This window comes from Polynucleobacter sphagniphilus, from assembly GCF_029892205.1.
GTDB classification, from domain to species: domain Bacteria; phylum Pseudomonadota; class Gammaproteobacteria; order Burkholderiales; family Burkholderiaceae; genus Polynucleobacter; species Polynucleobacter sphagniphilus.
Genome location: NZ_JARXVX010000004.1, coordinates 1 through 53,151 on the forward strand (window position 1 = coordinate 1; position 53,151 = coordinate 53,151).

Below are 53,151 nucleotides of genomic sequence, written 5' to 3' on the forward strand. Positions count from 1 at the left end.
CCAAAAGACAAAGAAATGGTGATGCCTGGTGATAACGTCACAATTACCGTAAAACTCATCGCTCCTATCGCGATGGAAGAAGGTTTACGTTTTGCGATCCGTGAAGGTGGCCGTACTGTTGGCGCCGGCGTGGTTGCTAAGATTTTGGCTTAATTAGTAGTAAAAAATATTTAGCGGCTTGCTAACCGGTGACATCAGTGCTGCTGATGTCACCGTGCTCTTTAGATTGATAACGTGGCAGCACCACAACGCTCTTTGGAATTAATATGCAAAACCAAAAAATTCGTATTCGTCTTAAAGCATTTGATTACCGTTTGATCGACCAGTCGGCTGCTGAAATCGTTGATACAGCTAAGCGTACTGGTGCCGTTGTTAAGGGACCAGTTCCTTTGCCAACGCGTATTGAGCGTTTTGATATTTTGCGTTCACCACACGTAAACAAAACATCACGTGATCAATTAGAGATTCGCACCCATCTGCGTTTAATGGATATTGTTGATCCCACAGAGAAAACAGTGGATGCTTTGATGAAATTAGACCTGCCTGCAGGTGTAGACGTCGAAATTAAGTTGCAGTAATTCAGTATTTTCAGTCTTTGCTCTTGCCAAGACTGGATTTTCGGGATAGAATCTAAGGCTTCGCTCATTTAATTGGGCGAAATTGTTGATTTTATTAGCATTAAAAACGTTATAACTTATTGATTTAGAAGTACTTTTACTTGTAAATCACTTAAATTAAATTTTGCCGACCAATCGAAGTCGGCGTGGAGCATGAATATGAGCTTAGGCTTAATCGGTCGCAAGATCGGCATGACCCGTCTATTTACGGACGAAGGGGAAGCAATTCCTGTCACTGTAATTGACGTGAGCGACAACCGAGTTGCTCAAATCAAGACCCAGGAAACTGATGGCTATAACGCTATCCAGTTGGCCCATGGGACACGTAGAGCTACACGCGTTACCAAATCTATGGCTGGACACTTTGCAAAAGCAGGTGTGATGGCTGGTAATGCACTCAACGAATTTCAATTAGATGCAGCAAAAATTGCAGAAATGACAGCGGGTCAAGTTATTCCTGCTGAAGCTGCATTTGCTGCTGGCCAAAAAGTGGATGTGCAGGGTGTAACGATTGGTAAAGGCTATGCCGGTACTATCAAGCGCCATCACTTCGCTTCTGGTCGTGCTTCCCACGGTAACTCACGTTCACATAACGTGCCAGGTTCCATCGGTATGGCACAAGATCCAGGCCGTGTATTCCCAGGTAAGCGCATGACCGGCCACCTTGGTGATGAAACACGTACTGTACAAAATTTAGTCATCGCACGCATTGATGCAGAACGCAATCTCATCATGGTTAAAGGCGCTATTCCAGGCGCCCCAGGCGGTAAAGTAATTGTTACTCCAGCGGTGAAGACACCGTTGAAGAAGAAATAAGGAGGGCGAATATGGAACTTAAGCTTCTCCAGGATAACGGTACTTTAGGCGCAGGTGTTCAAGCCTCTCCAGAAGTATTCGAACGCGAATATAACGAAGCATTGGTACACCAAGTAGTTGTAGCTTACCAAGCAAATGCACGTAGCGGTAACCGCGCACAAAAAGACCGTGAGCAAGTTAAGCACACAACCAAGAAACCTTGGCGTCAAAAAGGTACTGGTCGTGCACGTGCTGGTATGAGCTCATCCCCACTGTGGCGTGGAGGGGGTCGTATATTCCCGAATTCTCCAGAAGAGAATTTCAGCCAAAAAGTAAACAAGAAAATGTACCGCGCTGGTATGAGATCTATTTTGTCTCAGTTAGCCCGTGAAGGTCGTTTGAATGTGGTTGATCAATTTAATCTTGATGCTCCAAAGACCAAAGTTTTAGCTGACAAAGTAAAAGCGATGGGATTGGACTCTGTATTGATTATTGTTGATCAAGTTAGCGAGAATTTGTACTTGGCATCACGTAACTTGCATAAAGTTGCTGTATGTGAGCCACAGCACGCCGATCCTTTAGCTTTGGTTCAATACAAAAAAGTATTGGTAAGCAAATCAGCGATTGCAAAAATTGAGGAGTTGCTTAAATGAGCCAAGTCCGTAAAAACGATCACAGCTTGATGAAGGTTCTGCTTGGACCAGTGATCTCTGAAAAAGCCACTATGGTTGCAGAGAAGAACGAACAAGTGGTATTCCAAGTTACTCGCGACGCTAACAAAAGCGATGTGAAACAAGCGGTCGAATTGCTCTTTAAAGTGCAAGTTGACTCAGTCCAAATCGTCAATCAAAAGGGTAAGCCTAAGCGCTATGGCCGTTTTGAGGGTCGTCGCGATCACACTAAGAAGGCCTACGTAAGCTTGAAGCCAGGTCAAGAAATTAACTTTGAAGCGGAGGCGAATTAATCATGCCTTTGATGAAGACAAAACCGACCTCACCAGGTCGTCGTTCAATGGTCAAGGTGGTAAATCCAGACCTGCATAAAGGTAAACCTTTTGCAGCTCTGTTAGAGCCACAGTTCCAAAAAGCGGGTCGTAATAATAATGGCCACATCACCACTCGTCACAAGGGTGGTGGTCATAAGCATCACTATCGCGTTGTTGATTTCAAACGCAACGACAAAGATGGTATTCCAGCAAAAGTTGAACGCTTGGAATACGATCCAAACCGCAGTGCAAATATTGCTTTGATCGTGTTTGCTGATGGTGAGCGCCGCTATATTCTTGCTGCTAAGGGCATGACTGTTGGTCAGGCTTTGATGAGTGGCGCAGAAGCTCCAATCAAATCCGGAAACAATTTACCAATTCGTAATATCCCAGTTGGTAGCACGATTCACTGTGTTGAAATGTTGCCAGGTAAAGGTGCACAAATTGCACGTTCAGCTGGTGGTTCGGCAGTATTGCTAGCACGTGAAGGTGTTTACGCACAGGTTCGTTTGCGCTCTGGTGAAGTGCGTCGTATTTTGATCGACTGCCGCGCAACCATTGGTGAAGTTGGCAATGAAGAGCATAGCTTGCGTGTTATTGGTAAAGCTGGTGCAAACCGCTGGCGTGGTATTCGCCCAACCGTTCGCGGTGTGGCAATGAACCCAGTAGATCACCCACATGGTGGTGGTGAAGGTAAGACTGGCGAAGGCCGTGTTCCTGTATCTCCATGGGGCACTCCAACCAAAGGTTATCGTACACGTCGTAACAAGCGTACAACATCAATGATCGTTCAACGTCGTAACAAGCGTTAAGCGATTAAGGAAAAATAGATATGACACGTTCAGCTAAAAAAGGTCCTTTTTGCGACGCCAGCTTAGTAAAAAAAGTTGAAGTAGCACAGGCCAACAAAGACAAAAAGCCGATTAAAACTTGGTCACGCCGTTCAACAATTCTTCCAGACTTTATTGGTCTGACAATTGCTGTTCATAACGGTCGTCAGCACGTTCCGGTTTATGTATCAGAAAACATGGTGGGTCATAAGTTAGGCGAATTTGCCTTGACCCGTACTTTCAAAGGTCACGCTGCTGACAAGAAAGTAACGAAGAAGTAAGGGGATGATGATGGAAGTTAAAGCTATTCACAAGGGTGCCCGCATTTCTGCGCAAAAGACACGTTTGGTCGCAGACCAAATCCGTGGTTTGCCGATTGCTCGCGCATTAAACATTTTGAACTTCAGCCCCAAGAAAGCTGCCTTCATTGTGAAAAAAGTTGTTGAGTCCGCAGTGGCCAACGCTGAACACAATAAAGGTGCTGATATTGACGAGCTCAAGGTATCAGCAATTATTGTTGATAAGGGCACTTCCTTGAAGCGCTTTACAGCGCGCGCCAAGGGTCGTGGCAATCAAATTGAAAAACAAACTTGTCACATTAGCGTGACCTTGAGTAACTAAGGAAAGATATGGGCCAAAAGATAAACCCCACCGGATTCCGACTCTCGGTAACGAAGAACTGGACATCTAAGTGGTATGCAAACAATACTGATTTTGCAAAGATGCTCAAAGAGGACGTAGATGTCCGCATCTATTTGAAGAAGAAGTTAAAGAATGCATCTGTTAGCAAAGTGGTAATCGAGCGTCCTGCAAAGAATGCACGTATTACGATTTATAGCTCACGTCCAGGTGTTGTAATCGGTAAAAAAGGCGAGGATATTGAAGTTCTCCGTCGCGAATTACAAAAGCGTATGGGCGTTCCAGTCCATGTAAATATCGAAGAAATTCGTAAGCCTGAAGTTGATGCGCAATTGATCGCTGATTCCATTACTCAACAGCTCGAAAAACGTATCATGTTCCGTCGCGCCATGAAGCGTGCGATGCAAAATGCAATGCGTCTTGGTGCACAAGGTATCAAGATCATGTCTTCTGGCCGCTTAAACGGTGCTGAAATTGCACGTCGTGAATGGTATCGTGAAGGTCGCGTACCACTTCATACATTGAAGGCTGATATTGATTACGCTACTTCTGAGGCTGAAACTACATACGGCATTATTGGCGTAAAAGTTTGGGTTTACAAAGGCGATACATTAGGTCGTGGTGCTGATGCTCCAGCGGTTACTGTTGAACCAGTGGCTGATGAGAAAAAGCCACGTCGCGCACCATCTAAAACAGCAGCGCGTAAGCCTGCCGGTGATGCAAAGCCATTAGTTGCGACTAAGCCAGCAGTAAAGCGTGCCCCTAAAGCCGTTGAAGCTGCAAGTGCTGAAACGCAGAAGTCAGGAGAGTAAGCATGCTACAACCAAAGCGTCGTAAGTATCGTAAGGAACAAAAAGGCCGCAACACTGGCGTTGCAACACGTGGTAGTTCTGTAGCCTTTGGAGACTTTGGATTGAAGGCCGTCGGCCGTGGACGTTTAACCGCTCGTCAAATTGAGTCGGCACGTCGCGCAATGACCCGTCACATTAAACGTGGTGGCCGTATCTGGATTCGTATTTTCCCAGACAAGCCAATTTCACAAAAACCTGCTGAAGTTCGTATGGGTAACGGTAAGGGTAACCCAGAGTACTACGTAGCTGAAATTCAACCAGGCAAGATTTTGTACGAGATGGATGGTGTGAATGAGACTTTGGCGCGTGAAGCTTTCAAGCTTGCTGCTGCTAAGTTGCCTTTGCAAACTACATTCGTGATTCGCCACTTAGGTTGATCGGATAGACATTATGAAAAAGACAGAATTAGCAACTAAAGATCTGGTTGCCTTAAACGCAGAATTAACTGAGCTCTTGAAAACAGGTTTCAAGCTCCGTATGCAAAAGGGTACTCAGCAACTCACTAATACCAGCCAATTGGGTAAGAATAAGCGCGATATTGCACGCGTGAAGACTTTCATTACCCAAAAAACTGCACAGAAATAAGGAAAAAGGGATATGACAGAATTATCTAAACCCTTGCGCCGCACCCTCGTGGGTCGTGTCGTTAGCGACAAAATGCAAAAAACTGTGACTGTACTAGTTGAGCGCCAAGTAAAACATGCGCTTTATGGCAAGTATGTAGGACAGTCCAAAAAGTACCATGCTCATGATGAAGCTGGACAATACAAGATGGGTGATACCGTTGAAATTGCTGAATCTAAGCCAATTTCACGCACTAAATCTTGGGTTGTTACCCGTTTAGTTCAAGAGTCCAAAGGTATTTAAAGAAATATGAGGGATTTTGGTAAAAATACTTGCCAAATCCCTATTTTATGTAGTATGATAGAAGGCTTCTCTGGTTTTATTGTGAGAAGCAGTGTTTTTTCATTAATTCCGGGTTTTAGCTTTCGCTAAATCCCATTGACGGAACCAAGACTGTTTGCCTATGGCAAATAAGTTGGGAATTAAAAAATGATTCAGACCGAAAGTAGATTACAGGTCGCCGATAATACTGGCGCCAGTGAAGTTTTGTGCATCAAGGTATTGGGCGGCTCTAAGCGTCGTTACGCCAGTATCGGTGATGTCATCAAAGTTAGCGTGAAATCCGCTGCTCCACGTGGCCGTGTAAAAAAAGGTGACATTTACAACGCCGTAGTAGTGAGAACTGCTAAGGGTGTTCGCCGTCCAGACGGTTCATTGATTAAGTTCGATGCAAACGCTGCGGTATTGCTCAACGCTAAGTTAGAGCCAATTGGCACACGTATCTTTGGACCAGTAACGCGTGAATTGCGTACTGAGAAGTTCATGAAGATCGTTTCTCTCGCCCCAGAAGTTATTTAAGAGGCTGATATGAAAAAGATTCGTAAAGGTGATTCCGTAGTTTTGTTGACTGGTCGTGATAAAGGCAAGCAAGGAACTGTTACAGCTGTCCTCGATGAGAAATTAGTCATCGAAGGCGTGAATATTTACAAAAAGAGCGTTAAGCCTAATCCAGCTGCTGGTGTAACCGGTGGCCTGATTGACAAGACAATGCCTGTTCACATTTCTAATGTGGCTTTGGTTGACGGTAACGGCAAACCATCACGTGTTGGTATCAAACTCGTTGACGGTAAAAAGCAGCGTTTCCTCAAAACCACTGGCGCGACTTTAAGCGCATAAGGGGCACGGAGAAATTATGAGCACACGTTTTCAAGAGCATTACAAAGAAAAAGTTATCGCTGATTTAATGACCAAATTTGGTTACAAGTCTTTGATGGAAGTTCCTCGCATCACTAAGATCACATTGAATATGGGTCTTGGTGAAGCTGTTAACGATAAAAAAGTAATCGAAAATGCAGTTGGCGATTTGACAAAGGTTGCAGGCCAAAAGCCAGTAGTAACTAAGGCCAAAAAAGCGATTGCAGGTTTCAAAATTCGTCAAGGTTACCCAATCGGTGCCATGGTGACATTGCGCGGTGCGCGCATGTACGAATTCTTGGATCGTTTTGTTACTGTAGCGTTGCCACGAGTACGTGACTTCCGCGGTATCTCCGGTAAAGCATTTGACGGTCGTGGAAATTACAACATTGGCGTTAAAGAGCAAATCATTTTCCCAGAAATCGAATACGACAAGATTGATGCCCTGCGTGGTCTCAATATCAGTATTACGACGACCGCTAAGACTGACGAAGAAGCAAAAGCTTTGTTAGCAGCGTTCAAATTCCCTTTCCGCAATTAAGAGGCTAACGTGGCAAAACTATCCCTAATTGAGCGCGAAAACAAGCGCGCAAAAACTGTAGAGAAGTACGCTGTAAAGCGTGCAGAACTCAAGGCAATCATTGCAGATCAATCACGCAGTGAAGAAGAGCGCTATGAAGCTCGCTTGAAGCTACAGGCACTTCCACGTAACGCAAGCCCGATTCGTCAAAGAAATCGTTGTTCATTAACCGGTCGTCCACGTGGCACATTCCGTAAGTTTGGTTTGGCCCGTAGCAAGATTCGTGAAATCGCCTTCCGTGGCGAAATCCCCGGTTTAACCAAGGCCAGCTGGTAAGCGGCGAAAGAATTAGGAGAACTCATGAGTATCAGCGATCCAATCGCCGACATGTTGACCCGGATTCGCAATGCGCAAGCAGTGCAGAAACCTGCAGTCATCATGCCGTCGTCAAAAGTAAAAGTAGCTATTGCAAAAGTTTTGCAAGATGAAGGCTATATCGATAACTTTGAAATCAAAGGTGAAGCAGCTAAGCCAGTGCTACACATTGAACTCAAATACTATGCAGGCCGTCCTGTTATTGAGCGTATTGACCGTGTTTCAACACCAAGTCTGCGCATCTATAAGGGTCGCCACGACATTCCAGAAGTAATGAATGGCTTGGGCATTGCTATTATTTCAACCCCTCAAGGCGTTATGACTGACCGCAAAGCCCGTGCAAACGGTGTTGGTGGTGAAGTTATTTGCTACGTCGCTTAAGGAGAGAAATATGTCCCGCGTTGGTAAATCACCTATTCCAGTCCCAAAGGGCGCTGAAATCAATATTAATGGAGCAACTGTTACTGTTAAGGGCCCATTGGGTTCTTTGACACATAACTTACATCCTTCAGTTGGCTTAAAGCAAGAAGATGGCGTGTTAACAGTAACTTTAAATGACAATTCACCAGAAGCTGGTGCTCAGTCAGGAACTGCACGTGCATTGGTAAACAACATGGTCGTTGGCGTTACTACTGGCTTTGAGCGTAAGCTCAGCTTAGTAGGCGTTGGATACCGTGCTGCTGCTCAAGGCGAAACATTGAAATTGCAATTGGGTTTCTCACACGACATTATTTACAACTTGCCAAAAGGTGTAAAAGCAGAAACTCCTACGCAAACTGAAATCATCATTAAAGGCTCCAACAAGCAACAAGTTGGCCAGGTCGCAGCTGAAGTTCGCGCATATCGTTCACCAGAGCCTTACAAAGGCAAGGGCGTTCGCTATGTTGATGAAGTTGTGCATCTGAAAGAAACTAAGAAGAAGTAAGCGAGATTAGAAAATGAATAAAGACGAATCCAGACAAAGACGTGCTCGGCAGACTCGTATTCGCATTGCCGAAGCATTGGCAAATCGCTTAACAGTTATCCGTAGTAATTCACACATTTCTGCGCAGGTATATAGCTCTTGCGGTACCAAGGTTTTGGCTTCCGCCTCATCTATGGAAAAAGATTTACGCCAAGCGATCAAAAACGGTGGCAATACTGATGCGGCTGCACAAATTGGCAAATTAGTTGCTGAGCGTGCGGTTAAAGCAGGTGTTGTTGATGTTGCATTTGATCGTTCTGGTCATCGTTACCACGGCCGTATCAAGGCCTTAGCTGAAGCTGCGCGTGAAGCCGGCCTGAAGTTCTAATAGGGTTTAGGAAAAAACATGGCAAAAATGCAAACAAAGATGCAAAACGAAGAGCGCGATGATGGTCTTCGCGAGAAGATGATCGCTGTAAATCGTGTAACCAAAGTGGTTAAGGGTGGTCGTATTCTCGGCTTCGCTGCACTCACTGTAGTTGGCGATGGCGATGGTCGCATCGGCATGGGTAAGGGTAAATCAAAAGAAGTTCCTGTTGCTGTTCAAAAAGCAATGGATGAAGCACGTCGCAAGATGATCAAAGTTTCCTTACGCAAGGGCACTTTGCAGCATACCGTGATTGGTAAGCATGGTGCTTCACGTGTGATGATTTCTCCTGCTAAAGACGGTACTGGCGTTATTGCCGGCGGTCCAATGCGCGCTATTTTTGATGTAATGGGTGTAACAAACGTTGTAGCTAAGTCTCTCGGCTCAACTAACCCCTACAACATGGTTCGTGCAACTATTGATGGTTTAAGCAAAATGAGTACTCCTTCTGAAATCGCTGCTAAGCGCGGTAAATCAGTTGAAGAGATTCTCGGCTAAGACCGCAAATTAGGAATCTATAAATGACAACATCAAACTCTAAAGTCAAACTGCAATTAGTGCGTAGTTTGATCGGTACACGCGAAAGCCATCGTGCAACTGTTCGTGGCTTAGGCCTTGGACGTATTAATTCTGTTTCAGAATTAGAAGACACACCAGCTGTTCGCGGAATGATTAATAAAGTTTCTTATCTAGTTAAAGTCATCGGCTAATTAACTAGCAAGTACATAGGCAAAGAATATGCAACTCAATACACTTAAACCCGCAGAGGGCTCCAAGAAAAATCGTCGTCGCGTAGGTCGCGGCATTGGTTCTGGACTTGGTAAAACTGCTGGCCGCGGTCACAAAGGTCAAAAGTCACGTTCCGGTGGATTCCACAAAGTTGGATTCGAGGGCGGTCAGATGCCTATGTATCGTCGTTTGCCAAAACGTGGATTCGTTTCATTGACACGTCGTCACGTTGGCCAAATTACTTTAAATGACTTGGCAAAAATCAATTTACCAGAAGTTGATCTGTTGATTTTGAAAGCACATGGTTTTGCTGGTGAACAAATTAATGCAGTTAAGGTAATTAAAACTGGTGAACTTAAGATTGCTGTAACTTTAAAAGGTTTAACAGCAACTGCTGGCGCAAAAGCAGCTATTGAAGCTGCTGGCGGCAAATTGGTTGAATTGGCTTAATAGGTTTACAAATGGCATTAGCACCCACAAACAATAGCGCAGCTCAATCAGGGGGCAAGTTTGGCGAATTACGTCAACGCTTGGTATTCCTAGTGTTGGCTTTGCTTGTGTTTCGCTTGGGTGCGCATATCCCTGTTCCAGGAATTGACCCAGACCAGCTTGCTCAATTATTTGCAGGTCAAAAAGACGGTATTTTAGGAATGTTTAACCTGTTTTCAGGCGGAGCTTTATCTCGCTTTACTGTTTTTGCTCTGGGAATCATGCCCTATATTTCTGCATCAATCATCATGCAGTTAATGACGATTGTTGTTCCTTCGCTTGAGTCTTTGAAAAAAGAAGGTCAAGCTGGCCAACGTAAGATTACTCAGTACACTCGATACGGCACAGTATTTCTAGCTACATTCCAGGCTTTGGGCATCTCTGTTGCATTACAAGCGCAGCCGGGCTTAGTAATAAATCCAGGATTGATGTTCGAGTTAAATACCGTTGTGACCTTAGTTACTGGAACTATGTTCTTGATGTGGTTAGGCGAGCAAATTACTGAACGTGGTTTAGGTAATGGTATCTCCATCATCATCTTCGGCGGCATTGTGTCTGGCTTGCCAAATGCTGTAGCCAGTCTTTTGGAGTTGGTTCGCACAGGCTCCATGAATATCGTCTCTGCAATGCTAATCATGGTGATTGTTGCTGCAGTTACTTACTTCGTTGTATTTGTAGAGCGCGGTCAACGTCGCATACTGGTTAACTATGCTAAACGTCAAGTTGGCAACAAGATTTATGGCGGGCAGTCATCATATTTCCCATTGAAGTTAAATATGGCTGGTGTTATTCCCCCAATTTTTGCTTCTTCGATTATTTTATTTCCTGCAACGATTGCTGGTTGGTTTACTTCTGGCGAGCCAAAGAACATTTTTAGCAGAATCATCAAAGATTTAGCAGCTACATTAGCACCGGGCCAGCCTGTTTACACAATCTTATACGCTGCAGCCATTATTTTCTTCTGCTTCTTCTATACAGCATTGGTATTCAATAGCCGTGAAACTGCAGAAAATTTAAAGAAGAGTGGTGCCTTTGTCCCAGGTATTCGTCCTGGAGATCAAACGGCTCGTTACATTGACAAGATTTTGGTGCGTCTAACGCTGGCTGGATCTATTTATATGGTTCTAGTTTGCTTGTTACCTGAATTTTTAGTATTGAAGTACAACGTACCGTTCTATTTCGGCGGTACTTCATTGTTGATTATTGTCGTTGTTGCAATGGATTTCATGGCTCAAGTTCAGTCATTCATCATGCAGCAGCAATACGGCTCTTTGATGAAAAAAGCTAACTTTAAGATGGGCGCTTAACTGAATGTCTAAAGACGATGTAATTCAGATGGCGGGTGAAGTTGTAGAGAATTTACCGAATGCAATGTTTCGCGTAAAACTTGAAAACGGACATGTGGTTTTGGGGCACATTTCCGGAAAGATGCGGATGCACTATATCCGTATTTTGCCGGGAGATAAGGTGACGGTGGAGATGACTCCTTACGACCTGTCGCGCGCAAGAATTATTTTCCGCGCGAAGTAACAATTAAGTAGTACATATTTTTAAGAGGTGAGTTATGAAAGTTTTGGCATCCGTTAAGTGTATTTGCAGAAATTGCAAGATCATTAAGCGCAAACGCGTTGTGCGTGTGATCTGTTCTTCAGACGCACGTCATAAGCAGCGTCAAGGCTGATCTGGTTAATTAAGAGGAAATCTCATGGCACGTATCGCTGGGGTAAATATCCCAAATCATCAACACACTGTCATCGGTTTGACAGCAATTTTTGGCATTGGCACAACCCGTGCTCACAAAATTTGTCAAACGACAGGTGTTGCTATAGACAAAAAAGTAAAAGATCTTACTGATGCCGACTTGGAAAAGTTGCGTGATGAAGTAGGTAAATTTACTACTGAAGGTGACCTTCGTCGTGAAGTAACGATGAGCATCAAGCGTTTGATGGACTTAGGCTGCTACCGCGGTGTTCGTCATCGTAAGGGCTTGCCTGTACGTGGTCAACGTACAAAGACTAACGCGCGTACCCGTAAGGGCCCACGTAAGTCTGGCGTGCAACTTAAGAAATAATCAAGAAAGTTTATTGAAATGGCAAAACAACAATCCGCTTCCGCAGCATCACAGCGCGCTCGCAAGAAGGTTAAAAAGAACGTTGCTGACGGTATTGCACACGTTCACGCTTCTTTTAACAACACCATCATTACGATCACAGATCGTCAGGGCAATGCGCTTTCATGGGCAACTTCTGGCGGACAGGGTTTCAAGGGTTCACGTAAGTCCACTCCTTTTGCTGCTCAGGTAGCTGCAGAAGTTGCGGGCAAAGTGGCAATTGAATGTGGTATTAAAAATTTGGAAGTTCAAATCAAAGGCCCAGGCCCTGGTCGTGAATCTGCAGTTCGCGCATTGAATTCTTTGGGAATCAAAATCACTGAGATTCAAGACGTCACCCCAGTTCCACATAATGGTTGCCGTCCTCCAAAGCGTCGTCGTATTTAATCTCTGGATTCGGTAGTACAAAGTTTAGTATTTTTTTATAAAGCCCACTGTTCGCCTGATTTAAAGGGCGAACTCACCGCCGGTCGCAAGACTGCGGCAAAGAAAGGAAAGCATCGTGGCACGTTACTTAGGGCCTAAGGCCAAGTTAGCACGTCGGGAAGGTACCGACTTATTTTTAAAGAGCGCACGTCGTGCATTATCAGACAAGTGCAAGTTAGACACGAAGCCTGGTCAACATGGCCGTACTTCTGGTTCACGAACCTCCGATTACGGTAATCAATTGCGTGAAAAGCAAAAGGTTAAGCGTATTTATGGCGTGTTAGAGCGTCAATTCCGTCGTTACTTTGCAGAAGCAGAGCGTCGCAAGGGTAACACCGGCGAAACATTGCTTCAGTTGCTAGAGTCACGCCTTGATAACGTTGTTTATCGTATGGGTTTCGGCTCTACACGTGCAGAAGCACGCCAATTGGTTTCCCACTGTGCAATTTTGCTCAATGGTCAACCAGTAAACATTCCATCAATTCAGGTGAAACCTGGTGATGTTGTTGCGATTCGTGAGAAGGCCAAGAAACAAGCTCGTATTACAGAATCACTCAATTTGGTTCAGCAAATGACTGCAATCGGCTGGGTTTCAGTTGATGCCGCCAAGCTCGAGGGAACATTTAAGCAAGTGCCTGACCGCGAAGATATTAGCGGTGAAATTAATGAAAGTTTGATCGTCGAATTGTATTCACGCTAATTAGGCACTCTCAAGGAAAAAATATGCAAACAAATTTGCTCAAGCCAAAGATTATTTCTGTTGAAGCGCTTACCGCCAACCAAGCTAAGGTTGTAATGGAGCCGTTCGAGCGTGGCTATGGCCATACACTCGGAAATGCATTACGTCGCGTTCTCTTGTCTTCTATGGTTGGTTATGCACCAACTGAAGTGGCGATTGCTGGTGTAGTGCACGAGTACTCCACATTAGACGGAGTCCAAGAGGATGTAGTCAATCTTTTGTTGAACCTCAAAGGCATCGTATTTAAATTACAGTCACGTGATGAAGTAACTATCAATTTACGTAAAGAAGGCCCAGGCGTTGTTACGGCAAAAGATATTGATTTGCCACATGATGTCGAAATCATTAATCCTGATCATGTTATCGCTCACTTATCTGCTGGTGGTAAGTTAGACATGCAGATCAAGGTTGAAAAAGGCCGTGGATATGTACCGGGTAATATGCGTCAATACCATGATGAGGCTACCAAGATTATTGGTCGTATTGTTTTGGACGCATCTTTTAGTCCTGTAAGCCGTGTTAGCTATGCTGTTGAATCTGCTCGTGTTGAGCAACGTACCGACCTTGATCGTCTAGTAATGACTATCGAAACAAATGGTGTGTTGTCTCCTGAAGAAGCAATTCGTCAAGCGGCTACTATTTTGGTTGATCAGCTAGTTGTATTCGCTGCCCTAGAAAGTAGTGAAGTATCTGGTGAACTCGCACCAAGCCGCTCTTCAATGGTTGATCCAATGTTGATGCGTCCAGTTGATGATCTCGAACTCACTGTTCGCTCAGCAAACTGCTTGAAGGCTGAGAACATCTACTACATTGGTGACTTGATTCAACGTACTGAGAATGAATTGTTGAAGACGCCTAATTTAGGTCGTAAGTCCTTAAATGAAATTAAGGATGTATTGGCGGCTCGTGGCTTAAGTCTTGGCATGAAACTCGAAAGCTGGCCTCCAGCTAACCTCGAGAAATAATTAGAAAGGAAGCATCATGCGTCACGGAAACGGCTTACGCAAACTAAACAGAACATCTTCACATCGCTTGGCGATGCTGCGCAACATGTCCAATTCTCTTTTGGAGCACGAAGTGATTAAAACCACTTTGCCAAAGGCTAAAGAATTGCGTATGGTTGTTGAGCCCTTGATTACCTTAGGTAAAAAAGATAACTTAGCTAATCGTCGCTTGGCATTTAACCGCACTCGTGATCGCGATATCGTGACTAAACTCTTTACAGAGCTTGGCCCACGTTATGCAACACGTCCGGGTGGCTACTTGCGTATCTTGAAATTCGGCTTCCGTCATGGCGATAATGCGCCAATGGCCTTAGTAGAATTGGTAGATCGTCCAGAAGTTGAAGAAACTGCTGTAGCTGAAGAAGCTTAAGTTTTGAAGGTTTTATAAAAAGCCAGGCTTCGGTCTGGCTTTTTTCATTCATGCAGGTTTAAATAGGCCATGGCAAAGACTTCATCAACAGAACTGATCATCGTTACCACCTCTTTTGCGGTACTGGGCGATGCAAATGCAATGGCACGGAAGCTGATCGAGCGAGGATTGGCGGCATGCGTCCAAATACATGAAGGCGTTCATTCAATATATCGTTGGAAGGGCACCGTTTGTGAAGAGAAGGAAGTGATTCTTGTTGCTAAAACAAATGCAAACAAGTGGGGTGAAATCAGTTCTTTTATGAAGACCGAGCATCCTTACGACTTGCCTGAAATTATTGCTGTCAAACCAACAGAATATGATTTGGAGTATGGCCAATGGGTGATGGCGGAATTGCAGTCAAAATAATGAAAATCAGACAAAATATCTTATTAGCAATTATTTTATTGCTGACTCTTTGTGGCCAATCGCTCGCCGCTGATTTTTTAGCTCCTGAAAAAGCTTTTGTAGTGCAGGCTGCTTGGCAGGAGAATTCAAATGAAATCGCAGTCGAACTTTCGCCAGCAAAGGGCTATTACATTTATCGACAGTCATTACAGTTTAAGGCTGGATCGAACGAAAAAAAGTTAGCGAGTTATGCGCCGACCCTCCCTCAGGGTATTGAAAAGTTTGATGCGACCTTTCAGAAAAAATTACAGATTTATAAGCAGGCATTTACTGTGCTGTTCAATGTTAAGAATGAGGCAAATCAACCCATTCATCTTGAAGTAGGGCTACAGGGTTGTGCAGAAGCGGGAATTTGTTACCCCCCAATGACATTGACATTCTTACTAACCGGGCCAGGGGTGAAGGCTGCTCCTATTCCGGATGCTCTGGAGGCAACAACACTCAGTACTCAGGTGAGTCCATCTGACTCAAGTCTGCTGGATTTATGGCGCGAAAGAGATGACATAAATGCCATTAATCATTTTTTAGAAAATACCTCATCTACTTATCTATTTTTTGCTTTCTTTGTTTTGGGTTTGGCGCTGGCTTTTACCCCTTGTGTACTCCCGATGCTGCCTATCTTGTCCAGCGTAGTTTTTGGAACGCAGAATAATCAGGCCATATCCAAGGCAAGAGCAGCTGTATTGGCAATGGCTTATGTGCTCGGGATGGCTCTGGTTTACGCCCTTGCTGGGGTTCTAATGGCAGCCCTAGGGGGAAGTGTCCAACGGGTTCTGCAAAGCCCCATAGCCCTATTTAGCTTTGCCTGCCTTTTAATTGGCTTATCTGGCAGCCTTTTTGGTCTATATCATCTCAGGCTGCCCCATTCGTGGCATCAGCATATTGACCGCCTAGCCGGTCGCCAGAAGGGCGGGAGTATTTTCGGGGCGTTTGCTTTGGGAGGCATTTCAACCTTGGTAGCTAGCCCATGCATTACTGCCCCTTTGGCTGGAGTTTTGACCTTTATTGCTCAAACTGGCTCGATGTCCCTGGGCGCAGGTTTACTTTTTGTAATGGCGCTAGGCATGGGCCTTCCACTTTTATTTATTGCCATTGAAGCGCGCATCTTGATTCCATCGACAGGAATGTGGATGGTTTGGTTGCAGCGTGCTTTAGGTGTTTTATTAGTTGCTACCGCTCTTTGGATCGCTGCACCGATTTTTCAAAAGACAGGTTTAGTAGGAAATGATCAATCGCTTAATGGTGAAGTTAGTCGCAGTATTGGGGGGCGCCTTCACTTCACCATCATTCAGTCCCCTGCGGATTTAGATCGTGAGCTGATTAAAGCAAAGGCCGAAAATAAATTATTGCTGCTCGATTTTTATGCTGATTGGTGTATTAGTTGTAAAGAAATGGAGCTCAATACTTTCTTTAATCCAGAGGTCAGTAAAGAGCTTGGGCGATTTGTTTTGCTACAAGCCGATGTCACTAAAAATACATCTGATAATCAAGCGCTGTTAAAACGGTTTGATTTGTTTGGGCCACCCGGAATTTTGCTGTTTGATCCCAATACGCAAGCAGAGATAAAGAACCAGCGGATCGTTGGCTATATGCCGCCCGAACGTTTTCTCCAACGCCTACAAAAGGCATTGGAGAAATAATCATTACTTCGATTTGAGTAGGCGTGCTGCCTCAAGTGCGAAGTAGGTGAGGATGCCATCAGCACCGGCACGCTTAAACGCGAGTAATGATTCCATCATGACACTGTCATGATCTAACCAACCATTGAGTGCGGCCGCTTTGAGCATTGCATATTCGCCACTTACTTGGTATGCATAAGTGGGGTACTCAAATGCATCTTTAACACGCCGTACAATATCTAAGTAAGGCATACCAGGCTTGACCATCACCATATCAGCGCCCTCATTAATATCTAGTGCAACCTCCCGCAAAGCCTCGTCAGTATTGGCTGAATCCATTTGATAGGTTTTTTTATCGGCCTTACCTAAATTTTTTGCAGAACCTACTGCATCACGAAATGGCCCATAAAAAGCGGAGGCAAATTTAGCGGAGTAGGCCATGATGCGCGTATGAATTAAATTCTGTTGCTCAAGTGCTTCTCGAATTTTTTGAATGCGACCATCCATCATGTCTGAGGGCGCAACAATATCGACACCTGCTTGGGCTTGGGTAAGGGCTTGCGCCACCAAGATAGCAGTAGTTTCATCATTGAGAATGCGGTTATCTGCATCCAGAACGCCATCTTGTCCGTGACTTGTGTAGGGGTCTAGGGCAACGTCGGTCATGATTCCTAATTCGGGGAATCGCTTCTTGAGTTCAGCAACTGCTCGCGGAATCAGTCCATTCGGATTACAAGCTTCTTTTCCATCTGGAGTTTTTAAAGCTGCATCGATAACGGGAAATAGTGCCAATACTGGAATGCCCAGAGCAACACATTCTTCTGCGACGGGAAAGAGCAAATCTAATGAGAGACGATTTACCCCGGGCATTGAAGTAACTGATTCTGACTGATGAGCGCCGTCAAGAAGAAAAACGGGGTAGATCAGATTGCTAGCAGTCAGCACGTTTTCCTGCATCAGGCGTCTTGACCAATCATCCCGACGCATACGACGTGGGCGGTGGGCCGGAAAATGCAAAAGAGAATTAGCTTGTGATTTCATTTTCTTGAGTTTCGGATTCAAATAGCCATTTAATAATTAAATTATCCGCTTCGACAAGCCCAATCCGTTTGGTGCTTGAAAATAATTGTGCAGTGAGTTGTTTTGAGTCTCCAGTGCCATCCGGCAGGGCTGGATCATATTGCTGTAATCGATTCTTGACAGCTTCTAAAGCATGCTTGCACTCACTTTTATTGAGCTTGTCACATTTGCTCAGCAGGACATGAATGGGTTTGCCGGTAGGCACAAACCATTGAATCATTTGTTCATCTAAATCGGTAATGCCTCGTCTGGCATCCACAATTAAGACCATTCCCACCAATTGCTCCCGCTCTTGTAAATAATCGCTTAAAAGAGCATTCCAATGATATTTTGTTTCGTGATTGACCGCTGCATAGCCATAACCAGGCAAGTCAACTAGATAGGCCAAAAGATCATCTTTGGCGAAAAGGCCAAAATAATTGATGTGTTGGGTGCGACCAGGCGTTTTGCTGGCAAAAGCGAGCCTTTTTTGATTGCAAAGGACATTAATTGCGCTTGATTTGCCTGCATTTGAGCGACCAGCAAAGGCTACCTCACGTAAGGGTGTGCTCGGTAGGCAATGGGTGTCATTGACCGTTGTGGCGAATTTGGCTTGAAAGAGTTTAGACATGTTGAGAAGCTATTGTAAAATCACGCAAAATCATGAAATATCTCATGGTGTTGGGTAAAAGGTTGTAAATGTAGGGCCCAAACACTTTTAGGAATTTTTGCCAAGGTAAACATAATGCGTCAAACCTCTCAAATCTCCAAATTAACTAGCGTTCGTGCTGGTTTTATGGCTTTAGCTCTCACTATTATCGGTGCTGGTTTCTCGGCTGCCCAGGCAGAGGAGGCGCCAGCGGCTGCTCCCGCTGCTGCTGCGGTGGTACCGGGTAAGCCTAAAACAGATCCTGCTGCTGGGGAAGCACTCTACTCTAATGGAGATGCTAGCCGTGGTGTTGTAGCTTGCGTGGGCTGTCATGGTCCAAACGGTAAGAGCGCCTCAGGTGCCTGGCCCAAGTTGGCTGCTCAGCACCCTGCGTACATTGTGAAGCAGCTTAAAAACTTTAAAGAAGGCACTCGTGCCAACGCAGTCATGATGGGTATGGCAGCGCCTTTAACAGAACAAGATATGGCTAATATCGCAGCTTATCTTGGTAAGCAAGAGCCATCACCTGGTGTTGCTACAAATAAGGACACGATTGAGTTGGGTCAGAGCATTTATCGCGGTGGTATTGCCTCCAAGGGTGTGCCAGCATGTGCGGGTTGTCATAGCCCAAATGGCGCTGGTATTCCTTCTCAATACCCACGTCTTTCTGGTCAATGGGCTGACTACGCCAATGCTCAATTAATTGCTTTCCGTGAAGGCACTCGCATGAATGCCCCTAAGATGACAGTGATTTCATCAAAAATGAATGATAAAGAAATGAAGGCCGTTGCAGATTACATGGCTGGATTGCATTAATCAAGCTTGCCTGAAAAACAAAAACCCCGTTAAAACAGCGGGGTTTTTTATTGCTCATTTGTAAGTACGAATTAAAGAATTCAGTCTGGCAATCGTGCTTCACTACTAAATAAATCTTGTGTATTTTCGCGGCTACGAATGACGTAAGCCTTATCGCCATCGACCATAATTTCAGCGGGCTTAGGCCTGGTGTTGTAATTAGATGCCATTACAAAACCATAAGCACCCGCTGATAAGATCGCCAAGAGATCGCCTTCTTCTATGCCGAGAGTGCGGTCTTTGCCAAGCCAGTCGCCAGATTCACATACTGGCCCAACAATATCGTAAGTAAGGCTTTTTAGATTCTTGTTTTGCACTGGAACAATGGCGTGATAAGCCTCATATAAGGCAGGACGCATTAGTTCAGTCATGGCAGCATTCACAATGCAGAAGTTCTTTTCAGCGCCCGGCTTTAGGTACTCCACTTGCGTTAAGAGGACGCCAGCGTTACCCACCAAGGATCTACCGGGTTCTAGGACAACATCCAGATAGGCAAAGCCCCGTTTGGCTACGTGGTCCAGTAAGGTGTTTGTGAATTCAGTGATATCGGGAGGTGTTTCAGAGCCATAAGAAATGCCCAGGCCACCACCCAAATCCAAATGATGAATCGTAATACCCTCTTTCTTAAGTTGCTCAACAAGATCCAACACTTTGTCTAGCGCATCTAAGTAAGGGGAGGTAGATGTAATTTGTGAGCCAATATGGCAATCAATTCCGACAACATCTATTTGCGAGAGCAGCGCTGCTTCACGATATGTTTTTAAAACCTCGTGATAGGCAATACCAAATTTATTGCCTTTTAAGCCAGTAGAAATGTAAGGGTGCGTTTGGGCATCCACGTCTGGATTGACGCGCAAGGAAATCGGGGCGCGACAATTGAGCTGTTGCGCTACGCGATTAATTTGATGTAGCTCAGCAATTGACTCAACATTAATACATTTAACACCCGCTTGAAGTGCTTGTGCTATTTCATCAGCAGATTTACCTACGCCTGCAAATACCAAGCTTTTTGGATCTGCACCGATTGCTAATGCGCGCGCCAATTCACCGCCGCTAACTAAGTCAAAGCCAGCCCCTAATTTTTTAAAACAATCAATTACCGCTAGATTGCTGTTTGCCTTCATGGCGTAGTGAATACGTGCGCGTCGATGTCCTGTTGGGTCAACGCAGGCGCGGTCATAGGCTTGAAATGCCTCAGTTAGTGACTTTTTGCTGTAGATATAGAGGGGCGTACCAAATTGGCTTGCTAAATCAGAAAGGGGGATTTCTTCGGCATACCAACTTCCGTTTCGCTCTGAAAATCCACTTAAATTAGGAATGGGGTTGGAAGCACTTTTCATTACTGGGCCGGAGAAGTTGTGTTGGAAGCAGGGTTTTGAGGTGGATAGAGTTTGCCTTGCGGCTCAGGCTCACTAGGTGGAACAGGTGCTGGCGGCACATTTGGCAAATAAAGTGGACCCCTAACCCCACATCCTGCAAGGGATATTAGGCATATAAAACCAAGGGATCGAATAAGAATCGCTATCATGAATATCTCTAAAACGAATGATTGAATATAGCATGCAGGACTCAAAGATGAACCTAAATAACTCAAGCGTAGAGCAGATTGATGACAGGCAATTTCATCAATTAGGGAGCAATTTATTGCAATCAATCGAGCTAGCCCTAGAGGCTGCTGATGATGATCTGGATTTAGATTTAGATGTAGAGCGCCAAGGTGGGAGCGTAGTCAATATCCGTTTTAAGGATCGTAGCGTGATTGTGGTCAACACTCAGGCCCCATTGCATGAGATATGGGTTGCTGCTAAATCTGGTGGTTATCACTATCGTTGGGCGGGAACAGTTGCTCAACCCTTGTGGACTGATACTAAGACTGGCCGAGAGCTTTTGAGCGATTTATCTGCCTTTGCTAGCGCTCAAGCTGGCAAAACAGTGAAAATTACATTAATCAAATAAGTTTCAGTATCAAACTTATGCGGCACCAGTGGCCAAGAGAGTTTCGATCACTTGAGCATCTGGAACGCTCTTAATTTGCGCTTTGCCAATTTTTTCCAAAAGAACATAGCGAATTGATCCGCCCTCGGTTTTCTTGTCAACTTGCATCAATTCTATGTATCGCTCGGCGCCAAATTTTGGCGGCTCAACAGGCAAGTTCATCGAGCGAATAATCTTGCTCAGTCGCTCGAATTCCGCTTGGTTAATTTGCCCTAAGCGATAGGAGAGCTCCGCCCCCATTACCATTCCGCATCCAACCGCTTCCCCATGAAGCCATTGACCATAGCCCATGCCTGCTTCAATGGCATGACCAAATGTATGGCCAAAGTTAAGTGTTGCGCGAATGCCGCCTTCACGCTCATCAGCTGACACAACTGCTGATTTGATTTCACAGGAGCGAAGAACAGCATAAGCCATTGCATTTGTATCGCAAGCTAATAAAGCGCTTGCGTTAGCCTCAATCCAATCGAGAAAATGAGCATCTGCGATTGCACCATGTTTGATGACTTCAGCAAGTCCAGCTGAAAGCTCGCGTGCTGGTAAGGTTTTCAATGTATTGAGATCGGCAATCACAGCTACAGGTTGATGAAACGCGCCAATCATGTTTTTGCCTAGCGGATGATTAATACCTGTTTTCCCACCCACAGATGAATCAACTTGTGCCAGTAAGGTTGTTGGAACCTGAATAAAGCGAATCCCACGCATGAAGCTGGCTGCAGCAAATCCCGTCATATCGCCAATGACGCCCCCACCGAGTGCAATTAACATCGTTTGACGATCGGCGCCGAATTTCAATAAGTCATCAAAAATGAGTTGAAGGTGCTTCCAGTCTTTGTAGGACTCGCCGTCGGGCAAAACAATCTTATGAATTGGCTTGCCAAACTTTTCTAATGTCTTGGTGAGACGCTCTGCGTACAGTGGAGCAACCGTTGAATTGGTAACAATAAAAAGTGAGCTAGCTTTTTCGCAGGCATTAAATAATGCGCTTTGGTCAATTAAGTCCGCTCCAATGTAAATTGGATAACTGCGAGTGCCAAGATCAACTTCAAGTGTTTTCATAAATGTTTCAGGTTGAGAGTTCAAGCTGCATGATAAGTGTGTTGACCAATTGATTAACGCTTGGTTTACCAGTTTCAATCACATGGTCTGCAATTTCTCTATAGAGCGGATCTCGAATCGCATAGAGACTCTCAAGAATTCTCCTGGCATCCCCATTTTTTAAGAGTGGCCGTCCTTCCCCCCCTTTAGTGCGATGCCACAGTTCTATTGGATTAGCGTGGAGGTAAATGACCGTCCCACGCTCACTTAAACATTGGCGATTTTCTGGAAGAATAATTGCTCCACCTCCCGTAGCCAGTACAAGGTCAGTTTGAGCAGTAATTTCTTGAATGGCCTGTGCTTCCCGTTTACGAAAACCATCCTCACCTTCCATTTCAAAAATGACAGGGATTTTGACGCCACAGCGCTCTTCAATAACATGGTCGGCATCTAAAAAGCGCCGACCTAATTTTTTTGCAAGTAATTTTCCGACGGTCGACTTTCCGGCGCCCATGAGGCCGATAAGAAAGATATTGTTCGTCGAAGAGTTCACCTCTCGATTTTATTAGGGTTTATCTAATACGGTCGGAGTTAAGAAAACCAACAACTCAGTTTTGTCTTGGAGTGTGGATTTATGGCGAAATAACTGCCCAATCAAGGGAATATCGCCTAAGAACGGAATTTTGACCTCATCTTCTCGTTCTGTGGTTTGAAAAATTCCACCGATGATTGCTGTGCCGCCATTTTCTACGGTTACCTCCGAACTGAGATTTTTCGTGTCTATGGCATAGCCATGCTCTGTTTTCATGCCAACGGTATCTTTATTAATGCCAACCAGCATGGAAATTTTCCCGTCCGGGTGTATTTTTGGTAGCACCTCTAATCGCAAGTTGGCCTTTCTAAATTGCAATTTATTACCATTTTGAGAGCTGGTTTGATAAGGAAGTTCGGTGCCCTGCTCAATGGTCGCTTTCACCTGATCCCCAGTCATGATGCGGGGGTTTGAGAGAATTTTGCCTTGGCCATCGGATTCGAGCGATGAGAGTTCGATTTGTAGCAGTCTGCTGGCATTTCTGCTTACCAGTGTGGCCGCTAAGGTGGCAGGATTAAAGCCCCCCAAGCCTGCCCCAGCCAAATCGAGGTTAGCATTGATTTTTTGGTCTGGATTGGCGCCAATATGATTTGCCTCATAGCCCAGCTTAAGCCCTAGCTCCCTAGCAAACCGCTCATCAGCCTCCACTATTCTGGCTTCAATCAATATCTGCCTTGGGCTATTAATATGGTCACCCCCAAATGGCAATGCTGCGTCTTCCCTGCGAAATTTCTGAAATGCCTGAATTTCTGAATGCGGGCCAATCCAGTAAATATCGCCGTTACGGACAATGCGCAAACCCCTGCTGGCCAAAATGGAGTGAAGGGCGGCTTGCCAGCTGGTGTTGTTCAGACTCACAGAGATTGTTCCTCCAATAGTCTCGCTCAGTAGAAAGTTGGTTTGGCCTATTTGAGCCAAAATTTGGAGCAACTCAGTAAGTTCAATATTCTTAAATTGGAGGCTTACTGACCCGTGATTGAGGGTCTGGTCTTCGGAATTCTTAGCCTCAGGTGAGCTGGAAAAAATAAGCAAAAAAGCCAACCCCAGGATGGCTATCAAATAATTAAATTTTGTTTCTTTCATTAGTTCCTTGAGCTCTTCAAAACGATTGATTTCCCTTTTTCGTTTGACAGTGTGACTAGGTCTTTTTGGATATCGGAGATGCTCCAGCCGCCTAGGGCGCGACCCTATTTTTGGAGCATCACCACCCCTTTACCGGTTTGAAAAAATGCCTGCTGGGAGTGGCCTTGCTGACTGCTGCCAAGGTAACGCCAGCGACGCAATTCCAATTCCTCGGGTGGTATCGTGGATTTGACAGGGACGGTTATATTTTGGGGTTTTATATTATTGGAGTGAATACTTACTTCTAATAAATCCATTTCCTGATATATGTCCTCTTGATTAATCTCCCAATCCTCCCGCAATAAAACCAGCTCTTTTTTGAGGGTCACAATTTGCGCTTCAAGCCCTTCAATATCCCCCTTTGAACTGGCTTTCATGGCCTCAAAGGCGAAAAAAAAGGCTGCTGCAAGGCCGCCAATAGTGATGGCTAAGAAGAGCAATTGGGTGGTTTTTGGGCTTTGTATTGGAAAATCAACAGAACTCCATCGCGCCTGTTTGGGATGATTTATTGGATCTGGTGGGGGCACCTGATGAGACGGATTTTTGCGAATTCCATGGGGGTCTGGGATGGCTGGGTCAGCTCCTAGGTCGCTCAAAATCTCATCGAAAGATTGGGGGGATATATGGCGTGTGGGCATCCCTACATTTTTAGGAATTGCTCGAATCTGGGCTATCGGAAAAGGTGGAATCGGGAGTAAGAAAATAAGGCTTTTAATGCTGTCCGAAAAGCGGGTATATCCCCCTATAATTCAATTCTATGGCTCTACCCCCAAAAGACAAGCCACCGCTTAATCGGCGGTTCATCCGACCTGCGGATAGGCGACCACGCCAACCTCATTCGGAGCCCGGGTCCTTTGCGTCTTCGGGAAGTAGCCCCCTAATCAAGGCGCTTTTGATTATTGGGGTTGCATTTGCCCTGATGTTTACCCTCCTGCTTGGGTATGCTTTTTTAATCGCCAAACCAAATTTGCCCAAGATTTCTGCTTTGGTGGATTACAACCCCAAAACCCCCTTACGTATTTATACGGCCGATAAGGTCTTAATTGGCGAGTTTGGCGAAGAGCGCCGCAAAGTCATTCCCTTGAATGAAATTCCCGTGATCATGCGCAATGCAGTGATTGCTACCGAGGATGATCGCTTCTATTCGCATGGTGGCGTTGATTACATTGGTGTTTTAAGGGCAGGCGTAGCTAATTTGCGGGGTCATTTAGCCCAGGGCGCATCAACTATCACAATGCAAGTGGCGCGTAATTTCTTTCTCAGCAATGAAAAAACCTTTAGCCGCAAAATCTATGAAATCCTCTTGGCCTGGGAAATCGAATCAGAGCTCAGTAAAGACAAGATTCTTGAGATTTATATGAATCAAATATTTTTGGGACAAAGGGCGTTTGGATTTGCCAGCGCCGCTCAGATTTACTTCGGAATTAATTTAAAAGATATTTCCATTGCCCAGGCAGCCATGTTGGCGGGTTTACCAAAGGCACCATCTGCATACAACCCTGTTACCAATTATCGTCGTGCCAAAATTCGCCAAGAATATATCCTGCAGCGTATGTATGAGCTTGGGTACATTACCCAAGAACAGTACCTCAAAGCGAAAACAGAAGAATTGCATATTCGGGGTTTAGGCAACGAGTTCAGCACACGTGCAGACTTTCCGGCAGAGATGGTGCGCCAATTGCTATTTAGTCAATATGGTGAGGCAATCTATTCGCAAGGTATCGATGTTTACACAACCATTCTGAAGGCAGATCAAGACGCGGCATATAAAGCGGTGCGTCGCGGAATTTTTGAGTATGACTTGCGTCATGCCTATCGCGGTCCTGAGGGCTTTATTAATTTGCCGGAGGATCCGGTAAAGCGTCAACGCGCAATTGATGAGGCTTTGCTTGCATATCCACAATTAGATGATCTTCAGTCCGGGGTAGTACTTGAAGCTAAATCTAAAGAGATGCAAGTGATGATCTCAACTGGGGATGTCATCACACTGAAAGGGGATGCATTGCGATTGGCTAGCGCATCTCTAACGGATAACGCCCAACCTAAAAAACGTTTACGTCCAGGTGCAGTAGTGCGATTGTTGGAGGTTGAGTCTGGTGTTTGGAAATTGGCCCAGTTACCCCAGGTAGAGGCTGCTTTTGTATCGGTTAATGCAGATAATGGCGCAATTCTCTCTTTGGTTGGTGGTTTTGATTTCCGTCGCAATCAATTTAATCATGTCACGCAAGCACTGCGTCAGCCAGGCTCCTCATTTAAGCCATTTATTTATTCCGCTGCGATGGAGAAGGGCTTCTCTCCAAGCACGATGGTTAATGATGCCCCCCTTTCTATTGGTAGTATGGAGACTGGAAGCTCCTCATGGGAGCCTAAAAATTACGATGGTAAATATGACGGCATGATGCGCTTGCGTACTGCGCTTGCGAAATCCAAGAATTTAGTCTCCGTTCGCTTGATTCGTGCAATTGGCCCTTCTTATGCGCAAGACTTTATTCAGCGCTTTGGCTTTGATCCTGAAAAGCATCCGCCATATCTCACTATGGCATTGGGCGCGGGATCGGTTACACCATTGCAAATGGCAACCGCTTACAGTGTTTTTGCCAATGGAGGATATCGAATAGATCCTTACTTGATTGAAAAAATGGTGGACTCTAAAGGCAATGTTTTATTTGAAGCCAAACCAGTGCGCGTGGGTGAAGATGCGCCGCGGGTATTAGATGCACGAACCGCATTTGTGATGGATAGTATGTTGCAGGAAGTTACTAAAACCGGAACGGCAGCGAGTGCGCGGGCAAAATTAGGGCGTAGTGATATTGCCGGAAAAACTGGTACAACCAATGACTCCCATGATGCTTGGTTTGCGGGCTACAACCCAAAAGTAGTTGCTATTGCTTGGATTGGCTTTGATAAACCGGAGAGTCTAGGCGATCACGAAACAGGTGGAGGATTGGCATTGCCAATGTGGATTTCTTATATGGGTACTGCATTAAAAGGTGTGCCACAAATTTCACGTGAAGCTCCTGCAGGAGTGTCTCAACTTGATGGTGATTGGTATATTCCAGAGTTTGCGCCCAATGGTGGTGTGCGCGAACTGCAATAGTTCGTATTTCCAATGGCACGGCAAGCGCGCACTGTCATTCCTGGCCAAGCAATGCATGTCATGGTTCGTGGCAACAACCGTGAAATACTCTTCTTTAAAGATGCCGATCGCAAGATCTATCTAGATTGGTTGAGAGAGGCTGCGCAACAATTTGCTTGTTCCGTTCATGCATTTGCCTTGATGCCCAATCATGTGCATTTATTGCTTACACCTCAAAATGAAGATTCCCTGGCAAAGACAATGCAGTCCTTGGGTAGGCGTTACGTCCAATACTTCAATCAGCAGCATCATCGTTCAGGCACTATTTGGGAAGGTCGTTATCGATCCTCTTTGGTTGACCCGGACTATTTTTTGCGCTGTCAGCGGTATATTGAGCTAAACCCGGTGCGGGCCGGATTTGAATCAGCACCGCAAGATTCTGGATGGACTAGTTTCGCAAATCATATTGGCCGCAATTCAGATCGATGGCTGGTTGATCATGAACATTTCTGGAAATTAGGCAATACGCCTTTTGAGAGGCAAATGGCGTGGGCTACTTTTGTAAAAGAGGGATCCCCCCATTGGGAGGATCGTCAGATTACTGAGGCCCTTATTCGGTCAAAGCCTTGGGTAAGTGACATTTATGCAAAAAAGCTCTTCAAGGATAAGCCGGAGTTAGCGCTGATTCGACATCGTGGCCGCCCTCGAAAATAATTGTTTAAATACAATCACTTGGAAATTTATTTGCCATCATGATGGGGTCTCTTTGAATGATTCATCATTCACTCTGTCCCCATTTATGAAATTCATTTTGGTGCGGATGTATTTTAAATGGGACAGAGTCATTTAATTTCTATTGCATCAGTATGGGTATTCACCTATATTAGATCTTCCAAAAGTAATTAGGCCAATGTCGCCACACGGAAATACTATGAATACACAAATGAATTCACAACTTCGTCCAATCGCTCAGGGCCTTTATGACCCGCAAAATGAGCATGATGCATGCGGCGTTGGATTTGTAGCGCACATCAAGGGTAAAAAATCCCATGAGATTGTTGCTCAAGGTTTAAAAATTCTTGAGAACTTAGATCATCGGGGAGCAGTTGGCGCTGATGCATTGATGGGGGATGGCGCTGGTATCTTGATTCAGATTCCAGATAAGTTGTACCGTGAAGAAATGGCTAAGCAAGGAATCACACTCCCACCATTTGGTGAATACGGCGTGGGGATGATTTTCTTACCTAAGGAGCATGCTTCCCGTTTGGCTTGCGAGCAAGAATTAGAGCGTACAGTTCGCCTGGAGGGGCAAGTGGTATTGGGATGGAGAGATGTTCCGGTAGATGTAAAGCTACCCATGTCTCCAACAGTACGTATGACCGAGCCATTTATTCGTCAGATCTTTATTGGGCGTGGCCGTGACATCATGACAACTGATGCTTTAGAGCGCAAGTTGTATGTCATTCGTAAAACAGCAAGTCATGCTATTCAAGACTTACATTTGAAGCATGGCAAGGAGTACTTTGTTGCTTCAATGTCTGCGCGTACGATTGTGTATAAAGGTTTGCTCTTGGCAAACCAAGTCGGCGCTTACTATGACGACTTACAAGATTCGCGTACCGTTTCTGCGCTTGCTTTGGTACACCAACGCTTTTCAACAAATACATTCCCTGCCTGGGAGTTAGCGCATCCATATCGAATGATTGCGCATAACGGTGAGATTAATACTGTCAAGGGCAACGTCAATTGGGTCAATGCTCGTGAAGGTGCGATTAGTTCGCCAGTATTGGGTGATGACCTGAAAAAACTGTGGCCCTTAATTTATCCTGGCCAATCAGACACAGCTTGTTTTGATAACTGCCTTGAATTATTGGTAATGTCTGGCTATCCACTTGCACAAGCCATGATGATGATGATTCCTGAGGCATGGGAACAGCATGCCTTAATGGACGATAACCGTCGTGCCTTCTATGAATATCATGCGGCCATGATGGAGCCATGGGATGGCCCTGCTGCAATGGCATTTACTGATGGTCGTCAAATTGGCGCGACCCTGGATCGCAATGGTTTAAGACCTGCTCGCTACTATGTGACTGATGATGATTTGGTCATCATGGCATCTGAGGCGGGCGTACTGCCGATTCCTGAAAGCAAAATCGTTCAAAAATGGCGCTTGCAACCTGGCAAGATGTTCATGATCGACATGGAACAGGGCCGTATTATTGATGACGTCGAATTGAAGAATGCAGTCTCAAAAGCCAAGCCATATAAGAGCTGGATTGATGCAGTCAGAGTAAAGCTCGATGAGGTGGATGCAAGCAAGGCAGACCTGATTGATGAAAAAACCAATATTCGTCCAGCGGCTAAATTGCTAGATCGCCAACAAGCTTTTGGATATACCCAGGAAGACATCAAGTTCTTGATGGCACCAATGGCCATGAATGGTGAGGAGGCGATTGGTTCGATGGGTAATGACAGCCCATTAGCTGTCCTTTCTAACAAGAATAAGCCGCTTTATAACTATTTCAAGCAATTGTTTGCGCAGGTAACCAATCCTCCGATTGATCCGATTCGCGAAAACATGGTCATGTCTTTGGTCTCGTTTATTGGGCCCAAACCTAATTTGCTCGATACCAACAATATCAACCCTCCAATGCGCTTGGAAGTAAGCCAGCCAATTTTGGATTTTGATGACATTACAAAAATTCGTCACATTGGTCATTACACCAACGGTAAATTCCGCTCATACGAGCTCGATATTTGCTATCCAGCAGCATGGGGTAAAGCGGGTATCGAGGCGCGCTTAGCTTCTTTATGTGCACAAGCTGCCGATGCAGTGCGTTCCGGTTACAACATTTTGATCGTCAGCGATCGTCAAGTCGATCGAGAGCATGTTGCAATTCCGGCATTACTGGCAACTTCTGCGATTCATCAGCACTTGGTACAAAAAGGCTTGCGAACCAATGTTGGCTTGGTGGTGGAAACTGGTAGCGCACGTGAAACGCATCACTTCGCATTGCTTGCTGGTTATGGCGCTGAAGCCGTGCATCCTTACCTCGCCATGGAAACATTGGCTGAGATGGCTAAGGGCTTGCCTGGTGATTTATCGCCAGAAAAAGCAGTCAAGAATTTTGTCAAAGCGATTGGCAAGGGTCTGCAAAAAGTCATGTCAAAGATGGGTATCTCGACTTACATGTCTTATACCGGCTCACAAATTTTTGAGGCGATTGGTTTAAATCGCGATGTGATTGATCAGTACTTCACCGGTACTCCTTCTAACGTTGGTGGTATTGGTGTATTTGAAGTGGCTGAAGAAGCGTTGCGTATGCACACTTCAGCATTTAGTGATGATCCAGTTTTAGAGGACATGCTCGATGCTGGAGGCGAATACGCCTTCCGTATTCGTGGTGAAAATCATATGTGGACTCCAGATACGATTGCCAAGCTGCAGCACTCTACTCGCATGGGTTCAGATAAAGGCTATCAGACCTATAAAGAGTATGCCAATCTGATTAATGACCAAACCAAGCGTCAAATGACTTTGCGTGGTTTGTTTGAGTTCAAGATCGAGCCAAGTAAAGCAATTCCTTTGGATGAGGTTGAGTCTGCCAAAGAAATCGTCAAACGTTTTGCAACCGGTGCGATGTCATTGGGTTCAATTTCAACTGAGGCACACGCTACCTTAGCTATCGCTATGAACCGTATTGGCGGTAAGTCGAATACAGGTGAGGGTGGTGAAGATCCGCATCGTTATGTTAATGAGCTCAAAGGCATTCCGATTAAGAAGGGTGAAACGTTAGCTAGCATCTTGGGTGATGATGTTGTTGAAGCAAATATACCTTTGCTCGACGGCGACTCCTTGCGCTCCAAAATTAAGCAGGTCGCATCTGGACGTTTTGGTGTGACTACTGAGTACTTGCGTTCTGCTGATCAGATTCAGATTAAGATGGCTCAAGGCGCTAAGCCTGGAGAAGGTGGTCAGCTACCTGGCGGTAAAGTTTCCGATTACATTGGTAAATTACGTTTCTCAGTTCCGGGAGTGGGCTTAATTTCTCCTCCTCCGCATCATGATATTTACTCGATTGAAGACATTGCTCAATTGATTCATGATCTTAAGAACGTCAATCCTGCGGCAGACGTTTCAGTTAAGCTTGTATCTGAAGTGGGTGTTGGCACCATTGCTGCTGGTGTTGCAAAGGCAAAAGCGGATCATGTGGTGATTGCTGGTCATGACGGTGGAACAGGGGCGTCGCCTTTGTCCTCCATCAAGCATGCTGGTTCACCATGGGAATTGGGTCTAGCTGAAACACAGCAAACTTTGGTTCTTAATGGTTTGCGTAGCCGTATTCGTGTGCAGGCCGATGGTCAAATGAAGACCGGTCGTGATGTGGTGATTGGTGCCTTATTGGGCGCTGATGAGTTTGGATTTGCCACAGCACCTTTGGTCGTTGAGGGTTGCATCATGATGCGCAAGTGTCATTTAAATACATGCCCGGTTGGCGTTGCTACACAAGATCCAGAGCTGCGCAAAAAATTCTCTGGTAAGCCAGAGCACGTAGTGAATTTCTTCTTCTTCATTGCTGAAGAGGTACGCGAGATCATGGCGCAATTGGGTATTCGTAAATTTGATGACTTAATTGGGCGCGTTGATTTGCTCGATACCCGCAAAGGTATTGAGAACTGGAAAGTACATGGCTTAGATTTCAGCAAAATTTTTGCAGCACCTCAAGTTGCAAGTGATGCTCCGCGTTATCAAATTTTGACCCAGGATCACGGTCTAGGAAACGCCCTAGACAATATCTTGATCGAGAAAAGTGAGCCTGCTTTAGAGCGTGGCGAAAAGGTCTCGTTCATTGTTCCTGTAAAGAATGTGAATCGCACTGTAGGCGCTATGCTTTCAGGAGAGCTTGCTCAGCGTTATGGCCATGCAGGTTTACCTGATGACACGATTCATATTCAATTGAATGGCACGGCTGGACAAAGCTTTGCTGCCTTCTTGGCGCGTGGCATCACCTTAGATTTGGTGGGCGACGGCAATGACTATGTCGGCAAAGGTTTGTCTGGTGGCCGTGTGATTGTGCGTGCCCCTCACGAATTCCGTGGTGACACTGCTCAGAACATTATTGTTGGCAATACTGTTCTCTATGGAGCCATCAGTGGAGAAGCCTTCTTCAATGGCGTTGCTGGCGAGCGTTTTGCTGTTCGTAACTCTGGCGCCACTACAGTTGTTGAAGGTACTGGTGATCATGGTTGCGAATACATGACCGGCGGCACGGTAGTAGTTCTTGGTGCAACAGGTCGTAACTTTGCTGCAGGTATGAGCGGCGGTATTGCTTATGTCTATGACGAAGATGGCTTATTCGCTAAACGCTGCAATACCAGTATGGCCACACTTGAAAAAGTATTGCCATCAGCCGAGCAAATCGCCAAGGTTCCTCAATCTGAGTGGCACGCTCCGCTTGATGTGAAAGATGGTGGTGAGCGCTTAACTGATGAGCAAATTTTGAAGAGCTTGATTGAGCGTCATTTCCGTCACACTGGTTCTGAGCGTGCCAAAGCCTTGCTGGCCGATTGGGAAAATGCACGTAGCCGCTTTGTAAAGGTATTGCCAACTGAGTACAAGCGCGCCTTGGGTGAGTTGTGGGAAAAAGCCCAAAACAAAACCGTTGCTGCTTAATCAATATAAATAGTAAAAAGATACTGAGGATTCGATATGGGTAAGGTCACTGGATTTATGGATTTCGAGCGCGTCGAAGAAACATACGAAGCGCCCGTAAAACGTCTCCATCATTACAAAGAATTTGTTGCTGCTTTAAGCGATGATGAAGCCAAGATACAGGGTGCGCGCTGTATGGACTGCGGTATTCCATTTTGTAATAGCGGCTGCCCTGTCAATAACATCATCCCTGATTTCAATGACTTAGTATTCCAGAGTGATTGGAAACAAGCGTTAGAGGTTTTGCAATCTACCAATAACTTCCCTGAATTTACTGGCCGCATTTGCCCCGCACCATGCGAAGCTGCATGTACCTTAGGTATTAACAGTGCGCCCGTAGGTATTAAGTCAATCGAGCACGCAATTATCGATAAGGGCTGGGAAAATGGTTGGGTAAAACCGCAGCCGCCCAAATCTAAAACAGGCAAAAAGGTTGCAGTTGTGGGTGGTGGCCCTGCCGGTATGGCCGCAGCTCAGCAGTTAGCCCGTGTGGGTCATGATGTCACTGTGTATGAAAAGAACGATCGTGTTGGCGGACTATTGCGCTACGGTATTCCAGATTTCAAGATGGAAAAATGGTTAATTGATCGTCGCGTAGAACAAATGCAGGCAGAGGGTGTCAAATTTGAGACCGGTGTATTTGTTGGTAAAGAAGCTCTGACTGCAGAAGTAAAGAATTATTCAAGCAAGACAGTAACGCCAGAGCAATTGATGAAAGATTTTGATGCAGTAGTCATTAGTGGTGGCGCTGAGCAGCCTCGTGACTTACCAGTGCCAGGTCGTGAATTAGCGGGCGTGCATTATGCCTTGGAATTTTTGATTCCACAAAATAAAGAGAATGCTGGTGACTTTAAGAATGAAATTTCTGCTGCTGGCAAGCATGTAGTGGTAATTGGTGGTGGTGACACTGGCTCTGACTGTGTTGGTACCTCTAATCGCCATGGTGCAGCAAGCATTACCCAGTTTGAATTATTGCCACAGCCACCAGAGCAAGAAAATAAACCATTGGTATGGCCATATTGGCCGACTAAATTGCGCACCTCCTCTTCTCATGAAGAAGGTTGCGAGCGCGATTGGTCTGTTGCAACTAAGCGCTTTGAAGGCAAAAACGGCAAACTCGAGAAATTAATTGGTGTGCGTTTGGAGTGGAAAGACGGCAAGATGTCAGAAGTGCCAAATTCTGAATTTGAGATTAAGGCAGATTTGGTTTTCTTGGCCATGGGTTTTGTATCCCCAGCACAGCAAGTATTAAACGCATTTGGTGTTGAGAAAGACGCTCGTGGTAACGCAAAGGCTACGGTGGATGGTTCTGATGCTTATCAAACAAATGTTCCAAAGGTATTTGCTGCTGGCGATATGCGCCGCGGACAATCATTGGTAGTTTGGGCGATTCGTGAAGGGCGTCAATGTGCTCAGGCAGTAGATGAGTATTTAATGGGGTCTTCCGTTTTACCCCGATAATGTCGGGAATATGAACGCTGCCCAGCCTAATCCTTTGAATACCCATTTAAGCGCGCAAGAAAAAGTAGAAGGCGAAGTTGTTGTCTCGATAAAGGACGTCAACTTTTCCTATGCACCTGGTGAGCGGCAAATCTTGATGGGACTCAAGATGGAGTTCCGTCGCGGCCAGGTGGTAGCTGTCATGGGTGGATCAGGTTGTGGCAAAACCACGATTCTGCGATTGATTGGTGGTCAGGTAGCAGCCCAGTCAGGGCAGGTTTTGTTTGAGGGTCAAGATATTGGCCGCATGAACTCAGCTCAACTCATGCAGGCAAGACGCCGCATGGGCATGCTTTTTCAGTTCGGCGCTTTATTTACAGATCTCAGTGTTTTTGAGAATGTGGCCTTTCCATTGCGTGAACATACCAATCTGAGCGAAGATCTATTGAGATCTTTGGTTTTAATGAAATTAAATGCAGTGGGTTTGCGCGGTGCTCGTGATCTCATGCCCTCACAAATATCTGGCGGTATGGCACGGCGAGTTGCTCTGGCCCGCGCAATAGCGCTCGATCCGCCGCTGATCATGTATGACGAGCCATTTGCTGGCTTAGATCCAATCTCTTTGGGGATTACCGCTAGGCTGATTCGCGATCTCAATAATGCACTTGGCGCTACCAGCCTATTGGTTACACACGACGTCGAAGAGACTTTTGAAATTGCAGACTATGTTTATTTCATTGCTGATGGGCGTATTGCTGCAGAAGGCACGCCGGCTGATTTAAATCGTTCTACCGATCCATTTGTGCGCCAGTTTTTAGATGCCGCACCAGATGGTCCAGTGCCATTTCATTATCCAGGACAAGCTCTGGAAGATGATTTTGGAGTGAGGACCTCATGACTCTATTTCATGGGTTACTTGATCTATTTGGCGATCTTGGATTTTTTATTCGACGCAACCTGACTAGCCTTGGTTTGGCAACCCGAATGTTTGCGGCTGTGATTTGGCGCTCCCGTTTTTTGCTTAAAAGGCCGCGCTTAGTTTCAGATCAAATCTTATTTGTTGGTAATCATTCTTTTGTAATTATTGCGGTTTCAGGGCTGTTTGTAGGTTTCGTATTGGGCTTACAGGGTTACTACACCTTAAATCGCTATGGCTCTGAGCAGGCACTGGGTTTATTGGTTGCCCTTTCTTTAACGCGTGAATTAGGTCCTGTAATTACAGCGTTGTTGTTTGCGGGCCGTGCCGGTACTTCCTTAACCGCTGAAATCGGACTCATGAAAGCGGGCGAGCAATTAAGCGCGATGGATATGATGGCGGTCGACCCATTAAGTCGTGTCATTGCACCCCGTTTATGGGCAGGAATCATTGCTATGCCTATTTTGGCGACTATTTTTACAGCGGTCGGCATTTTGGGCGGGTATTTGGTGGGTGTGCCTTTAATTGGAGTTGACTCTGGGGCTTTTTGGTCTCAAATGCAGGGTGGGGTAGACCTCTTTTCTGATATCGGCAATGGCTTGATTAAAAGTATGGTGTTTGGTGTAGCCGTAACCTTTATTGCTTTATATCAGGGTTACGAAGCCAAACCGACCCCTGAAGGGGTCTCACAAGCGACTACACGTACTGTAGTTATTTCTTCTTTAACAGTCTTGGCTTTGGATTTCTTGCTGACTGCCATGATGTTTTCAAATTAGAAAGATAAACTGGGGCTCTTATGAGAAAAAGCGCGATTGATATTTGGGTGGGCATTTTTGTTGCCATTGGCTTATTGGCGGCATTGTTCCTCGCCCTCAAAGTTGGCAATATGAATGCAGTGTCCTTTGCGCCAACCTATACGATTTCTGCGCGCTTTGACAATATTGGCGGGCTAAAACCACGTGCACCGGTCAAAAGTGCTGGTGTAGTGGTAGGTCGCATCTCGAGCATTTCATTTGATGACAAAACCTATCAAGCCACTGTAGCAATGACTATAGAAGATGCATATCAGTTTCCTGTCGATTCATCAGCAAAAATTCTCACATCTGGATTGCTTGGTGAGCAATATATTGGGCTTGAAGCAGGTGGGTCTGACACGATGCTCGCCAATGGGGGTAAGCTGACTCAAACACAATCAGCGATTGTTCTGGAGAACCTGATTAGTCAATTTTTGTATAACAAGGCAGCCGATAGTGGACAAGAAAGGGCGGCAGCAAAATGAGTTTGTTGAGTGCAAAGCTGAAACAGCTAATTCTGCTTGGCTTAGCCTCTTTACTAGTTGCTTGCGCATCGATTCCCGCTGGGGTTGAACCATCCCCCAATGATCCATGGGAGCCCTTTAATAGATCAGTGTTTGAATTTAATGAAGGTTTAGATGCATATCTACTAAAGCCGGTTGTTGCTGGCTATCGCTTTGTCTTGCCTGAGTTTGTGCGCGAGGGGATTTATAACTTCTTTAGTAACTACAACGATATTTACACGGCCTTAAATAACCTCTTGCAGGGTAAGCCTGATTACGCTGCTAGCGATTTAATGCGCGTTGTCGTCAATACCACCTTTGGTTTGGGTGGATTGATTGATATGGCAACTCCAGGCGGCTTGGAAAAACATAAAGAAGACTGGGGTCAGACCTTTGGTGTGTGGGGTGTTCCTTCTGGACCTTACGTAGTCTTACCTTTCTTTGGCCCAAGTTCAGTGAGGGACACTTTTGGAACAGTTGCTGACCTAGAGTCCGACTATCTCTTTAAATATGTAAAAAATATTGGTGTGCGTAATAGCGTTACCGGCCTTCGCGTTGTAAATACTCGCAATACCTATTACGAGGCTGGTGATTTGCTAGATGGCGCAGCAATTGATAAATACAGCTTTATGCGAGATGCTTATATTCAGAGGCGTGAGTATCAGATTCATGAGGGACGCGAAGATGAAGGGCCTTTGATGCCCGTGTATGAAAATGGTTATGAATAATCAACCTTTAGGCATCTTAAAATGAATCTGACATCACAATTAGCTGGAACTTGAACATATGAAAACGAGAATACTCAAAGCGTGGTTTTCCGTATTTGCTGCCGGCTTATTCTTGGTGGGCACCAGCTTATTTGCCCAGACGCCGGATCAATCTACTCCAGATGGTCTGATTAAATCGGTGGTCTCGGATGTCATGACTTCTGTGAAGTCTGATCCTGAGATACAAAAAGGAAATATTCCCCGTGTGGTTGATTTGGTGGACAAGAAAATTGTTCCGTACACCGACATGCGCCGCACTACTGAGATGGCAATGGGCCCAAACTGGAAAAAAGCAACCCCTGAACAGCAGACCCAATTGGTATCCGAATTCCGAACATTGCTGATTCGCACATACTCGGGTGCATTAAGCCAATTACGTGATCAGACAGTTCAATATAAGGCATTGCGCGCCAGCCCCGATGATCAAGAGGTGGTTGTAAAGACGGTAGTGCTGGGGCGTGGCGATCCAGTACCTTTGGACTATCGCATGGAAAAAACACCTACTGGGTGGAAAGTCTATGATATGAACATTATGGGCGTCTGGTTGGTTGAGGCATATCGCAATCAGTTTGCAAATCAAATTAGCCAGAATGGTATTGAAGGGCTCATCAAATTTTTGCAAGAGCGCAATAAGCAATTGGCAACAGCTAAGCCAAGCAATTAATCCGAAATCTTCAATCATGCCTTTTCTTTTGCCTTCTACGGTTACTCATGAAACTGCTCTTCATTTAGAGAAAGAGGGCTTATTGAATTTGCCGGCACTGGCAACGGTGGATTGTTCTCATTTGAATAATTTTGATTCTTCAGTTTTAACCGTCTTAATCTCTTGGCAAACGAGATTGAGAGCCAAACATCAGCAGCTTCTTATTACTAATGTCCCGGAAAAATTGAGGGTGTTGGCTGGTGTATACGGCATTTCGACTTTGTTGGGTTTGTAAGTGATGCACGCTGCTATATCGGTTAAAAATATATCGAAGCGCTATGGTGCTCTGCAGGCCCTTGATAACGTATCGCTCACGATTGGACCAGGAGAATTTTTTGGTTTGCTTGGACCCAATGGTGCCGGCAAGACTACCCTGATTTCTATATTGGCCGGTTTGGTTAGTGCCGATTCGGGCAGTGCCGCAATCATGGGGGCGAACGTACAGGCTGACTTTCGTCAGGCACGTCGCATGCTGGGTGTTGTTCCCCAAGAGTTGGTGTTTGATCCTTTTTTCACGGTTCGTGAAACCTTGCAATTTCAATCGGGTTATTTTGGGATTAAAAATAACGAGGCTTGGATCGACGAAATTATTGCCAACTTAGGACTCACCAATAAGGCTGACAGTAATATGCGCTCCTTATCAGGTGGTATGAAACGTCGAGTGTTAGTTGCTCAGGCTTTAGTGCATCGCCCGCCAGTGATCATTCTTGATGAGCCAACCGCAGGAGTAGATGTGGAATTGCGCCAATCTTTATGGCAATTTATTAGCAGGCTTAATCAAGATGGCCATACGATTGTGTTGACAACGCATTACCTTGAGGAAGCCGAGGCTTTGTGTCAGCGTATTGCCATGCTCAAGCAAGGAAAGATTGTGGCTTTAGATACCACTGCTAATCTATTAAGTCGCTATGGTTCGGTGAAAAAAGATGGCGAAGGAAAAACAGATCTTGAAGATGTGTTTCTCAACATCATGGCTGGGAATGCACTGTGAAGAATGTAAAAAATCCTCCACTGAAGTATGGCAGCGGCTTCCCCACTTTATTGCGCAAGGAAGTAAAGCGTTTTTATAAGGTAGCCTTTCAGACCGTAGCAGCACCTGTCCTAACGGCAATTCTTTATCTGATGATTTTCGGTCATGTACTAGAGGGTAAGGAAGTCTATGGCCGCATAAGTTATGCCGCTTTTCTGATACCTGGTTTGGTCATGATGAGTGTTTTGCAAAATGCTTTTGCTAATACCTCCTCTTCCTTGATTCAATCTAAGGTGACAGGTAATCTCGTGTTTGTTTTGCTCTCGCCCCTGAGTCATTTTGAATTCTATGGAGCTTATGTCTTAGCTGCTGTTTGTCGTGGTGTAGTCGTAGGCACTGGTGTTTTTCTGGCAACCGCATGGTATTTTTCCCCTGCGCTTGAGTATCCTTTATGGATTATGGTTTTTGCTTTTTTAGGGGCGGCCATTTTGGGTAGCATGGGTTTAATTGCCGGGATTTGGGCGGATAAGTATGACCAGCTGGCAGCATTCCAGAATTTCATCATCATGCCCGCCACAATGTTATCGGGTGTGTTTTATTCGATTCATTCCTTGCCACCAACATGGCAGGCCGTCTCCCATTTCAACCCATTCTTTTATATGATCGATGGATTCCGTTTTGGTTTCTTTGGGGTATCTGATATTTCCCCATGGAAGAGTCTGGCAATCGTGTTGTGCTTCTTTATTGTAGTTTCTACTATTGCATTGCGCTTACTACAAAAAGGCTATAAGTTACGGCATTAAAACTTGGTATGTATTTTTTTTACCTTTTTGTTACCCACTTCCCATTAGGAGATTGAGATGTTGCCAACCCCCGAGCAAATTGAGGGCTATATCAAGCAGGGTTTGCCTTGCACTCATATTCAGGTTGAGGGTGATGGACAGCATTTTTTTGCAACCATTGTGAGCCCAGATTTTGAGGGTAAACGTTTGGTTCAGCGTCACCAATTGGTTTATGGCGCCATGGGTGATCGCATGAAAGCAGAAGTGCATGCACTCTCTATCAAAGCTTTTACTCCCGATGAATTTGCTGCGCAGTCAGCTTCATAAAAAATTAATTCGCTATTACGAGATTGCTTGATGGATAAATTACGAATGGTCGGTGGCAGCCCTCTGCAGGGAGAGGTGATTATTGCCGGAGCTAAAAATGCGGCATTACCGATTTTGTGCGCATGCCTATTGACCGATCAAACGATTACCTTGCGTAACGTGCCTGATTTGCAGGATGTGCGCACTATGCTCAAGCTTTTGCAGGAGATTGGTGTTGAAGTGCGTTTTCCAGATGCAGCTGACCGAAGTTATGTGGCGCTAGATGCAGGAAATATAAAAAGCTCTGAAGCAACGTATGAGATGGTTAAAACCATGCGTGCTTCCATCTTGGTATTAGGCCCTTTGCTTGCCAGAATGCACAGTGCAAAAGTCTCTCTGCCTGGAGGTTGCGCAATTGGGGCCCGTCCTGTCGATCAACATATCAAAGGCCTCAAAGCGATGGGCGCCACCATCAAAATTGAGGGCGGCTATATTCAGGCAGAAACGCCATCTCCGCAGAATCGCTTAAAAGGCGCTTCGATTTTGACCGACATGATCACTGTGACTGGTACGGAAAATTTGCTGATGGCTGCAAGCTTGGCTAACGGTACGACCATTCTAGAAAATGCAGCACGCGAACCCGAGGTTGGTGACTTAGCAGAGCTGTTGGTCAAAATGGGTGCCAAAATCACAGGCATTGGTACTGATCGCTTGGTCATTGAGGGTGTAGACAAGTTGCACGGCGCAGAGCATTCGGTGATTCCGGATCGCATTGAAGCGGGAACCTTCTTATGTGCTGTTGCCGCTGCTGGAGGTGAGATCTTAGTAAAGCACTGTCGTCCGGGCACCTTAGATGCGGTGATTGTGAAATTACAGGAAGCAGGCTTGAAGATGGAGGTGGGCTCTGACTGGATTAAGGCATCGATGAGTGGGCGTCCAAAGGCAGTGAGCTTCCGTACCTCTGAGTATCCAGCCTTCCCAACAGATATGCAGGCGCAGTTAATGGCAGTCAATGCAATAGCCTCGGGTAATGCAACGATTACTGAAACTATCTTTGAAAACCGTTTCATGCACGTTCAAGAATTAAATCGCCTCGGTGCCGATATTGCTATTGAGGGCAATACCGCAATTGCCCAAGGGGTAGAAGCGCTTTCAGGGGCCATTGTGATGGCCACCGATTTAAGGGCATCAGCAAGCTTGGTGATTGCTGGTTTAGCAGCTCAAGGTGAGACACAGGTTGATCGGATTTATCACCTCGACCGCGGTTATGACCGTATGGAGCAGAAGTTGACCCTCTTGGGGGCCAACATTGTGCGCGTCAAGTAAGCCTGGTGGATAATTAGTCCATGAAGTTAACACTAGCCCTCTCGAAGGGGCGCATCTTCGAAGAAACTGCTGACATTCTGGCTAAGGTCGGAATTCGTCCCTTAGAGGATCCAGAGAAGTCACGCAAACTGATTATTGAGACCTCCAATCCAGAGGTGCGTCTCATTATTGTGCGTGCTTCGGATGTACCTAGCTATGTGCAATTCGGTGGCGCAGATTTTGGTGTGGCTGGACTAGATGTACTGATGGAAAAAGGAACTGACGGACTCTATGTTCCTTATGATTTAGGTATCGCCAAGTGCCGTATGTCTGTAGCGGTTCGCGAAGGTTTTGATTACGCAGCTGCAGTCAAGCAAGGCTCCCGTTTGAAGGTGGCCACCAAATATGTCAATTGTGCCCGTGAACATTTTGCAAACAAGGGCGTGCATGTCGATACCATCCAGCTCTATGGTTCGATGGAGCTTGCGCCTCTGGTTGGTATGGCCGATGCGATCGTAGACTTGGTTTCCACAGGCAACACTTTGCGCGCAAACGGTCTGGTTGAGGTCGAGCCGATGGCCGACATCAGCGCTCGTTTAGTGGTGAATCAAGCATCTTACAAACGCAAGCGTGCTCAACTCCAGCCCATTTTTGAACTACTCAAGTAAGACAAGCTAATTATTCATGTCCTCAGTACGCATTCCGATTAAATGCTTAACAAGCCAAGACCCCGGCTTTAGAGAAACCCTCTTATCAAGCCTCTCTTTGCCGATGGCAGATGATGAGGCAATTGATGCTGCGGTTGTGCGCATTTTGGCTGACGTGAAGTCGCGAGGCGATGAAGCGGTGATTGCACTGACACATCAATTTGATCGTTTAAATGTTACCAGTGTTGCGCAGTTAGAAATTTCTCGGCAAGAGCTTAAGCTTGCTTACGATACTTTATCTGCCGAGCAAAAGAGTGCATTAGATGTTGCGGCACAGCGCGTACGCGCTTATCACGAGCGGCAAAAAATAGAGGCAGGTTGCCACTCTTGGGAGTACGAGGAAGCCGATGGCACACGTCTAGGTCAAAAAGTAACACCACTTGATCGCGTTGGAATTTATGTCCCGGGCGGTAAAGCTGCTTACCCATCTTCTGTTTTGATGAATGCCATTCCTGCAAAAGTTGCTGGTGTTAAAGAAGTCATCATGGTTGTACCCACACCCGATGGTGCGCGCAATCCTCTAGTCCTGGCAGCGGCCCATTTATCAGGAGTGGATCGCGTATTTACTATCGGTGGTGCTCAGGCCGTAGGTGCTTTGGCATATGGCACGCAAACCATACCATCTGTAGACAAAATTGTAGGCCCAGGAAACGCCTTTGTAGCCGCAGCTAAAAGACGTGTATTTGGGCTTGTGGGGATCGATATGATTGCCGGCCCCTCAGAAATCTTGGTGATTGCTGATGGCACAAGCAATCCCGATTGGGTTGCGATGGATCTGTTCTCTCAAGCAGAGCATGATGAATTAGCGCAATCCATTTTGCTCTGTCCTGATGCTCAATTTATTGAGCAAGTTCAGGTCAGTATTAGTAAATTACTTCCTGAGATGCCGAGAAGAAAAGTCATCGAAACTTCTTTGACTAACCGTGCTTTATTGATTCAGGTTGAGGATATGTCCCAGGCCTGTGAGATAGCCAATGCCATTGCTGCAGAGCATTTGGAGATCTGCGCAGCAGAGCCACGTAAGTGGGCTGACATGATTCGCCATGCGGGTGCGATCTTTATGGGTCACTACACCAGTGAGTCACTAGGTGACTACTGCGCTGGCCCTAATCACGTTTTACCAACCGCCCGAACTGCCCGCTTCTCATCACCCTTGGGTGTGTATGACTTTATCAAGCGCTCAAGCATGATTGAAGTAAGTGAGGCTGGTGCTCAAACTTTAGGCGCTGTTGCTAGCACCTTGGCTCATGGTGAGGGTTTACAAGCCCATGCTCGTGCAGCGGAGATGAGGCTCAAGACAGTACTTTAGAGGTTCTTAAGCAGCTAGCCGTTCTAAGGATAGAGGCTGAATCTCATTAGCAATTTTCTTGGCGACAGCCTTTTCAGCTTTCTTCAGGTCATAAGCTTGTTGGAGATTTAGCCAAGATTGTGCATCGCCTCCAAAATAACGCGCTAAACGTAATGCCGTATCAGGCGTAATTCCCCTTAGCTCTCTTACGACATCATTAATTCTTGCGGGAGTTACATGTAAGGCTTTTGCCAGCGCATTCGCACTCATGCCTAAGGGTAATAGATAGTCTTCCCTTAATATTTCACCAGGGTGAATCGCTCTCATTCCATTCTTCATAACTTCTCCATTAGTGGTAGTCAACTATTTCCACATTTGCGGGCCCTAATTCAGTCCAAATAAAACAGATCCACCACTGCACATTAACGCGAATGCTATATTGATTAGAGTGCTTTCCACTCAAGCTCACAAGATGATTGCCCGGTGGCGATCTTAGGAAGCATAAAGTGACCGCGCTATCTAACTGCTGCAGCTTTCGCTCTGCAACTGACTTAATCGAAGAAAAATGCCTTGTTTTGCCAGTAATGAAAAGATTTTCCGTATCAGCACATTTGAACGATTGAATCATATGTGTATTTTATATCACTTATCGGTAAACAGTAAACTTTTGTACGAGACCAACCTTTTTACTTGGTAGGCCAATCAATATGGTGTGTTTGAGGTAAATCGAAGGTTTAAAAGTTATTGGTGATATCTTTTAGTGCCATTACCAATTCATTGCTTTGTTCGTCTGTCCCAATGGTGATGCGTAAGTAATCTGCGATCCGTGGTGATTTGAAGTGGCGGACGATGATGCCACGCTCGCGTAATGCTTGATAGAGATCTTCACCTGCCCGTTGTGGGTGGCGAGTCAAAATAAAGTTGGCACTTGAGGGGAGGGTTTCAAAGCCCAACGCTTTTAATTCTTCAACCAAGCATTTACGCGTTTGCATGACCTTGTTGGTGGTTTCAAGTAAATGCGCTTGATCCTCAATTGCGGCAATTGCACCTGCTTGTGCTAGCCGACCGAGTGGGTAGGAGTTGAAGCTATTCTTAACACGCTCAAGACCAGCAATCAGATCTGGATGGCCCACTGCAAATCCAACACGCAGGCCAGCTAGAGCCCGTGACTTTGAGAGTGTATGTACGACCAATAAGTTTTCGGGGCAAGCAGCCCCGTGCAGCAGAGGAATGCAGGATGCTGTCCCGTAATCGACATATGCCTCATCGATTACTACAACAGAATTTTTATTTTCAGAGAGGAGTGCTTCGATTTCAGAGCGAGGCAATGCTTTACCGGTTGGGGCATTCGGATTGGGGAAAATAATGCCCCCGTTGGGCTTTATGTAATCTGCTGTGCGGATTTCAAATTCTGGACCGAGCGGAATGGTTTGGTATTCGATACCAAAGAGTTTGCAGTACACGGGATAGAAACTGTAGGTGATGTCCGGAAAAAGAACGGCATCTTGGTGCTTTAGTAGGCCCAGGAAAACGTGGGCCAAGACTTCATCTGAGCCATTGCCCAAGAAAACTTGGTTTGGCTCCAGACCATGTAAATGAGCAATGGCTTTTTTCAACGCCAATCCTTCTGGATCAGGATAAAGACGCAAATCGGCATTGTTTTGGCTGTTAATAGCCGCTAATGCCTTAGGGGATGGTCCATAAGGACTCTCATTTGTATTGAGCTTTACCAAACGCTGCATCTGCGGTTGTTCCCCGGGCACGTATGGGGTTAAGTTTTGTACTGTAGGACTCCAAAAGCGGCTCATGAGGGTGCTCAAGTTAAAAATTGGGTAGAAAGTTAGGCAATTTGGATATTTGTACTGCCTTTAGGAATGATATTATGAGGCTTCAATCAACACTTCGCCTCGCGGCGCAATGAAGCATGCGGCAAGCCGACGTTACCCGAAACACTTCGGAAACCAAAATTCAAATTGCTATCAATTTAGATGGCACTGGTAAGGCAGAGCTCGCCTCTGGCGTACCTTTCTTAGATCATATGCTCGATCAAATTGCCCGTCACGGCATGATTGATTTAAAAGTGATCGCAAAGGGTGATACCCACATTGATGATCATCACACGGTTGAGGATGTGGGAATCACCTTGGGACAAGCTTTTGCAAAGGCGGTTGGTGATAAGGCGGGCATTACTCGCTATGGCCACTCCTACGTTCCTTTGGATGAAACGCTTTCCCGGGTTGTCATCGATTTTTCTGGCCGTCCAGGCTTAGAATTTAATGTGCCTTTTACCCGTGCGCGAGTAGGTGACTTCGATGTGGACTTGAGCATTGAATTTTTCCGCGGATTTGTGAACCATGCTGGAGTGACCCTTCACATTGACAATTTGCGCGGTATTAACGCGCATCATCAAATTGAAACGGTTTTCAAGGCCTTTGGCCGTGCTTTGCGCATGGCATTGGAGATTGATCCACGTGCATCCGGTGCTGTTCCATCCACCAAAGGCAGTCTGTAATTGATATTGCCCTAATTGTTTGGTGAAAATACAGCAGAAAATAGGTTATTAGTTAGTGCAAACAATTGCGATCGTAGACTATGGAATGGGCAACCTTCGTTCGGTCTATCAAGCCTTTCATCATGTAGCGCCAGATGCTAATGTACTCATTGCGCGCACTCCTGAGGAGATCATGACTGCCCAGCGCGTGGTACTGCCTGGTCAGGGAGCAATGCCTGATTGTATGAGGCATCTCAAAGAATCAGGCCTGCTTCATGCCCTTTTAGAGGCTGCCAAAAATAAACCCCTGTTAGGCGTTTGTGTTGGTGAACAAATGCTTTTTGATCAAAGTGCTGAGATTCGTTCTGGTGCGCATTCAGCATGGACAAAATGCCTGGGCTTAATACCGGGTGATGTATGGCGTTTTGAATTGGCTGGAAAGCTGCAGCCCGATGGTTCTGCCTATAAAGTTCCCCATATGGGCTGGAATCAAGTTCGGCAAGATAAAAAACACCCCCTCTGGGAAGGTATTCCAGATTTAAGCAGCTTTTACTTTGTGCATAGCTACTATGTGACACCACAGAATCAGGATGATATCGCTGGCTCAACTGAGTATGGCGATTGGTTTACCTCTGCAGTGGCACGGGATAATATTTTCGCGACACAATTTCATCCAGAAAAAAGTGCAGAATACGGATTAAAGCTGTATAAAAATTTTGTTTCTTGGCAACCTTAATAACTCTCTAACGCACTACTATGCTGCTGATTCCTGCAATTGATTTAAAAGACGGTCACTGTGTTCGACTCGAACAAGGTGATATGGATAGGGCTACTGTTTTCTCAGAAGACCCAGGGGCAATGGCCGCGCATTGGATTAGCAAAGGTGCCCGCCGTTTGCATTTGGTTGACTTGAACGGTGCTTTTGCGGGGAAGTTAAAGAATGAGTCAGCCATTAAATCGATCTTAAAAGCAGTGGGCGATGAGATTCCGGTTCAATTGGGTGGTGGTATTCGTGATTTAGATACGATCGAGCGTTTACTAGATGATGGAATTAGCACGGTCATCATTGGTACTGCAGCAGTCAAAAGCCCAGGGTTTGTGCAAGATGCCTGTACTGCATTTCCGGGGCACATCATGGTTGGCTTGGATGCACGTGATGGCAAAGTGGCTACCGATGGTTGGAGCAAGATCACAGGTCATGAAGTGATTGATTTGGCTAAAAAATTTGAAGATTATGGGGTCGAAGCCATTATCTATACGGACATTGGTCGCGACGGTATGCTCAAGGGTATCAACATGGATGCCACCATTAAATTGGCTCAGGCGATACGCATTCCAGTGATTGCTAGTGGCGGCCTATCAAACAATCAAGATATTGAAGCGCTGTGCAGAGCGGAAGAAGAGGGCATTATGGGTGTGATTGCTGGCCGCTCTATTTATGCTGGCGATCTAGATTTAACTGCTGCGCAAAAGTATGCGGATGAACTGACCCTTCAGTTCACCAAGAAAATTATTTAATGCTAGTGCGAGCGAACCGCAAGTGTTAACCAAACGTATCATCCCCTGTCTGGATGTGACGGCTGGCCGTGTTGTTAAAGGGGTGAATTTCGTTGGTCTGCGAGATGCAGGCGACCCAGTAGAAATTGCACGTCGCTATGATCTACAAGGTGCCGATGAATTAACCTTTTTAGATATCACGGCAACCTCGGATGGGCGTGATTTAATTCTTCATATCATTGAAGATGTGGCCTCACAAGTGTTTATTCCCCTGACTGTTGGCGGTGGAGTACGGGCTGTTGGTGATGTGCGTCGTTTACTCAATGCGGGCGCTGATAAAGTGAGCATGAATTCATCAGCAGTAGCCAACCCCGATTTAGTTTCAGATGCAGCAGCTTATTACGGCTCGCAGTGCATTGTGGTGGCTATAGATGCGAAAAAAACGGACTCTGGTAGCTGGGAGGTATTTACTCACGGCGGCAGAACAGCCACTGGAATGGATGTAGTGACTTGGGCTGGTGAGGTTGCAAAACGTGGTGCTGGCGAGATTCTCTTAACGAGCATGAACCGTGATGGCAGTAAAGATGGTTTTGATCTTGAATTAACTGCAGCCGTAAGCGATGCTGTGAGTGTGCCCGTGATTGCATCCGGTGGCGTTGGTAATCTCCAGCATTTAGTCGATGGCATTACAAAGGGCCATGCAGATGCAGTTTTAGCTGCAAGTATTTTTCATTATGGTGAGTTCACCGTAAAACAGGCAAAAGAATATATGGCTAGCCAAGGTATTCCCGTGCGGATCTAAGCGGACATTACGGATATTGATGAATATGCAAACAAAGACATTTGCCCCTGTTGAAAATTTGCAAGCCGGCACCTGGTTAGATGAAGTGACCTGGAATGAGCAAGGTTTGGTGCCGGTGATTGCACAAGAGTTAGGTAGTAAAGATATCTTAATGATGGCCTGGATGAATCGAGATGCCTTGTTGGCTACTCTACGTTTGGGTGAGGCGGTTTACTGGACTCGGTCAAGGCAAAAACTTTGGCATAAGGGCGAGGAATCAGGCCACACACAAAAGGTGAGAGAAATCCATCTTGATTGTGATGGCGATACGATTTTGCTGGTAGTGGAGCAAAAAGACGGTATTGCCTGTCATACGGGGGAGCATAGCTGCTTCTTTAAGCGGTGGGACTCTGACAGTGCCTGCTGGGTAGATGAGTCTCAATCCAAAAAATAGGGAAATGAGGCTCAATTCTCACTTAAAGCACTTCTTTTCCATAAAAGACATAAAATTGCTGCATGACTAGTTCGGCGAATTCTTCCAAAAACTTAGATTCTGCATTGGCGCATTTGGCTGACGTGGTTGATCAGCGACGTGATGCTTTTAAGTTGGGCATAGCTGATCCTAAGACTTCCTATACTGCTTTGCTCTTTTCGAAGGGTGATGACGGCATTTTGAAAAAAATAGGAGAAGAGGCTACCGAGACTGTGATGGCAGCCAAAGATGCCCGGCACGCTGGCTTGTCGATCCAACAGCAACAACTTCTCATCGGAGAGATGGCAGACCTTTGGTTTCATTGCCTCATTGCTTTATCCCAGTTTGAACTTCGTCCCGAAGACATCATCGCTGAGCTTGAGCGCAGGCTAGGTACTTCTGGAATTGAAGAAAAGGCTGCTAGAAAAGCAGCCGGTCAAGAGTAAAAAGAAAAAAAGTAAGGGCAAACGCATGACTCACGACCCCAATTGCTTGTTTTGCAAGATTTCTCAAGGATTAATACCTTCGGCAAAAGTGTACGAAGATGATGAGATTTGTGCCTTTAAAGACATTCATCCGGCAGCGCCAGTGCATTTCTTGATGATTCCTAAAAAGCATATCCCCATGTTGGAGGCTGCAGAAGCCAGCGATGCGCCTTTGCTAGGTAGAATGATGGAATTAGCACCGCGTCTTGCCAAAGAGCAAGGATGTCGCCCAGGTAAAGAGGGTGGTTTCCGCGTGATGGTGAACAATGGTGTAGATGGAGGGCAGGAGGTGTATCACCTGCATTTGCATGTGATGGGCGGTCCACGCCCCTGGAAAAAATAATCCAAGGAGAGTAAAAATGGGTTCATTTAGCATTTGGCATTGGTTAATTGTGTTGGTCATTGTGATGATGGTGTTTGGCACCAAAAAATTACGCAACATTGGCCAAGATTTAGGCGGTGCCGTGAAGGGCTTCAAAGAAGGCATGCAATCTGGCACTGAGACCAAAGAGCAAATCAGTCAAAATGCGGCTCCTACAGATCACACTGTAGATGTGCATGCTAAAGACGTAAACAAATAAGTTGATAGGCGAGTGCGGCAATCTAAATGATTGATCTTGGCGTATCCAAACTCGCACTCATCGCAGTAGTCGCTTTGGTGGTAGTCGGCCCTGAGCGTCTACCTAAGGTTGCCCGGATGGCAGGCACTTTACTAGGGCGCGCACAGCGCTACATGGCTGAAGTGAAATCTGAAGTCAATCGCCAGATGGAAGTCGAAGAATTTAAGCAGCTACGCGAGGAGAGTGCCGCTGCCTTGAAGGAAGTTGAGAATAGTATTCACTCAACTGTGCAAGAGGCGAATGCCCATTTAAGCGATCAGGCCGATATCTATGAAAGTAATTTCACAAGACCTGTCTTGGATGAGGTCGAGGTTCTGCGTAAAACAAAACGTCAAGGCCGAAATAGTTGGGGTGTTAAAAGGGCGGCGCGTCCTACCTGGTACAAGCGCAGCTCTGGTATGCGCACACGCGTGCAATCTGGTGCAGCTAGAATGAAGCGCTTTCACCATAGCGCTCTCAAATAACACTGCTCATTAAAAGTAATTATTTATTCATGACGGAAAACCAGTCCACCGAAGATTCCGGTTTGCAAGAATCCTTTCTCTCGCATCTCTTTGAGTTGCGCGATCGGATTATTAAAGCCTCTGCAGCAATTCTGCTTGCCTTCGTTTGTTTGGTTTATTGGGCGCCTGATATTTTCCATTTGTTTGCCCAGCCTTTGCTGGAGGCTTTACCCGCCGGCGGTAAGATGATTGTGACTGATGTGACTGGATCCTTCTTTGTGCCGATGAAGGTCACCATGCTAGTCGCCTTCTTAATTGCATTGCCAGTGGTGATGTATCAACTTTGGGCATTTATTGCGCCTGGCCTTTATCTGCATGAGCGTAGACTCATTTTGCCCTTGGTGATTAGTAGCTACGCTTTATTCATAGTAGGCATGTCATTTGCCTACTTCTTGGTATTCCCAACAGTCTTTCGCTTTATGGCCCACTACAACGCTCCACTGGGTGCGGAAATGTCTACTGACATTGATAATTACCTCAGTTTTGCGATGACCACCTTTTTAGCCTTTGGTATTACCTTTGAGGTGCCGGTAGTAGTGGTTGTACTGGTTCGTATGGGCATGGTCTCTCTGGCAAAGCTCAAAGAGATTCGTCCCTATGTGGTAGTTGGGGCTTTCATTGTGGCTGCCGTGGTGACGCCACCAGATGTGCTCTCACAATTGCTCTTGGCTGTCCCGATGGTTCTTCTTTATGAATTGGGTATCTTGGTAGCGCGTTTTTATGCACCTAAGCCATCAGATGAAGAAGAAATACCAGGCGCCAATAGCTAATATTTAGAGCTTAGGCAACAGCAAAAGTTTCGTTTAACCAGGCGCATACTCGATCAAAGCGATAACGGCGTTGGCGCAGATTCCCCTCTTCTGATTCCGTTCCAGCAAACGCTTTGCCAGCGGCGAGCAAAGAACGACGCTGTTTAATAGTGTCTATCTGAATCAAGCGCGGCAAAATTTTAGGTAGCTCATAGCGAATATCAACCACAACACAATGCTCGTGCTGCAGTTGACCAACTTCGCAAAGTAATAACTCTGCTTTGCTTAAATTAAATTGATTGGCAATGATGAGGCGATGGCACAACAATCCCCATTCCTCCTCAATTTTATGTTCAGCATGATTTTCTAGAGCTTGCTCTGCAAAGGAGGCTAAGGCGTACCAGTCATTCTTTTTGGGGTGGGGGGTACTCTCTAAAATTTTGCCAAGTAATTCACCTGCTTCAGGAACGCCTTGCTGGTGTGCTTGCCATACCCAATAAGATGCTTGGAGTCCACGTACGTTTTCTTGCAGCTTTTCACGTTTGCGCCATAAGTTGGCACCCCTTCTAAATTGTGCTTGTGGATGACCAAGGTCAGCTGCATTCTCAAAGCAACGATCACTCTCCTTGGCGTTATATCCAGAAAACTGGGGGCGACGGTAAATTTCTCCTAAGGCATACCAAGCGTCTCGATCTCCATCTTTGGCGGCAAGCTCTAACCAATGAGCCGCTTTTTTAAGTGAGGCGTTTGATTTATTGCCAGTAATATTTTTGGATGCTGGCGATTCATCCAATTGTGCAAGCTGTAAACCAAGTGTGAGTTTGGCAGCTGTTAGACCTAATTCGGCAGCTTGGATCAAGGCATCTTCATTCTTATCGGCAAGCCAAGCAGACCACAGTGAGGAGAGGGCCTCATTTTTTGGTTGCAATTTAATTAATAGCTCTTTTGCTTGGGGGGTAAAAACCGAATCAGACTGAGCTAATGCAAACAGATAATTTTTGGCCTTCTCTTGACGCTCTGAAAATCCAATATTGGGTTGATGTAGTTCAAGCCAGCGTGCAAGTTCAATTTGCAGTGTTTTCTTTAGGGGATTTAATAGCAAGTCAGCAAGTTGCCATTGAGCAGCAGCGCTAAAGGGGGTATTGGCCTCTGCTATCTCCCAAAAAGTCCGCCAGCCAAAGCCAAATGCAGGCGAATGAAAGGTATCTGCCAGTGGAATAGCGGAGACTTGGTCAAGAAATAAAGAATTGTTTGTATTACTTGAGCTTGAATTGCTAAGTACCTGATTTGCAATTGAAATAGTTGATTTCTCTAGCCAAATCAAGGCGTTAGCCGGCTGAATTGGCGTATTAAAAGCGCCAGTCAGATAGGCTGAGGCTAATTGTTGTTGCGCGGAAACATCACCTAAGCGGGCTGATTTAAGGATTTTTAAGAATTCACGGCTTGCCATATGACAATTTTGACATCCCAGGCCCTAAAACACACAAAAACAGAGCTCTTGTTGCAGTGATACAACGAAGAAAGCCAAAAAACTGCCTTTTGACAAGCAAAAATAACTCCTAAATACCCTGACCCTCAGTCTAGCTGGGCAAACCAAGCAAAATTCGTAGGTCCCAGTTTATTTGGGCATTACTTTCAATTTATGGAGATTTAAAGAATGAAAAAATCGCTATTAGCAGTTGCAGCAATCGGCGCATTTGCGTCTGCTGCTCAAGCTCAGTCCAGCGTAACCGTTTACGGTATTTTGGACGTTGGTTATATCGGTGGTAACACTAGTGTTCAAGACTCTTCTAAGGGCAACACTGCTGGTTACAACCAAGGTACAGCTAAATCAACAGTTAGCCAATTTGGCCAATCTGCTGAGCAAACATCACGTTTAGGTTTCAAAGGTAGCGAAGATTTGGGCAACGGTAAGTCTGCTTTCTTCACTGCTGAGTTCTACCTCTACCCAGCTGACCAAACTTTGTCTGGTAATACAGCAGGTGGTTTGAACAACCGTCAAACATTTGTTGGTTTGAAAGATAACAAGATTGGTCAAGTTGCTGTTGGTTTACAGTACACACCAGTATTTAACGCTGCCGCTGCAACCGATGTTGGTCAGTTGAACAATATGACTGGTAACGTTATCTATGCTGGTTCTTCAGGTATTACTTCTGGCCAAGCTGGAACAAATAACTTAGGCTTTACTAACCGCACAGCTAACACATTGAGCTTCCAAACTGCTAACTTTAGCGGCTTCCAAGCAAGCGGTATCTACACATTGAACGACAAGAATCAAACTCAAACTACTGGTGCTACATTAACTACTGGTGGTAACACCAATGCTTCAGGTTGGG

Annotated in this window: 73 protein-coding genes (1 of these 73 only partly in view); 61 read left to right on the forward strand and 12 right to left on the reverse strand. The window is 45.6% G+C overall.

All coding sequences use genetic code 11. From position 1 onward, the window contains the following. The 32 genes from M2125_RS08775 to dsbD all read left to right on the forward strand — a co-directional run. Window positions 1-153, forward strand: a 153-nt coding sequence (locus M2125_RS08775; protein ID WP_483414191.1) for an EF-Tu C-terminal domain-related protein, incomplete at its 5' end; no start/stop codon positions are given. Window positions 154-266: 113 nt separating this feature from the next. Then, the gene (gene rpsJ, locus M2125_RS08780; protein WP_011901899.1) at window positions 267-578 is read left to right on the forward strand and encodes a 30S ribosomal protein S10; all 312 of its coding nucleotides are present in this window, start codon (window positions 267-269) and stop codon (window positions 576-578) included. A gap of 198 nt (window positions 579-776) precedes the next feature. Next, a complete protein-coding gene (gene rplC, locus M2125_RS08785) occupies window positions 777-1,433 on the forward strand; it encodes a 50S ribosomal protein L3 (protein WP_076024679.1) in 657 nt (218 codons plus the stop codon). An 11-nt stretch (window positions 1,434-1,444) separates the two neighbouring features. Continuing rightward, window positions 1,445-2,065, forward strand: coding sequence for a 50S ribosomal protein L4 (gene rplD / locus M2125_RS08790; RefSeq protein WP_071464439.1), 621 nt, complete (start codon window positions 1,445-1,447; stop codon window positions 2,063-2,065). Next, complete coding sequence (gene rplW / locus M2125_RS08795; protein WP_076024545.1) at window positions 2,062-2,376, forward strand: 50S ribosomal protein L23; 315 nt, start codon at window positions 2,062-2,064, stop codon at window positions 2,374-2,376. Before rplD ends, rplW begins: the two co-directional genes overlap by 4 nt. 2 nt (window positions 2,377-2,378) lie before the next feature. Further along, a complete protein-coding gene (gene rplB, locus M2125_RS08800; RefSeq protein WP_076024546.1) occupies window positions 2,379-3,209 on the forward strand; it encodes a 50S ribosomal protein L2 in 831 nt (276 codons plus the stop codon). 20 nt (window positions 3,210-3,229) lie between these two features. Next, window positions 3,230-3,508 (forward strand): 30S ribosomal protein S19, encoded by a 279-nt coding sequence (rpsS, locus tag M2125_RS08805; RefSeq protein WP_011901904.1) that lies wholly within the window; start codon window positions 3,230-3,232, stop codon window positions 3,506-3,508. Between the two features lie 7 nt (window positions 3,509-3,515). Next, window positions 3,516-3,848: a 50S ribosomal protein L22 gene (gene rplV, locus M2125_RS08810; RefSeq protein WP_198929325.1), complete on the forward strand. Its 333-nt coding sequence runs from the start codon at window positions 3,516-3,518 to the stop codon at window positions 3,846-3,848. A gap of 8 nt (window positions 3,849-3,856) precedes the next feature. After that, on the forward strand, window positions 3,857-4,678 hold the full coding sequence (rpsC, locus tag M2125_RS08815; protein WP_277542697.1) for a 30S ribosomal protein S3: 822 nt from the start codon (window positions 3,857-3,859) through the stop codon (window positions 4,676-4,678). A 2-nt stretch (window positions 4,679-4,680) separates the two neighbouring features. Then, window positions 4,681-5,094, forward strand: coding sequence for a 50S ribosomal protein L16 (gene rplP, locus M2125_RS08820; RefSeq protein ID WP_076024548.1), 414 nt, complete (start codon window positions 4,681-4,683; stop codon window positions 5,092-5,094). Window positions 5,095-5,107: 13 nt separating this feature from the next. Further along, window positions 5,108-5,302 carry a 50S ribosomal protein L29 gene (gene rpmC, locus M2125_RS08825; RefSeq protein WP_076024549.1) on the forward strand — a complete coding sequence of 65 codons (195 nt, stop codon included), beginning with the start codon at window positions 5,108-5,110 and terminating at the stop codon, window positions 5,300-5,302. Between the two features lie 12 nt (window positions 5,303-5,314). Continuing rightward, window positions 5,315-5,584, forward strand: coding sequence for a 30S ribosomal protein S17 (gene rpsQ, locus M2125_RS08830; RefSeq protein ID WP_076024550.1), 270 nt, complete (start codon window positions 5,315-5,317; stop codon window positions 5,582-5,584). A gap of 186 nt (window positions 5,585-5,770) precedes the next feature. Continuing rightward, a complete protein-coding gene (gene rplN, locus M2125_RS08835) occupies window positions 5,771-6,139 on the forward strand; it encodes a 50S ribosomal protein L14 (protein WP_011901910.1) in 369 nt (122 codons plus the stop codon). Window positions 6,140-6,148: 9 nt separating this feature from the next. Then, window positions 6,149-6,457 carry a 50S ribosomal protein L24 gene (gene rplX / locus M2125_RS08840; RefSeq protein WP_076024551.1) on the forward strand — a complete coding sequence of 103 codons (309 nt, stop codon included), beginning with the start codon at window positions 6,149-6,151 and terminating at the stop codon, window positions 6,455-6,457. A gap of 16 nt (window positions 6,458-6,473) precedes the next feature. Beyond that, window positions 6,474-7,016: a 50S ribosomal protein L5 gene (gene rplE / locus M2125_RS08845; RefSeq protein ID WP_076024552.1), complete on the forward strand. Its 543-nt coding sequence runs from the start codon at window positions 6,474-6,476 to the stop codon at window positions 7,014-7,016. A 9-nt stretch (window positions 7,017-7,025) separates the two neighbouring features. Next, window positions 7,026-7,331, forward strand: a complete 306-nt coding sequence (rpsN, locus tag M2125_RS08850) for a 30S ribosomal protein S14 (protein ID WP_076024553.1) — start codon at window positions 7,026-7,028, stop codon at window positions 7,329-7,331. A 24-nt stretch (window positions 7,332-7,355) separates the two neighbouring features. Then, window positions 7,356-7,751: a 30S ribosomal protein S8 gene (gene rpsH, locus M2125_RS08855; protein WP_076024554.1), complete on the forward strand. Its 396-nt coding sequence runs from the start codon at window positions 7,356-7,358 to the stop codon at window positions 7,749-7,751. A gap of 10 nt (window positions 7,752-7,761) precedes the next feature. Beyond that, entirely contained in the window at window positions 7,762-8,295 is a 534-nt protein-coding gene (rplF, locus tag M2125_RS08860; RefSeq protein ID WP_076024555.1) for a 50S ribosomal protein L6, read from the forward strand. Window positions 8,296-8,308: 13 nt separating this feature from the next. Beyond that, window positions 8,309-8,662 (forward strand): 50S ribosomal protein L18, encoded by a 354-nt coding sequence (rplR, locus tag M2125_RS08865; RefSeq protein ID WP_076024556.1) that lies wholly within the window; start codon window positions 8,309-8,311, stop codon window positions 8,660-8,662. Between the two features lie 18 nt (window positions 8,663-8,680). Then, complete coding sequence (gene rpsE / locus M2125_RS08870; protein ID WP_015420248.1) at window positions 8,681-9,199, forward strand: 30S ribosomal protein S5; 519 nt, start codon at window positions 8,681-8,683, stop codon at window positions 9,197-9,199. A gap of 23 nt (window positions 9,200-9,222) precedes the next feature. Then, window positions 9,223-9,411 (forward strand): 50S ribosomal protein L30, encoded by a 189-nt coding sequence (gene rpmD, locus M2125_RS08875; RefSeq protein ID WP_015420249.1) that lies wholly within the window; start codon window positions 9,223-9,225, stop codon window positions 9,409-9,411. A gap of 28 nt (window positions 9,412-9,439) precedes the next feature. After that, window positions 9,440-9,880 (forward strand): 50S ribosomal protein L15, encoded by a 441-nt coding sequence (gene rplO / locus M2125_RS08880; RefSeq protein WP_076024557.1) that lies wholly within the window; start codon window positions 9,440-9,442, stop codon window positions 9,878-9,880. 11 nt (window positions 9,881-9,891) lie between these two features. After that, complete coding sequence (secY, locus tag M2125_RS08885; RefSeq protein ID WP_076024558.1) at window positions 9,892-11,226, forward strand: preprotein translocase subunit SecY; 1,335 nt, start codon at window positions 9,892-9,894, stop codon at window positions 11,224-11,226. A 4-nt stretch (window positions 11,227-11,230) separates the two neighbouring features. Next, on the forward strand, window positions 11,231-11,449 hold the full coding sequence (gene infA, locus M2125_RS08890) for a translation initiation factor IF-1 (protein WP_076024559.1): 219 nt from the start codon (window positions 11,231-11,233) through the stop codon (window positions 11,447-11,449). A 34-nt stretch (window positions 11,450-11,483) separates the two neighbouring features. After that, a complete protein-coding gene (gene rpmJ, locus M2125_RS08895; RefSeq protein ID WP_012357167.1) occupies window positions 11,484-11,600 on the forward strand; it encodes a 50S ribosomal protein L36 in 117 nt (38 codons plus the stop codon). 24 nt (window positions 11,601-11,624) lie between these two features. Then, complete coding sequence (gene rpsM / locus M2125_RS08900; RefSeq protein WP_076024560.1) at window positions 11,625-11,990, forward strand: 30S ribosomal protein S13; 366 nt, start codon at window positions 11,625-11,627, stop codon at window positions 11,988-11,990. 18 nt (window positions 11,991-12,008) lie between these two features. After that, window positions 12,009-12,416, forward strand: coding sequence for a 30S ribosomal protein S11 (gene rpsK, locus M2125_RS08905; RefSeq protein ID WP_062307066.1), 408 nt, complete (start codon window positions 12,009-12,011; stop codon window positions 12,414-12,416). 115 nt (window positions 12,417-12,531) lie between these two features. Then, window positions 12,532-13,155 (forward strand): 30S ribosomal protein S4, encoded by a 624-nt coding sequence (rpsD, locus tag M2125_RS08910; protein WP_076024561.1) that lies wholly within the window; start codon window positions 12,532-12,534, stop codon window positions 13,153-13,155. A gap of 23 nt (window positions 13,156-13,178) precedes the next feature. Beyond that, complete coding sequence (locus M2125_RS08915) at window positions 13,179-14,159, forward strand: DNA-directed RNA polymerase subunit alpha (RefSeq protein ID WP_076024562.1); 981 nt, start codon at window positions 13,179-13,181, stop codon at window positions 14,157-14,159. 16 nt (window positions 14,160-14,175) lie between these two features. After that, on the forward strand, window positions 14,176-14,568 hold the full coding sequence (rplQ, locus tag M2125_RS08920; protein ID WP_015420256.1) for a 50S ribosomal protein L17: 393 nt from the start codon (window positions 14,176-14,178) through the stop codon (window positions 14,566-14,568). Between the two features lie 69 nt (window positions 14,569-14,637). Then, the gene (gene cutA / locus M2125_RS08925) at window positions 14,638-14,976 is read left to right on the forward strand and encodes a divalent-cation tolerance protein CutA (protein WP_277542566.1); all 339 of its coding nucleotides are present in this window, start codon (window positions 14,638-14,640) and stop codon (window positions 14,974-14,976) included. Next, complete coding sequence (gene dsbD / locus M2125_RS08930) at window positions 14,976-16,655, forward strand: protein-disulfide reductase DsbD (RefSeq protein ID WP_280742850.1); 1,680 nt, start codon at window positions 14,976-14,978, stop codon at window positions 16,653-16,655. Before cutA ends, dsbD begins: the two co-directional genes overlap by 1 nt. A gap of 3 nt (window positions 16,656-16,658) precedes the next feature. Here the strand turns inward: dsbD and hemB are convergent, their stop codons facing one another. Further along, window positions 16,659-17,675, reverse strand: coding sequence for a porphobilinogen synthase (gene hemB, locus M2125_RS08935; protein WP_076024564.1), 1,017 nt, complete (start codon window positions 17,673-17,675; stop codon window positions 16,659-16,661). After that, a complete protein-coding gene (yihA, locus tag M2125_RS08940; protein WP_076024565.1) occupies window positions 17,659-18,324 on the reverse strand; it encodes a ribosome biogenesis GTP-binding protein YihA/YsxC in 666 nt (221 codons plus the stop codon). The genes hemB and yihA overlap by 17 nt, the downstream gene beginning before the upstream one ends. A gap of 114 nt (window positions 18,325-18,438) precedes the next feature. Here yihA and M2125_RS08945 point away from each other — a divergent pair, with 114 nt between their 5' ends. Next, on the forward strand, window positions 18,439-19,158 hold the full coding sequence (locus M2125_RS08945; protein ID WP_277542564.1) for a c-type cytochrome: 720 nt from the start codon (window positions 18,439-18,441) through the stop codon (window positions 19,156-19,158). An 80-nt stretch (window positions 19,159-19,238) separates the two neighbouring features. On the opposite strand, the gene lysA is transcribed toward M2125_RS08945, so the two are convergent. Both lysA and lptM read right to left on the reverse strand, forming a co-directional pair. Then, entirely contained in the window at window positions 19,239-20,537 is a 1,299-nt protein-coding gene (gene lysA, locus M2125_RS08950; RefSeq protein ID WP_076024566.1) for a diaminopimelate decarboxylase, read from the reverse strand. Continuing rightward, window positions 20,537-20,725, reverse strand: coding sequence for an LPS translocon maturation chaperone LptM (gene lptM / locus M2125_RS10960; RefSeq protein WP_425334241.1), 189 nt, complete (start codon window positions 20,723-20,725; stop codon window positions 20,537-20,539). The genes lysA and lptM overlap by 1 nt, the downstream gene beginning before the upstream one ends. A 47-nt stretch (window positions 20,726-20,772) precedes the next feature. Here lptM and cyaY point away from each other — a divergent pair, with 47 nt between their 5' ends. Continuing rightward, window positions 20,773-21,153, forward strand: coding sequence for an iron donor protein CyaY (gene cyaY, locus M2125_RS08955; protein WP_083657599.1), 381 nt, complete (start codon window positions 20,773-20,775; stop codon window positions 21,151-21,153). A 15-nt stretch (window positions 21,154-21,168) separates the two neighbouring features. Here cyaY and aroB read toward each other — a convergent pair whose 3' ends face one another. The 4 genes from aroB to M2125_RS08975 all read right to left on the reverse strand — a co-directional run bounded on the left by aroB (window position 21,169) and on the right by M2125_RS08975 (window position 24,582). Continuing rightward, a complete protein-coding gene (gene aroB, locus M2125_RS08960) occupies window positions 21,169-22,251 on the reverse strand; it encodes a 3-dehydroquinate synthase (protein WP_076024567.1) in 1,083 nt (360 codons plus the stop codon). Between the two features lie 7 nt (window positions 22,252-22,258). Further along, entirely contained in the window at window positions 22,259-22,744 is a 486-nt protein-coding gene (locus tag M2125_RS08965) for a shikimate kinase (protein WP_076024568.1), read from the reverse strand. A gap of 51 nt (window positions 22,745-22,795) precedes the next feature. Then, the gene (locus tag M2125_RS08970; protein ID WP_280742851.1) at window positions 22,796-23,905 is read right to left on the reverse strand and encodes a secretin and TonB N-terminal domain-containing protein; all 1,110 of its coding nucleotides are present in this window, start codon (window positions 23,903-23,905) and stop codon (window positions 22,796-22,798) included. Window positions 23,906-24,009: 104 nt separating this feature from the next. Then, window positions 24,010-24,582: a hypothetical protein gene (locus tag M2125_RS08975; RefSeq protein WP_280742852.1), complete on the reverse strand. Its 573-nt coding sequence runs from the start codon at window positions 24,580-24,582 to the stop codon at window positions 24,010-24,012. Window positions 24,583-24,863: 281 nt separating this feature from the next. Between M2125_RS08975 and M2125_RS08980 the strand changes: the two genes are divergently transcribed. From M2125_RS08980 to hisD, 16 genes are all read left to right on the forward strand, one after another. Beyond that, window positions 24,864-27,041 carry a penicillin-binding protein 1A gene (locus tag M2125_RS08980; RefSeq protein ID WP_233126763.1) on the forward strand — a complete coding sequence of 726 codons (2,178 nt, stop codon included), beginning with the start codon at window positions 24,864-24,866 and terminating at the stop codon, window positions 27,039-27,041. 12 nt (window positions 27,042-27,053) lie between these two features. After that, the gene (locus tag M2125_RS08985; protein WP_076024571.1) at window positions 27,054-27,734 is read left to right on the forward strand and encodes a transposase; all 681 of its coding nucleotides are present in this window, start codon (window positions 27,054-27,056) and stop codon (window positions 27,732-27,734) included. Window positions 27,735-27,963: 229 nt separating this feature from the next. Further along, window positions 27,964-32,697 carry a glutamate synthase-related protein gene (locus M2125_RS08990; RefSeq protein WP_425334242.1) on the forward strand — a complete coding sequence of 1,578 codons (4,734 nt, stop codon included), beginning with the start codon at window positions 27,964-27,966 and terminating at the stop codon, window positions 32,695-32,697. Window positions 32,698-32,733: 36 nt separating this feature from the next. After that, entirely contained in the window at window positions 32,734-34,197 is a 1,464-nt protein-coding gene (locus M2125_RS08995; protein WP_277542555.1) for a glutamate synthase subunit beta, read from the forward strand. A gap of 10 nt (window positions 34,198-34,207) precedes the next feature. After that, on the forward strand, window positions 34,208-35,074 hold the full coding sequence (locus M2125_RS09000; RefSeq protein ID WP_198929326.1) for an ABC transporter ATP-binding protein: 867 nt from the start codon (window positions 34,208-34,210) through the stop codon (window positions 35,072-35,074). Further along, complete coding sequence (mlaE, locus tag M2125_RS09005) at window positions 35,071-35,868, forward strand: lipid asymmetry maintenance ABC transporter permease subunit MlaE (RefSeq protein ID WP_076024574.1); 798 nt, start codon at window positions 35,071-35,073, stop codon at window positions 35,866-35,868. Before M2125_RS09000 ends, mlaE begins: the two co-directional genes overlap by 4 nt. A 20-nt stretch (window positions 35,869-35,888) precedes the next feature. Further along, window positions 35,889-36,371 (forward strand): outer membrane lipid asymmetry maintenance protein MlaD, encoded by a 483-nt coding sequence (gene mlaD / locus M2125_RS09010; RefSeq protein WP_076024575.1) that lies wholly within the window; start codon window positions 35,889-35,891, stop codon window positions 36,369-36,371. Continuing rightward, window positions 36,368-37,117, forward strand: coding sequence for an MlaA family lipoprotein (locus tag M2125_RS09015; RefSeq protein WP_280742853.1), 750 nt, complete (start codon window positions 36,368-36,370; stop codon window positions 37,115-37,117). Before mlaD ends, M2125_RS09015 begins: the two co-directional genes overlap by 4 nt. A 58-nt stretch (window positions 37,118-37,175) precedes the next feature. Next, window positions 37,176-37,820 (forward strand): MlaC/ttg2D family ABC transporter substrate-binding protein, encoded by a 645-nt coding sequence (locus tag M2125_RS09020; protein ID WP_083657589.1) that lies wholly within the window; start codon window positions 37,176-37,178, stop codon window positions 37,818-37,820. Then, on the forward strand, window positions 37,747-38,094 hold the full coding sequence (locus tag M2125_RS09025; protein ID WP_338130197.1) for an STAS domain-containing protein: 348 nt from the start codon (window positions 37,747-37,749) through the stop codon (window positions 38,092-38,094). Before M2125_RS09020 ends, M2125_RS09025 begins: the two co-directional genes overlap by 74 nt. Window positions 38,095-38,097: 3 nt before the next feature. After that, complete coding sequence (locus tag M2125_RS09030) at window positions 38,098-38,850, forward strand: ABC transporter ATP-binding protein (RefSeq protein WP_280741474.1); 753 nt, start codon at window positions 38,098-38,100, stop codon at window positions 38,848-38,850. Beyond that, a complete protein-coding gene (locus M2125_RS09035; RefSeq protein WP_076024578.1) occupies window positions 38,847-39,632 on the forward strand; it encodes an ABC transporter permease in 786 nt (261 codons plus the stop codon). Before M2125_RS09030 ends, M2125_RS09035 begins: the two co-directional genes overlap by 4 nt. 57 nt (window positions 39,633-39,689) lie before the next feature. Beyond that, window positions 39,690-39,938, forward strand: coding sequence for a BolA family protein (locus tag M2125_RS09040; protein WP_076024579.1), 249 nt, complete (start codon window positions 39,690-39,692; stop codon window positions 39,936-39,938). 30 nt (window positions 39,939-39,968) lie between these two features. Next, entirely contained in the window at window positions 39,969-41,243 is a 1,275-nt protein-coding gene (murA, locus tag M2125_RS09045) for a UDP-N-acetylglucosamine 1-carboxyvinyltransferase (RefSeq protein ID WP_280741432.1), read from the forward strand. Between the two features lie 20 nt (window positions 41,244-41,263). Next, window positions 41,264-41,890 carry an ATP phosphoribosyltransferase gene (hisG, locus tag M2125_RS09050; protein ID WP_076024581.1) on the forward strand — a complete coding sequence of 209 codons (627 nt, stop codon included), beginning with the start codon at window positions 41,264-41,266 and terminating at the stop codon, window positions 41,888-41,890. A gap of 16 nt (window positions 41,891-41,906) precedes the next feature. Next, window positions 41,907-43,238, forward strand: a complete 1,332-nt coding sequence (hisD, locus tag M2125_RS09055; protein ID WP_076024582.1) for a histidinol dehydrogenase — start codon at window positions 41,907-41,909, stop codon at window positions 43,236-43,238. A gap of 6 nt (window positions 43,239-43,244) precedes the next feature. On the opposite strand, the gene M2125_RS09060 is transcribed toward hisD, so the two are convergent. From M2125_RS09060 to hisC, 3 genes are all read right to left on the reverse strand, one after another. After that, window positions 43,245-43,556: a HigA family addiction module antitoxin gene (locus M2125_RS09060; RefSeq protein ID WP_076024583.1), complete on the reverse strand. Its 312-nt coding sequence runs from the start codon at window positions 43,554-43,556 to the stop codon at window positions 43,245-43,247. A gap of 10 nt (window positions 43,557-43,566) precedes the next feature. Continuing rightward, entirely contained in the window at window positions 43,567-43,845 is a 279-nt protein-coding gene (locus M2125_RS09065; protein WP_076024584.1) for a type II toxin-antitoxin system RelE/ParE family toxin, read from the reverse strand. 106 nt (window positions 43,846-43,951) lie between these two features. After that, the gene (gene hisC / locus M2125_RS09070) at window positions 43,952-45,025 is read right to left on the reverse strand and encodes a histidinol-phosphate transaminase (protein WP_280742854.1); all 1,074 of its coding nucleotides are present in this window, start codon (window positions 45,023-45,025) and stop codon (window positions 43,952-43,954) included. Window positions 45,026-45,141: 116 nt separating this feature from the next. Between hisC and hisB the strand changes: the two genes are divergently transcribed. From hisB to tatC, 10 genes are all read left to right on the forward strand, one after another. Continuing rightward, window positions 45,142-45,729 carry an imidazoleglycerol-phosphate dehydratase HisB gene (gene hisB / locus M2125_RS09075; protein WP_076024586.1) on the forward strand — a complete coding sequence of 196 codons (588 nt, stop codon included), beginning with the start codon at window positions 45,142-45,144 and terminating at the stop codon, window positions 45,727-45,729. A 55-nt stretch (window positions 45,730-45,784) separates the two neighbouring features. Then, window positions 45,785-46,444: an imidazole glycerol phosphate synthase subunit HisH gene (gene hisH / locus M2125_RS09080; RefSeq protein ID WP_280742855.1), complete on the forward strand. Its 660-nt coding sequence runs from the start codon at window positions 45,785-45,787 to the stop codon at window positions 46,442-46,444. A 20-nt stretch (window positions 46,445-46,464) separates the two neighbouring features. Then, complete coding sequence (gene hisA / locus M2125_RS09085; protein WP_280742856.1) at window positions 46,465-47,226, forward strand: 1-(5-phosphoribosyl)-5-[(5-phosphoribosylamino)methylideneamino]imidazole-4-carboxamide isomerase; 762 nt, start codon at window positions 46,465-46,467, stop codon at window positions 47,224-47,226. Between the two features lie 22 nt (window positions 47,227-47,248). After that, entirely contained in the window at window positions 47,249-48,007 is a 759-nt protein-coding gene (gene hisF, locus M2125_RS09090) for an imidazole glycerol phosphate synthase subunit HisF (protein WP_076024589.1), read from the forward strand. Between the two features lie 25 nt (window positions 48,008-48,032). Continuing rightward, window positions 48,033-48,440, forward strand: a complete 408-nt coding sequence (hisI, locus tag M2125_RS09095; RefSeq protein ID WP_280741473.1) for a phosphoribosyl-AMP cyclohydrolase — start codon at window positions 48,033-48,035, stop codon at window positions 48,438-48,440. A 62-nt stretch (window positions 48,441-48,502) separates the two neighbouring features. Continuing rightward, window positions 48,503-48,904 (forward strand): phosphoribosyl-ATP diphosphatase, encoded by a 402-nt coding sequence (locus tag M2125_RS09100; RefSeq protein ID WP_280741430.1) that lies wholly within the window; start codon window positions 48,503-48,505, stop codon window positions 48,902-48,904. Window positions 48,905-48,929: 25 nt separating this feature from the next. Next, window positions 48,930-49,286 carry a histidine triad nucleotide-binding protein gene (locus M2125_RS09105; RefSeq protein WP_076024592.1) on the forward strand — a complete coding sequence of 119 codons (357 nt, stop codon included), beginning with the start codon at window positions 48,930-48,932 and terminating at the stop codon, window positions 49,284-49,286. A gap of 16 nt (window positions 49,287-49,302) precedes the next feature. Further along, window positions 49,303-49,524 (forward strand): Sec-independent protein translocase subunit TatA, encoded by a 222-nt coding sequence (gene tatA, locus M2125_RS09110; RefSeq protein ID WP_076024593.1) that lies wholly within the window; start codon window positions 49,303-49,305, stop codon window positions 49,522-49,524. Between the two features lie 26 nt (window positions 49,525-49,550). Further along, window positions 49,551-50,027 (forward strand): Sec-independent protein translocase protein TatB, encoded by a 477-nt coding sequence (gene tatB / locus M2125_RS09115; RefSeq protein WP_076024594.1) that lies wholly within the window; start codon window positions 49,551-49,553, stop codon window positions 50,025-50,027. Between the two features lie 29 nt (window positions 50,028-50,056). Continuing rightward, window positions 50,057-50,836, forward strand: a complete 780-nt coding sequence (tatC, locus tag M2125_RS09120; protein ID WP_076024595.1) for a twin-arginine translocase subunit TatC — start codon at window positions 50,057-50,059, stop codon at window positions 50,834-50,836. A gap of 10 nt (window positions 50,837-50,846) precedes the next feature. Here tatC and M2125_RS09125 read toward each other — a convergent pair whose 3' ends face one another. Next, window positions 50,847-52,265 (reverse strand): tetratricopeptide repeat protein, encoded by a 1,419-nt coding sequence (locus tag M2125_RS09125; protein WP_280742857.1) that lies wholly within the window; start codon window positions 52,263-52,265, stop codon window positions 50,847-50,849. Window positions 52,266-52,472: 207 nt separating this feature from the next. Between M2125_RS09125 and M2125_RS09130 the strand changes: the two genes are divergently transcribed. Then, on the forward strand, window positions 52,473-53,151 hold the 5' portion of the coding sequence (locus M2125_RS09130) for a porin (protein WP_280742858.1). 569 nt of this gene lie beyond the right edge of the window; only the first 679 of its 1,248 coding nucleotides appear in the window; the start codon lies at window positions 52,473-52,475; its stop codon lies off the right edge, out of view.

What these genes read in the sequence shown, in the direction of transcription:
- rpsJ (WP_011901899.1), top strand. Translation starts at nt 267, where the DNA reads ATGCAAAACCAAAAAATTCGTATTCGTCTTAAAGCATTTGATTACCGT.
- rplC (WP_076024679.1), top strand. Translation starts at nt 777, where the DNA reads ATGAGCTTAGGCTTAATCGGTCGCAAGATCGGCATGACCCGTCTATTT.
- rplD (WP_071464439.1), top strand. Translation starts at nt 1,445, where the DNA reads ATGGAACTTAAGCTTCTCCAGGATAACGGTACTTTAGGCGCAGGTGTT.
- rplW (WP_076024545.1), top strand. Translation starts at nt 2,062, where the DNA reads ATGAGCCAAGTCCGTAAAAACGATCACAGCTTGATGAAGGTTCTGCTT.
- rplB (WP_076024546.1), top strand. Translation starts at nt 2,379, where the DNA reads ATGCCTTTGATGAAGACAAAACCGACCTCACCAGGTCGTCGTTCAATG.
- rpsS (WP_011901904.1), top strand. Translation starts at nt 3,230, where the DNA reads ATGACACGTTCAGCTAAAAAAGGTCCTTTTTGCGACGCCAGCTTAGTA.
- rplV (WP_198929325.1), top strand. Translation starts at nt 3,516, where the DNA reads ATGATGGAAGTTAAAGCTATTCACAAGGGTGCCCGCATTTCTGCGCAA.
- rpsC (WP_277542697.1), top strand. Translation starts at nt 3,857, where the DNA reads ATGGGCCAAAAGATAAACCCCACCGGATTCCGACTCTCGGTAACGAAG.
- rplP (WP_076024548.1), top strand. Translation starts at nt 4,681, where the DNA reads ATGCTACAACCAAAGCGTCGTAAGTATCGTAAGGAACAAAAAGGCCGC.
- rpmC (WP_076024549.1), top strand. Translation starts at nt 5,108, where the DNA reads ATGAAAAAGACAGAATTAGCAACTAAAGATCTGGTTGCCTTAAACGCA.
- rpsQ (WP_076024550.1), top strand. Translation starts at nt 5,315, where the DNA reads ATGACAGAATTATCTAAACCCTTGCGCCGCACCCTCGTGGGTCGTGTC.
- rplN (WP_011901910.1), top strand. Translation starts at nt 5,771, where the DNA reads ATGATTCAGACCGAAAGTAGATTACAGGTCGCCGATAATACTGGCGCC.
- rplX (WP_076024551.1), top strand. Translation starts at nt 6,149, where the DNA reads ATGAAAAAGATTCGTAAAGGTGATTCCGTAGTTTTGTTGACTGGTCGT.
- rplE (WP_076024552.1), top strand. Translation starts at nt 6,474, where the DNA reads ATGAGCACACGTTTTCAAGAGCATTACAAAGAAAAAGTTATCGCTGAT.
- rpsH (WP_076024554.1), top strand. Translation starts at nt 7,356, where the DNA reads ATGAGTATCAGCGATCCAATCGCCGACATGTTGACCCGGATTCGCAAT.
- rplF (WP_076024555.1), top strand. Translation starts at nt 7,762, where the DNA reads ATGTCCCGCGTTGGTAAATCACCTATTCCAGTCCCAAAGGGCGCTGAA.
- rplR (WP_076024556.1), top strand. Translation starts at nt 8,309, where the DNA reads ATGAATAAAGACGAATCCAGACAAAGACGTGCTCGGCAGACTCGTATT.
- rpsE (WP_015420248.1), top strand. Translation starts at nt 8,681, where the DNA reads ATGGCAAAAATGCAAACAAAGATGCAAAACGAAGAGCGCGATGATGGT.
- rpmD (WP_015420249.1), top strand. Translation starts at nt 9,223, where the DNA reads ATGACAACATCAAACTCTAAAGTCAAACTGCAATTAGTGCGTAGTTTG.
- rplO (WP_076024557.1), top strand. Translation starts at nt 9,440, where the DNA reads ATGCAACTCAATACACTTAAACCCGCAGAGGGCTCCAAGAAAAATCGT.
- secY (WP_076024558.1), top strand. Translation starts at nt 9,892, where the DNA reads ATGGCATTAGCACCCACAAACAATAGCGCAGCTCAATCAGGGGGCAAG.
- infA (WP_076024559.1), top strand. Translation starts at nt 11,231, where the DNA reads ATGTCTAAAGACGATGTAATTCAGATGGCGGGTGAAGTTGTAGAGAAT.
- rpmJ (WP_012357167.1), top strand. Translation starts at nt 11,484, where the DNA reads ATGAAAGTTTTGGCATCCGTTAAGTGTATTTGCAGAAATTGCAAGATC.
- rpsM (WP_076024560.1), top strand. Translation starts at nt 11,625, where the DNA reads ATGGCACGTATCGCTGGGGTAAATATCCCAAATCATCAACACACTGTC.
- rpsK (WP_062307066.1), top strand. Translation starts at nt 12,009, where the DNA reads ATGGCAAAACAACAATCCGCTTCCGCAGCATCACAGCGCGCTCGCAAG.
- M2125_RS08915 (WP_076024562.1), top strand. Translation starts at nt 13,179, where the DNA reads ATGCAAACAAATTTGCTCAAGCCAAAGATTATTTCTGTTGAAGCGCTT.
- rplQ (WP_015420256.1), top strand. Translation starts at nt 14,176, where the DNA reads ATGCGTCACGGAAACGGCTTACGCAAACTAAACAGAACATCTTCACAT.
- cutA (WP_277542566.1), top strand. Translation starts at nt 14,638, where the DNA reads ATGGCAAAGACTTCATCAACAGAACTGATCATCGTTACCACCTCTTTT.
- dsbD (WP_280742850.1), top strand. Translation starts at nt 14,976, where the DNA reads ATGAAAATCAGACAAAATATCTTATTAGCAATTATTTTATTGCTGACT.
- hemB (WP_076024564.1), bottom strand. Translation starts at nt 17,675, where the DNA reads ATGAAATCACAAGCTAATTCTCTTTTGCATTTTCCGGCCCACCGCCCA.
- yihA (WP_076024565.1), bottom strand. Translation starts at nt 18,324, where the DNA reads ATGTCTAAACTCTTTCAAGCCAAATTCGCCACAACGGTCAATGACACC.
- M2125_RS08945 (WP_277542564.1), top strand. Translation starts at nt 18,439, where the DNA reads ATGCGTCAAACCTCTCAAATCTCCAAATTAACTAGCGTTCGTGCTGGT.
- lysA (WP_076024566.1), bottom strand. Translation starts at nt 20,537, where the DNA reads ATGAAAAGTGCTTCCAACCCCATTCCTAATTTAAGTGGATTTTCAGAG.
- lptM (WP_425334241.1), bottom strand. Translation starts at nt 20,725, where the DNA reads ATGATAGCGATTCTTATTCGATCCCTTGGTTTTATATGCCTAATATCC.
- cyaY (WP_083657599.1), top strand. Translation starts at nt 20,773, where the DNA reads ATGAACCTAAATAACTCAAGCGTAGAGCAGATTGATGACAGGCAATTT.
- aroB (WP_076024567.1), bottom strand. Translation starts at nt 22,251, where the DNA reads ATGAAAACACTTGAAGTTGATCTTGGCACTCGCAGTTATCCAATTTAC.
- M2125_RS08965 (WP_076024568.1), bottom strand. Translation starts at nt 22,744, where the DNA reads ATGGGCGCCGGAAAGTCGACCGTCGGAAAATTACTTGCAAAAAAATTA.
- M2125_RS08970 (WP_280742851.1), bottom strand. Translation starts at nt 23,905, where the DNA reads ATGAAAGAAACAAAATTTAATTATTTGATAGCCATCCTGGGGTTGGCT.
- M2125_RS08975 (WP_280742852.1), bottom strand. Translation starts at nt 24,582, where the DNA reads ATGCCCACACGCCATATATCCCCCCAATCTTTCGATGAGATTTTGAGC.
- M2125_RS08980 (WP_233126763.1), top strand. Translation starts at nt 24,864, where the DNA reads ATGTTTACCCTCCTGCTTGGGTATGCTTTTTTAATCGCCAAACCAAAT.
- M2125_RS08985 (WP_076024571.1), top strand. Translation starts at nt 27,054, where the DNA reads ATGGCACGGCAAGCGCGCACTGTCATTCCTGGCCAAGCAATGCATGTC.
- M2125_RS08990 (WP_425334242.1), top strand. Translation starts at nt 27,964, where the DNA reads ATGAATTCACAACTTCGTCCAATCGCTCAGGGCCTTTATGACCCGCAA.
- M2125_RS08995 (WP_277542555.1), top strand. Translation starts at nt 32,734, where the DNA reads ATGGGTAAGGTCACTGGATTTATGGATTTCGAGCGCGTCGAAGAAACA.
- M2125_RS09000 (WP_198929326.1), top strand. Translation starts at nt 34,208, where the DNA reads ATGAACGCTGCCCAGCCTAATCCTTTGAATACCCATTTAAGCGCGCAA.
- mlaE (WP_076024574.1), top strand. Translation starts at nt 35,071, where the DNA reads ATGACTCTATTTCATGGGTTACTTGATCTATTTGGCGATCTTGGATTT.
- mlaD (WP_076024575.1), top strand. Translation starts at nt 35,889, where the DNA reads ATGAGAAAAAGCGCGATTGATATTTGGGTGGGCATTTTTGTTGCCATT.
- M2125_RS09015 (WP_280742853.1), top strand. Translation starts at nt 36,368, where the DNA reads ATGAGTTTGTTGAGTGCAAAGCTGAAACAGCTAATTCTGCTTGGCTTA.
- M2125_RS09020 (WP_083657589.1), top strand. Translation starts at nt 37,176, where the DNA reads ATGAAAACGAGAATACTCAAAGCGTGGTTTTCCGTATTTGCTGCCGGC.
- M2125_RS09025 (WP_338130197.1), top strand. Translation starts at nt 37,747, where the DNA reads ATGGTATTGAAGGGCTCATCAAATTTTTGCAAGAGCGCAATAAGCAAT.
- M2125_RS09030 (WP_280741474.1), top strand. Translation starts at nt 38,098, where the DNA reads ATGCACGCTGCTATATCGGTTAAAAATATATCGAAGCGCTATGGTGCT.
- M2125_RS09040 (WP_076024579.1), top strand. Translation starts at nt 39,690, where the DNA reads ATGTTGCCAACCCCCGAGCAAATTGAGGGCTATATCAAGCAGGGTTTG.
- murA (WP_280741432.1), top strand. Translation starts at nt 39,969, where the DNA reads ATGGATAAATTACGAATGGTCGGTGGCAGCCCTCTGCAGGGAGAGGTG.
- hisG (WP_076024581.1), top strand. Translation starts at nt 41,264, where the DNA reads ATGAAGTTAACACTAGCCCTCTCGAAGGGGCGCATCTTCGAAGAAACT.
- hisD (WP_076024582.1), top strand. Translation starts at nt 41,907, where the DNA reads ATGTCCTCAGTACGCATTCCGATTAAATGCTTAACAAGCCAAGACCCC.
- M2125_RS09060 (WP_076024583.1), bottom strand. Translation starts at nt 43,556, where the DNA reads ATGAAGAATGGAATGAGAGCGATTCACCCTGGTGAAATATTAAGGGAA.
- M2125_RS09065 (WP_076024584.1), bottom strand. Translation starts at nt 43,845, where the DNA reads ATGATTCAATCGTTCAAATGTGCTGATACGGAAAATCTTTTCATTACT.
- hisC (WP_280742854.1), bottom strand. Translation starts at nt 45,025, where the DNA reads ATGAGCCGCTTTTGGAGTCCTACAGTACAAAACTTAACCCCATACGTG.
- hisB (WP_076024586.1), top strand. Translation starts at nt 45,142, where the DNA reads ATGCGGCAAGCCGACGTTACCCGAAACACTTCGGAAACCAAAATTCAA.
- hisA (WP_280742856.1), top strand. Translation starts at nt 46,465, where the DNA reads ATGCTGCTGATTCCTGCAATTGATTTAAAAGACGGTCACTGTGTTCGA.
- hisI (WP_280741473.1), top strand. Translation starts at nt 48,033, where the DNA reads ATGCAAACAAAGACATTTGCCCCTGTTGAAAATTTGCAAGCCGGCACC.
- M2125_RS09100 (WP_280741430.1), top strand. Translation starts at nt 48,503, where the DNA reads ATGACTAGTTCGGCGAATTCTTCCAAAAACTTAGATTCTGCATTGGCG.
- M2125_RS09105 (WP_076024592.1), top strand. Translation starts at nt 48,930, where the DNA reads ATGACTCACGACCCCAATTGCTTGTTTTGCAAGATTTCTCAAGGATTA.
- tatA (WP_076024593.1), top strand. Translation starts at nt 49,303, where the DNA reads ATGGGTTCATTTAGCATTTGGCATTGGTTAATTGTGTTGGTCATTGTG.
- tatB (WP_076024594.1), top strand. Translation starts at nt 49,551, where the DNA reads ATGATTGATCTTGGCGTATCCAAACTCGCACTCATCGCAGTAGTCGCT.
- tatC (WP_076024595.1), top strand. Translation starts at nt 50,057, where the DNA reads ATGACGGAAAACCAGTCCACCGAAGATTCCGGTTTGCAAGAATCCTTT.
- M2125_RS09125 (WP_280742857.1), bottom strand. Translation starts at nt 52,265, where the DNA reads ATGGCAAGCCGTGAATTCTTAAAAATCCTTAAATCAGCCCGCTTAGGT.